Source organism: Chromohalobacter beijerinckii (genome assembly GCF_023061185.1).
Lineage (GTDB): Bacteria > Pseudomonadota > Gammaproteobacteria > Pseudomonadales > Halomonadaceae > Chromohalobacter > Chromohalobacter beijerinckii.
Genome location: NZ_JAKGAK010000004.1, coordinates 113,296 through 169,996, shown reverse-complemented (window position 1 = coordinate 169,996; position 56,701 = coordinate 113,296). Strand labels below are relative to the sequence as shown.

Annotated in this window: 55 protein-coding genes and 6 tRNA genes (2 of these 61 running past the window's edge); 32 read left to right on the top strand and 29 right to left on the bottom strand. The window is 60.2% G+C overall.

From position 1 onward, the window contains the following. The 7 genes from L1075_RS05805 to L1075_RS05775 all read right to left on the bottom strand — a co-directional run. Nucleotides 1–153, bottom strand: partial view of an ABC transporter ATP-binding protein gene (locus L1075_RS05805; protein ID WP_040241586.1) — the start only. It extends 948 nt beyond the left edge of the window; the window shows 153 of its 1,101 coding nt (coding positions 1–153); it begins with the start codon at nt 151–153; its stop codon lies off the left edge, out of view. Nucleotide 154: 1 nt separating this feature from the next. Continuing rightward, the gene (locus tag L1075_RS05800; RefSeq protein WP_246940661.1) at nt 155–1,243 is read right to left on the bottom strand and encodes an ABC transporter ATP-binding protein; all 1,089 of its coding nucleotides are present in this window, start codon (nt 1,241–1,243) and stop codon (nt 155–157) included. A 361-nt stretch (nt 1,244–1,604) separates the two neighbouring features. Further along, nucleotides 1,605–2,234 carry a uracil phosphoribosyltransferase gene (upp, locus tag L1075_RS05795; protein ID WP_246940658.1) on the bottom strand — a complete coding sequence of 210 codons (630 nt, stop codon included), beginning with the start codon at nt 2,232–2,234 and terminating at the stop codon, nt 1,605–1,607. Nucleotides 2,235–2,369: 135 nt separating this feature from the next. Beyond that, entirely contained in the window at nt 2,370–3,062 is a 693-nt protein-coding gene (ung, locus tag L1075_RS05790) for a uracil-DNA glycosylase (protein WP_040241593.1), read from the bottom strand. A gap of 37 nt (nt 3,063–3,099) precedes the next feature. Beyond that, entirely contained in the window at nt 3,100–3,588 is a 489-nt protein-coding gene (gene gpt, locus L1075_RS05785; protein WP_246940655.1) for a xanthine phosphoribosyltransferase, read from the bottom strand. Between the two features lie 64 nt (nt 3,589–3,652). Continuing rightward, nucleotides 3,653–4,198, bottom strand: a complete 546-nt coding sequence (locus L1075_RS05780; protein WP_040241597.1) for an adenine phosphoribosyltransferase — start codon at nt 4,196–4,198, stop codon at nt 3,653–3,655. A 123-nt stretch (nt 4,199–4,321) separates the two neighbouring features. Further along, the gene (locus L1075_RS05775) at nt 4,322–4,936 is read right to left on the bottom strand and encodes a riboflavin synthase subunit alpha (protein WP_246894169.1); all 615 of its coding nucleotides are present in this window, start codon (nt 4,934–4,936) and stop codon (nt 4,322–4,324) included. A gap of 467 nt (nt 4,937–5,403) precedes the next feature. On the opposite strand from L1075_RS05775, the gene L1075_RS05770 reads away from it, so the two are divergent. The 4 genes from L1075_RS05770 (at nt 5,404) to L1075_RS05755 (ending at nt 8,589) form a co-directional block, all read left to right on the top strand. Further along, the gene (locus L1075_RS05770) at nt 5,404–6,447 is read left to right on the top strand and encodes a methionine ABC transporter ATP-binding protein (protein WP_040241601.1); all 1,044 of its coding nucleotides are present in this window, start codon (nt 5,404–5,406) and stop codon (nt 6,445–6,447) included. Then, on the top strand, nt 6,428–7,081 hold the full coding sequence (locus L1075_RS05765) for a methionine ABC transporter permease (RefSeq protein WP_040241602.1): 654 nt from the start codon (nt 6,428–6,430) through the stop codon (nt 7,079–7,081). The genes L1075_RS05770 and L1075_RS05765 overlap by 20 nt, the downstream gene beginning before the upstream one ends. Before the next feature lie 125 nt (nt 7,082–7,206). Then, complete coding sequence (locus tag L1075_RS05760; RefSeq protein WP_246894170.1) at nt 7,207–8,034, top strand: MetQ/NlpA family ABC transporter substrate-binding protein; 828 nt, start codon at nt 7,207–7,209, stop codon at nt 8,032–8,034. An 81-nt stretch (nt 8,035–8,115) separates the two neighbouring features. Then, on the top strand, nt 8,116–8,589 hold the full coding sequence (locus L1075_RS05755; RefSeq protein ID WP_246894171.1) for a GAF domain-containing protein: 474 nt from the start codon (nt 8,116–8,118) through the stop codon (nt 8,587–8,589). 66 nt (nt 8,590–8,655) lie between these two features. Here the strand turns inward: L1075_RS05755 and L1075_RS05750 are convergent. Next, a tRNA-Val gene (locus L1075_RS05750) sits at nt 8,656–8,732 on the bottom strand. A 116-nt stretch (nt 8,733–8,848) separates the two neighbouring features. Further along, a tRNA-Val gene (locus L1075_RS05745) sits at nt 8,849–8,925 on the bottom strand. A gap of 392 nt (nt 8,926–9,317) precedes the next feature. On the opposite strand from L1075_RS05745, the gene L1075_RS05740 reads away from it, so the two are divergent. From L1075_RS05740 to L1075_RS05730, 3 genes are all read left to right on the top strand, one after another. Next, nucleotides 9,318–10,082, top strand: coding sequence for a DeoR/GlpR family transcriptional regulator (locus L1075_RS05740; protein ID WP_246940653.1), 765 nt, complete (start codon nt 9,318–9,320; stop codon nt 10,080–10,082). A 129-nt stretch (nt 10,083–10,211) separates the two neighbouring features. Beyond that, nucleotides 10,212–11,717, top strand: a complete 1,506-nt coding sequence (gene glpD / locus L1075_RS05735) for a glycerol-3-phosphate dehydrogenase (protein WP_246940650.1) — start codon at nt 10,212–10,214, stop codon at nt 11,715–11,717. A 130-nt stretch (nt 11,718–11,847) separates the two neighbouring features. Beyond that, entirely contained in the window at nt 11,848–12,948 is a 1,101-nt protein-coding gene (locus L1075_RS05730; RefSeq protein WP_246940647.1) for an endonuclease/exonuclease/phosphatase family protein, read from the top strand. A gap of 99 nt (nt 12,949–13,047) precedes the next feature. Here L1075_RS05730 and L1075_RS05725 read toward each other — a convergent pair whose 3' ends face one another. Continuing rightward, a complete protein-coding gene (locus L1075_RS05725) occupies nt 13,048–14,427 on the bottom strand; it encodes a class II fumarate hydratase (protein WP_246894256.1) in 1,380 nt (459 codons plus the stop codon). A 181-nt stretch (nt 14,428–14,608) separates the two neighbouring features. Between L1075_RS05725 and L1075_RS05720 the strand changes: the two genes are divergently transcribed. Then, the gene (locus L1075_RS05720; RefSeq protein WP_040241611.1) at nt 14,609–15,034 is read left to right on the top strand and encodes a secondary thiamine-phosphate synthase enzyme YjbQ; all 426 of its coding nucleotides are present in this window, start codon (nt 14,609–14,611) and stop codon (nt 15,032–15,034) included. 182 nt (nt 15,035–15,216) lie between these two features. On the opposite strand, the gene hda is transcribed toward L1075_RS05720, so the two are convergent. Both hda and L1075_RS05710 read right to left on the bottom strand, forming a co-directional pair. Then, nucleotides 15,217–15,915, bottom strand: coding sequence for a DnaA regulatory inactivator Hda (gene hda, locus L1075_RS05715; RefSeq protein WP_040241614.1), 699 nt, complete (start codon nt 15,913–15,915; stop codon nt 15,217–15,219). Beyond that, nucleotides 15,912–17,003: an AI-2E family transporter gene (locus tag L1075_RS05710; RefSeq protein WP_040241616.1), complete on the bottom strand. Its 1,092-nt coding sequence runs from the start codon at nt 17,001–17,003 to the stop codon at nt 15,912–15,914. Before L1075_RS05710 ends, hda begins: the two co-directional genes overlap by 4 nt. A gap of 182 nt (nt 17,004–17,185) precedes the next feature. Here L1075_RS05710 and purM point away from each other — a divergent pair, with 182 nt between their 5' ends. Together purM and purN are read left to right on the top strand one after the other, a co-directional pair. Next, nucleotides 17,186–18,265: a phosphoribosylformylglycinamidine cyclo-ligase gene (purM, locus tag L1075_RS05705; RefSeq protein WP_246894174.1), complete on the top strand. Its 1,080-nt coding sequence runs from the start codon at nt 17,186–17,188 to the stop codon at nt 18,263–18,265. Beyond that, nucleotides 18,262–18,999: a phosphoribosylglycinamide formyltransferase gene (gene purN, locus L1075_RS05700; RefSeq protein ID WP_246894175.1), complete on the top strand. Its 738-nt coding sequence runs from the start codon at nt 18,262–18,264 to the stop codon at nt 18,997–18,999. The genes purM and purN overlap by 4 nt, the downstream gene beginning before the upstream one ends. Before the next feature lie 186 nt (nt 19,000–19,185). Here the strand turns inward: purN and dcd are convergent, their stop codons facing one another. The 5 genes from dcd to L1075_RS05675 all read right to left on the bottom strand — a co-directional run bounded on the left by dcd (nt 19,186) and on the right by L1075_RS05675 (nt 23,027). Next, nucleotides 19,186–19,752 (bottom strand): dCTP deaminase, encoded by a 567-nt coding sequence (gene dcd, locus L1075_RS05695; protein ID WP_040241625.1) that lies wholly within the window; start codon nt 19,750–19,752, stop codon nt 19,186–19,188. 189 nt (nt 19,753–19,941) lie between these two features. Beyond that, complete coding sequence (apbC, locus tag L1075_RS05690; protein WP_175575902.1) at nt 19,942–20,742, bottom strand: iron-sulfur cluster carrier protein ApbC; 801 nt, start codon at nt 20,740–20,742, stop codon at nt 19,942–19,944. Nucleotides 20,743–20,921: 179 nt separating this feature from the next. After that, nucleotides 20,922–21,338: a tellurite resistance TerB family protein gene (locus L1075_RS05685; protein WP_040242131.1), complete on the bottom strand. Its 417-nt coding sequence runs from the start codon at nt 21,336–21,338 to the stop codon at nt 20,922–20,924. A 106-nt stretch (nt 21,339–21,444) separates the two neighbouring features. Then, on the bottom strand, nt 21,445–22,155 hold the full coding sequence (locus L1075_RS05680; RefSeq protein WP_075369750.1) for a DUF3581 family protein: 711 nt from the start codon (nt 22,153–22,155) through the stop codon (nt 21,445–21,447). Between the two features lie 140 nt (nt 22,156–22,295). Then, nucleotides 22,296–23,027, bottom strand: coding sequence for a glutathione S-transferase (locus L1075_RS05675; RefSeq protein WP_075369751.1), 732 nt, complete (start codon nt 23,025–23,027; stop codon nt 22,296–22,298). A 114-nt stretch (nt 23,028–23,141) separates the two neighbouring features. On the opposite strand from L1075_RS05675, the gene thiI reads away from it, so the two are divergent. The 5 genes from thiI (at nt 23,142) to nth (ending at nt 28,916) form a co-directional block, all read left to right on the top strand. Beyond that, nucleotides 23,142–24,632 (top strand): tRNA uracil 4-sulfurtransferase ThiI, encoded by a 1,491-nt coding sequence (gene thiI, locus L1075_RS05670; protein WP_246940644.1) that lies wholly within the window; start codon nt 23,142–23,144, stop codon nt 24,630–24,632. A 30-nt stretch (nt 24,633–24,662) separates the two neighbouring features. Beyond that, nucleotides 24,663–25,055, top strand: a complete 393-nt coding sequence (locus tag L1075_RS05665; RefSeq protein WP_246894177.1) for a gamma-glutamylcyclotransferase family protein — start codon at nt 24,663–24,665, stop codon at nt 25,053–25,055. 155 nt (nt 25,056–25,210) lie between these two features. Beyond that, the gene (gene metG, locus L1075_RS05660) at nt 25,211–27,256 is read left to right on the top strand and encodes a methionine--tRNA ligase (RefSeq protein WP_246894178.1); all 2,046 of its coding nucleotides are present in this window, start codon (nt 25,211–25,213) and stop codon (nt 27,254–27,256) included. A 9-nt stretch (nt 27,257–27,265) separates the two neighbouring features. Beyond that, nucleotides 27,266–28,270, top strand: a complete 1,005-nt coding sequence (rsxB, locus tag L1075_RS05655; protein WP_246894179.1) for an electron transport complex subunit RsxB — start codon at nt 27,266–27,268, stop codon at nt 28,268–28,270. A gap of 7 nt (nt 28,271–28,277) precedes the next feature. Then, complete coding sequence (nth, locus tag L1075_RS05650) at nt 28,278–28,916, top strand: endonuclease III (RefSeq protein ID WP_246894180.1); 639 nt, start codon at nt 28,278–28,280, stop codon at nt 28,914–28,916. 33 nt (nt 28,917–28,949) lie between these two features. Here nth and L1075_RS05645 read toward each other — a convergent pair whose 3' ends face one another. The 5 genes from L1075_RS05645 to L1075_RS05625 form a co-directional block, all read right to left on the bottom strand. Further along, on the bottom strand, nt 28,950–29,999 hold the full coding sequence (locus tag L1075_RS05645; RefSeq protein ID WP_246894181.1) for a tRNA-queuosine alpha-mannosyltransferase domain-containing protein: 1,050 nt from the start codon (nt 29,997–29,999) through the stop codon (nt 28,950–28,952). Nucleotides 30,000–30,084: 85 nt separating this feature from the next. Continuing rightward, nucleotides 30,085–30,522 (bottom strand): DUF1161 domain-containing protein, encoded by a 438-nt coding sequence (locus tag L1075_RS05640; protein ID WP_246894182.1) that lies wholly within the window; start codon nt 30,520–30,522, stop codon nt 30,085–30,087. A gap of 155 nt (nt 30,523–30,677) precedes the next feature. Next, nucleotides 30,678–31,352: a glutathione S-transferase gene (locus tag L1075_RS05635; protein WP_246894183.1), complete on the bottom strand. Its 675-nt coding sequence runs from the start codon at nt 31,350–31,352 to the stop codon at nt 30,678–30,680. Nucleotides 31,353–31,528: 176 nt separating this feature from the next. Beyond that, nucleotides 31,529–31,819 (bottom strand): HlyU family transcriptional regulator, encoded by a 291-nt coding sequence (locus tag L1075_RS05630; RefSeq protein WP_246894184.1) that lies wholly within the window; start codon nt 31,817–31,819, stop codon nt 31,529–31,531. 72 nt (nt 31,820–31,891) lie between these two features. Continuing rightward, a complete protein-coding gene (locus L1075_RS05625) occupies nt 31,892–33,112 on the bottom strand; it encodes an argininosuccinate synthase (protein ID WP_246894185.1) in 1,221 nt (406 codons plus the stop codon). A 210-nt stretch (nt 33,113–33,322) separates the two neighbouring features. On the opposite strand from L1075_RS05625, the gene rnt reads away from it, so the two are divergent. Continuing rightward, the gene (gene rnt, locus L1075_RS05620; protein ID WP_246894186.1) at nt 33,323–33,988 is read left to right on the top strand and encodes a ribonuclease T; all 666 of its coding nucleotides are present in this window, start codon (nt 33,323–33,325) and stop codon (nt 33,986–33,988) included. A 111-nt stretch (nt 33,989–34,099) separates the two neighbouring features. On the opposite strand, the gene grxD is transcribed toward rnt, so the two are convergent. Beyond that, the gene (gene grxD / locus L1075_RS05615) at nt 34,100–34,438 is read right to left on the bottom strand and encodes a Grx4 family monothiol glutaredoxin (RefSeq protein WP_246894187.1); all 339 of its coding nucleotides are present in this window, start codon (nt 34,436–34,438) and stop codon (nt 34,100–34,102) included. A gap of 320 nt (nt 34,439–34,758) precedes the next feature. Here grxD and argF point away from each other — a divergent pair, with 320 nt between their 5' ends. Beyond that, nucleotides 34,759–35,679, top strand: coding sequence for an ornithine carbamoyltransferase (gene argF / locus L1075_RS05610; RefSeq protein ID WP_246894188.1), 921 nt, complete (start codon nt 34,759–34,761; stop codon nt 35,677–35,679). A gap of 356 nt (nt 35,680–36,035) precedes the next feature. Continuing rightward, nucleotides 36,036–36,209, top strand: coding sequence for a hypothetical protein (locus L1075_RS05605; protein WP_175575896.1), 174 nt, complete (start codon nt 36,036–36,038; stop codon nt 36,207–36,209). 98 nt (nt 36,210–36,307) lie between these two features. On the opposite strand, the gene L1075_RS05600 is transcribed toward L1075_RS05605, so the two are convergent. Continuing rightward, nucleotides 36,308–36,383, bottom strand: a tRNA-Ala gene (locus L1075_RS05600). 328 nt (nt 36,384–36,711) lie between these two features. Between L1075_RS05600 and uvrY the strand changes: the two genes are divergently transcribed. The 6 genes from uvrY to L1075_RS05570 all read left to right on the top strand — a co-directional run bounded on the left by uvrY (nt 36,712) and on the right by L1075_RS05570 (nt 40,357). Next, nucleotides 36,712–37,356 (top strand): UvrY/SirA/GacA family response regulator transcription factor, encoded by a 645-nt coding sequence (uvrY, locus tag L1075_RS05595; protein ID WP_040241657.1) that lies wholly within the window; start codon nt 36,712–36,714, stop codon nt 37,354–37,356. A gap of 96 nt (nt 37,357–37,452) precedes the next feature. Beyond that, the gene (gene uvrC, locus L1075_RS05590; RefSeq protein WP_040241659.1) at nt 37,453–39,267 is read left to right on the top strand and encodes an excinuclease ABC subunit UvrC; all 1,815 of its coding nucleotides are present in this window, start codon (nt 37,453–37,455) and stop codon (nt 39,265–39,267) included. Nucleotides 39,268–39,331: 64 nt separating this feature from the next. After that, nucleotides 39,332–39,880: a CDP-diacylglycerol--glycerol-3-phosphate 3-phosphatidyltransferase gene (pgsA, locus tag L1075_RS05585; RefSeq protein WP_040241663.1), complete on the top strand. Its 549-nt coding sequence runs from the start codon at nt 39,332–39,334 to the stop codon at nt 39,878–39,880. Between the two features lie 77 nt (nt 39,881–39,957). Further along, nucleotides 39,958–40,032, top strand: a tRNA-Gly gene (locus L1075_RS05580). Nucleotides 40,033–40,162: 130 nt separating this feature from the next. After that, nucleotides 40,163–40,236: transfer RNA gene (locus L1075_RS05575), tRNA-Cys, on the top strand. 34 nt (nt 40,237–40,270) lie between these two features. Then, nucleotides 40,271–40,357: transfer RNA gene (locus tag L1075_RS05570), tRNA-Leu, on the top strand. 86 nt (nt 40,358–40,443) lie between these two features. Here L1075_RS05570 and L1075_RS05565 read toward each other — a convergent pair. Both L1075_RS05565 and L1075_RS05560 read right to left on the bottom strand, forming a co-directional pair. Further along, nucleotides 40,444–41,259: a helix-turn-helix domain-containing protein gene (locus tag L1075_RS05565; RefSeq protein WP_052444962.1), complete on the bottom strand. Its 816-nt coding sequence runs from the start codon at nt 41,257–41,259 to the stop codon at nt 40,444–40,446. A gap of 184 nt (nt 41,260–41,443) precedes the next feature. Then, the gene (locus tag L1075_RS05560) at nt 41,444–41,899 is read right to left on the bottom strand and encodes a hypothetical protein (RefSeq protein ID WP_040241666.1); all 456 of its coding nucleotides are present in this window, start codon (nt 41,897–41,899) and stop codon (nt 41,444–41,446) included. A 259-nt stretch (nt 41,900–42,158) separates the two neighbouring features. Between L1075_RS05560 and L1075_RS05555 the strand changes: the two genes are divergently transcribed. Next, nucleotides 42,159–43,880 (top strand): proline--tRNA ligase, encoded by a 1,722-nt coding sequence (locus L1075_RS05555; RefSeq protein ID WP_040241669.1) that lies wholly within the window; start codon nt 42,159–42,161, stop codon nt 43,878–43,880. Nucleotides 43,881–44,144: 264 nt separating this feature from the next. Continuing rightward, nucleotides 44,145–46,181 carry a putative bifunctional diguanylate cyclase/phosphodiesterase gene (locus L1075_RS05550; RefSeq protein ID WP_246940641.1) on the top strand — a complete coding sequence of 679 codons (2,037 nt, stop codon included), beginning with the start codon at nt 44,145–44,147 and terminating at the stop codon, nt 46,179–46,181. Nucleotides 46,182–46,201: 20 nt separating this feature from the next. On the opposite strand, the gene L1075_RS05545 is transcribed toward L1075_RS05550, so the two are convergent. Continuing rightward, nucleotides 46,202–46,708 carry an FKBP-type peptidyl-prolyl cis-trans isomerase gene (locus L1075_RS05545; protein ID WP_075369775.1) on the bottom strand — a complete coding sequence of 169 codons (507 nt, stop codon included), beginning with the start codon at nt 46,706–46,708 and terminating at the stop codon, nt 46,202–46,204. A 35-nt stretch (nt 46,709–46,743) separates the two neighbouring features. Then, nucleotides 46,744–47,292 carry a transcription/translation regulatory transformer protein RfaH gene (gene rfaH, locus L1075_RS05540; protein ID WP_246894189.1) on the bottom strand — a complete coding sequence of 183 codons (549 nt, stop codon included), beginning with the start codon at nt 47,290–47,292 and terminating at the stop codon, nt 46,744–46,746. Between the two features lie 157 nt (nt 47,293–47,449). On the opposite strand from rfaH, the gene L1075_RS05535 reads away from it, so the two are divergent. Beyond that, nucleotides 47,450–48,787 carry an AmpG family muropeptide MFS transporter gene (locus L1075_RS05535; protein ID WP_246894190.1) on the top strand — a complete coding sequence of 446 codons (1,338 nt, stop codon included), beginning with the start codon at nt 47,450–47,452 and terminating at the stop codon, nt 48,785–48,787. A 41-nt stretch (nt 48,788–48,828) separates the two neighbouring features. On the opposite strand, the gene L1075_RS05530 is transcribed toward L1075_RS05535, so the two are convergent. After that, on the bottom strand, nt 48,829–50,634 hold the full coding sequence (locus tag L1075_RS05530; protein ID WP_246894191.1) for an SEC-C metal-binding domain-containing protein: 1,806 nt from the start codon (nt 50,632–50,634) through the stop codon (nt 48,829–48,831). A gap of 138 nt (nt 50,635–50,772) precedes the next feature. Between L1075_RS05530 and L1075_RS05525 the strand changes: the two genes are divergently transcribed. The 5 genes from L1075_RS05525 to L1075_RS05505 form a co-directional block, all read left to right on the top strand. Continuing rightward, the gene (locus tag L1075_RS05525; RefSeq protein ID WP_040241682.1) at nt 50,773–52,695 is read left to right on the top strand and encodes a hypothetical protein; all 1,923 of its coding nucleotides are present in this window, start codon (nt 50,773–50,775) and stop codon (nt 52,693–52,695) included. Nucleotides 52,696–52,778: 83 nt separating this feature from the next. Further along, the gene (locus L1075_RS05520; protein WP_246940638.1) at nt 52,779–54,710 is read left to right on the top strand and encodes a DNA topoisomerase III; all 1,932 of its coding nucleotides are present in this window, start codon (nt 52,779–52,781) and stop codon (nt 54,708–54,710) included. Continuing rightward, the gene (locus tag L1075_RS05515; protein ID WP_246940635.1) at nt 54,710–55,609 is read left to right on the top strand and encodes a ketopantoate reductase family protein; all 900 of its coding nucleotides are present in this window, start codon (nt 54,710–54,712) and stop codon (nt 55,607–55,609) included. Before L1075_RS05520 ends, L1075_RS05515 begins: the two co-directional genes overlap by 1 nt. 29 nt (nt 55,610–55,638) lie before the next feature. Then, nucleotides 55,639–55,899 (top strand): hypothetical protein, encoded by a 261-nt coding sequence (locus L1075_RS05510; protein ID WP_246940633.1) that lies wholly within the window; start codon nt 55,639–55,641, stop codon nt 55,897–55,899. Next, nucleotides 55,896–56,701 carry the 5' portion of an FUSC family protein gene (locus tag L1075_RS05505; protein WP_246940630.1) on the top strand. It continues 367 nt past the right edge of the window, so 806 of the gene's 1,173 nt are visible here — the first part of the coding sequence; the start codon lies at nt 55,896–55,898; its stop codon lies beyond the right edge, outside the window. Before L1075_RS05510 ends, L1075_RS05505 begins: the two co-directional genes overlap by 4 nt.

The following is a 56,701-nucleotide window of genomic DNA, read 5'->3' as shown; positions in this document are numbered from 1 at the left end:
CAACGTCGATTTACCGCAGCCCGAAGGCCCCAACAGAGCATAAGCACCGCCCTGCTGCCAGACATGATTCATCTCACGAATGGCATAGTCTTGAGGTGACTGGGGGTTCGCCGAATAGGTATGCGCCAGGGATTTCAGGGTGATCTCGGCCATCTCAAATACCTCTCAGGTGAGTCGGTATATGGACTACCGCACCTTCATGATCGAATGCATAAATCTTGTGCGCCGAAAAGTAGAGCGTGACCGGCGCATCCACACGAAATTCGTGTACCCCCTCAAGATGTGCCGTCATGTAGAAATGTTCGTTATGCACATGCAGAAAGGTTTCAGAACCACTGATCTCGGCCAAGTCAACGGTCATATGGACTTCGATATCACTTTTGGCTCGCCGGGTCAGTGATATATGCGAAGCACGAATGCCAAACCGGTATTCGCCTGAGACTAAAGTGCTAAAATCATTTCCAACGGGGAAGTGCAATGTATCATCGAAGCTGATTTCAGAATCGGTGAGGATGCCCTTGACGATATTGATGGGTGGCTCCGAGAACATCTCAGCCGCTCTAATATCGCTAGGACGGTGGTAGATGTCTGCAGTTGGACCATACTGAAGTAAGCGCCCTTGGTGTAGTACCGCTGTATTGCCACCCAGTGCCAGTGCTTCGGCAGGCTCAGTGGTAGCATAAACGGCAATGCAGTTACGCTCACTGAAGACAGTTCGCAGTTCTTCGCGAAATTCCTCACGAAGCTTGTAGTCCAGATTGACCAGTGGTTCATCAAACAACACCACATCGGCATCCTTCACCAAGGCACGCCCCATGGCAGTACGCTGCTGTTGGCCACCGGACAGCTCCAATGGCTGACGATCAAGCAAGTGCTCGATATGCAGCATCTCGGCGATGCTCCGAACCCGACGATCGATCTCGGCGCGCCCTGCCTTCGCCAGTTTCAGCGGCGAGGCGATATTATCGTAGACGGTAAGGCTGGGGTAGTTGATGAACTGCTGATAAACCATCGATACATTGCGATGCCTTACGGAGCGACCGGTCACATCCTGACCATTCATTAAGACTCGCCCTCGGGTCGGCGTGTCGAGCCCCGCCATCAGCCGCATCAGAGTGGTCTTGCCAGAGAGCGTCCGGCCCAACAGGACATTGAACGATCCGGGTTCAAGGGTCAGGTTCATATCAGCGATATGCGTCTCGCCGCCGACCACCCGATCGATGTTTTCTAGGTTCAATGACATACGGATCTCGGCTGTTATTCGTTATGAGATCACGCTGAGTAAGCGTGTAAAATCACGTTAGTCGAGATTCGAATTCAGACACAAATGTTATTTATCGAAAACGGCTTCCATGCCGCTCAATATGACCAGAATAAGCTCATAAACTATTGTTTATAGAAACAAAAAAGAGCGAATAGAACTTTTGTCTACTCTGCGCAAAAAAAACAGTACTCGACGCTTTCCAAAAGAAGACGATCGGACTATTCGATTTCGAACATAAAAAAGGTCGCATGAAGCGACCCAGGTTCTTGGCAATGAAATCCAAGGATGAGAATAATCTGAGCCCACATCACAAAATCCGATGAGGGCTTGCTGAAGAGTGTCAGCGCGTGCCGAATATTTTATCACCGGCATCGCCAAGGCCGGGGACGATGTACCCATTCTCGTCAAGACGCTCGTCGACGGAGGCGGTATAGATCTCCACCTCAGGATATGCCTCCTGCACCCGGGCGATACCTTCCGGCGCCGCGACCAGGACAATGACTTTCACCAGCGGGCAGCCACGCGCCTTGAGCATATCCAGCGTCGCCACCATGGAGCCGCCGGTGGCCAACATGGGATCGATCACGATCGCCAGGCGCTCGTCGAGATCGCCGACGAACTTCTCGAAATACGGCACCGGTTCCAGCGTTTCTTCGTTGCGATAAAGCCCCACCACACTGACGCGCGCGCTAGGAATGAGATCGGTAACGCCATCGAGCATGCCCAGGCCGGCGCGCAGAATGGGAACCACGGTGACTTTTTTGCCCTTGAGCAATTCGACCTCGAGCAAGCCACCGCTCCACCCCGGAATCTCGGTCTTCTGAGTCTCGAGATCCTGAGTCGCTTCATAGGTCAATAACTTGGCGACTTCGCTGGCCAGCTCACGGAAGCTCTTGGTACTGATACCGGATTCGCGCATAAGGCCCAGCTTATGCTTGACCAGAGGATGTTGGATGGCATGAACGCTCATGTCGGGGGTATCCTTTCGGCGATGACGAGCCGAACCACACTCCAGGTCGGCCATGCGGGTACATCACGGGTTCGGCCGGAAAGCGGTTCGGATTTGCACGTATTCTAGCGTGCCAGGGGGCGTGGGTTAAGGGGACTAGGTGAACTCGGGCTGTGCCGGCAATTGCCAGTCGATGCCCTCTCGGCCCCGTGCGGCCAGAAAGGCATTGGCTTGAGAAAAGTGACGCTGACCGAAGAAGCCACGATGCGCCGACAAAGGCGAGGGATGCGGGGCATGCAACACCAGATGTTTTTGACGATCGACGAATGATGCCTTCTTCTGAGCGTAACTGCCCCACAACAAGAACACTACCCCATCGCATTGTTCGTTGACCACCTGAATTGCACGGTCGGTGAAGGCCTCCCAGCCCTGTCCCCGGTGCGCACCCGCGTTGCCTTGCTCGACGGTCAACACACTATTGAGCAGCAACACACCCTGACGCGCCCACGACTCGAGGAAACCGTGCGAGACCGGCGTCGTGCCCACGTCCTGCGCCAGCTCCTTGTAGATGTTCTGCAACGAAGGCGGCGCGGGAATGCCGGGGCGCACCGAGAAGCACAGCCCATGTGCCTGATGTGGCCCGTGATATGGGTCCTGCCCCAGGACCACGACGCGGACTTGATCCAGCGGCGTCAACTCGAAGGCACGAAACCAATGATCCGAATGCGGATAGATCACCTTACGCGCGGCTTTTTCACGCGCCAGAAACGCGCGAAGCGCCTGCATGTAGGGCGCCTCGAACTCCGGACCCAGATGATGCTGCCAGCTATCCGGCAAGACTTGAGACATCACGCACCTTCCTTACGCTTGCGTTTGGCGACGGGGCTCATGAATCGCGCGAACGTACCTGGTCGACCAGCGGCTCGACATAGGCAATACCCATGTCCCAGGGGAATTGAATCCAGCAATCCTGCGCGACTTCGGTCAAGCACTGATCGACCAACGGACGCCCCTCCGGCTTGGCATAGATGGTCACGAAATGCGCCTTGGGCAGCATCTCGCGCACCGCCAGCGCGGTCTTGCCAGTATCGACCAAGTCGTCGACCAGCAACCAGCCATCGCCATCATGATCGACGCCTTTCATGACGTTCAAGCCACCCTGCTCCTTGTGCTCGTAACTCTTGATGCACACGGTATCGATCAGACGCACGTTGAGTTCACGCGCAATCAAAGCGGCGGGAATCAAACCGCCACGGGTAATCGCGACGATGCCTTTAAAGTCTCGCTCGATAAGTTGGTGACACAGGACACGCACATCGCGATGCAACTGGTCCCAGGAAACGGTGAACTGCTGGTGATAGCGATCGGTACTCATGGAAAGCCCACACGGAGGAATATAAAAGACTACAGGGCGCGCAACATCCACGCGCCCACGCTCGTCATTCGTGCTCGGTAAAGGTGCAAACAGCGAACACGCCATGGCCGGCATCACGAATCTTCTGCGCGCCGCCGAGCTCGGGAAGGTCGATGATCGCGGCGGTCTCGACCACGTGTCCGCCGCTGCGCTGGATCAGCGAGGCCGCGGCCAGCATGGTGCCACCGGTGGCGATCAGATCATCCATCACCAGGATACGGTCGCCTTCGCGAAAAGCGTCGGAATGCAATTCGACGGTCGACTCACCATATTCCAGCGTATAGGTTTCGCTGATGGTCTTGAACGGTAACTTCCCCTTCTTGCGCACCGGCACGAAACTACAACCGAGCTCATAGGCGACCGGCGCCCCGATGATGAAACCGCGCGCATCGATCGCGGCAATCGCGTCCAGATTGAGCTCCTGATAACGGTGCACGAAGCTATCGATGAGCTTGCGGAATGCGGCACTGTTCTGCAGCACTGGGGTAATATCACGGAAATTGACGCCCGGCTGGGGCCAATCGGGGACGGTGCGAATGACCGACTTTATATAATCGCCATAAATGCTCATCTGAGGCTCCATCAGCAATGCACGCGGTTTAGCCGCGACGGGCAGCGGACAAAGCCGCAAATGGTACCCAATGCAACGCCAGGAATCGAGGGTGCACGCCAGAACCTCGATCCCTGTGCAATTTTATACCGTGCCTCGCGCCGCCATGACCCGCTCGACCGTCTCGACGATGGCCTGTGTCTGCGGGTCGATCTCGATATTGACCCGGTCCCCCAGCATGCGCTCACCCAACGTTGTGCGCATCAATGTCTCGGGTATCAGGTCGACACAGAAACGCCCACCTTCGAGCGCGCCGATCGTCAAGCTGATGCCATCGACGCCAATATAGCCTTTTTCGAACAAGAACCGCACATGTTCGTCGGGCAACGCAAACCATAGGCGACGATTGTTCGGCGCCTCCTCGAGTTCTTCCAGGGCCGCTTGACAGATGACGTGACCGGACATCGCATGGCCGCCGATTTCGTCACCGATACGCGCGGCACGCTCGAGGTTGACGTGATCGCCAACGCTCAGCACCCCCAGGTTGGTGAGGCGCAATGTTTCACGCATCAGGTCGAAGGACACTCGATCACCCTCGATGCGAGTCACCGACAGACAGCATCCGTTGTGCGACACCGAGGCGCCGGTTTCGAGCCCTTCCGCCATGCCTTCGGGAAACGCCACGACATGGCGCCGGAACTGCGTTTCCTCTTCCACGGCCACCACTGTCCCCACGCCTTGCACGATACCGGTAAACATCTCGACTCCTTGACCAATCCTGTCACGCTCGACACACAATTCTACCATGCCACACCGGCCCCCATCGTCAGGCGCCTATACCTTTAAAAGCTCCAAAAATAGGCGATCTTTCTGAATCATTCCCTCGAATGCCAGTACTTGGCCTAGAGACATTGACAGGTATCGAAGCGCTCACTAAAATTCGCGACTTCTTGAGCGCCGATTTGTACCCAGATTGCGGGCGCGCCCGGGCATGTCCCGGGGAAATACCGCTAAAAGGGTGTGTCCAGCGTTGATGGCCACCCGCCTGGGTGGCCTTTTTTTATGGCCACAGCCTACAAATCCCGCCACACAGGCAGCCCAGCACCGTTATAATGCTGGATTTTGCCATATGCGACGCCACTCCAGGCATGACAAGCTTCGATCACCAACGGTCGCCGGCGTGTCACTGGCCATGACGTCCCAACGCATCGACCCAAACGAAGACGATGATCAAACTCGAAGGTGTCTCCAAAACCTATGGGGCCGGCCCCACGGCGGTCCATGCCCTCAAAAATATCGATCTGGAAGTCCCGAAGGGCGCCATCCATGGCGTGATCGGCCTCTCCGGCGCAGGTAAGTCGACGCTGATTCGCTGCGTCAACCTCCTCGAGCGCCCGACCGAGGGCCATGTCATCGTCGACGGCCAGGACTTGACCCAGCAGGATAGCGAAGCCCTGCGGCAGTCGCGCCACCAGCTCGGCATGATTTTCCAGCATTTCAACCTGCTCGCCTCGCGCACGGTTTTCGACAACGTGGCCCTGCCACTGGAGTTGATGGGCGTATCGAAAGGCGAGATTCGCGAGCGCGTCGAGCCGCTTCTCGACCTCACGGGCCTGACCGACAAGGCCACGCAATACCCGGCGCAACTCTCGGGCGGGCAGAAACAACGTGTGGCCATCGCGCGCGCACTCGCCAGCCGCCCCAAGGTACTGCTCTGCGACGAGGCGACGTCCGCCCTCGATCCACAGACGACGGCCTCGATCCTCGAACTGCTGCAGGACATTAACCGTAAGCTAGGGCTGACCATTTTGCTCATTACGCATGAGATGGAAGTGGTCAAAAGCATCTGCCACCGTGTCGGCCTGATCTCGGATGGCGAGCTGGTGGAAGAAGCCGACGTCGGCGACTTCTTCACTGCGCCGGCTACACGACTGGGACGCGAGTTTCTCAACGCCTTTCTTGAGCTCGAGCCACCTCAGGCGCTGGTCGAGCGTCTCGAGGAAACACCTGGCGAGCATACACACCCCGTGGTACGCCTGGCGTTTTCTGGTGCCAATGTCGCCACGCCTCTCATCTCGCGCCTGGCACGCGATAGCGGCGTCGATGTCAGCATCCTGCAAGCCAAGGTGGAGTCGATTCAGGGCCGCACGCTGGGCCTAATGATCGCCGAGCTCGTCGGCACGCCCGAGACGACGTCACAAGCACTCAAGCAACTCGAATCCCACGACATCAATGTAGAGGTACTCGGCCATGTCCAGCGCAATGCTTGAACTGATCCTCGAGGCCACGCTCGATACACTCTATATGGTCGCCCTGGCGGGCGCGGTCTCGGCCGTGATCGGCATTCCCCTCGGGGTTCTGCTTTACGTCACGCGCCCGGGGCAGATCCTCGCGCAGCCAGTCGCCCAGCGCGTACTGGGCGTCGTCACCAATATCGGCCGCTCGATTCCCTTCATCATTCTGATGGTAGCGATCATCCCTTTCACGCGCCTCATCGTTGGCAGCTCCATCGGCACCAACGCCGCCATAGTGCCGCTCATCATCGCCGCGATTCCCTTCGTCGCACGCCTGGTCGAAGGCGCCCTCAACGAGATTCCTCCGGGACTCATCGAAGCCGCTCAGGCGATGGGCGCCACCCCGCTGCAGATCATCACCAAGGTGCTCCTGCCGGAAGCCAAGGGCGGCATCATCAACGGCCTGACGATCACCGTGGTCACGCTAGTCAGCTACTCGGCCATGGCCGGTGCCGTCGGCGGTGGCGGTCTGGGTGACCTGGGCATTCGTTACGGCTACAACCGTTTCGAACCGCTGATCATGCTCATCACGGTGGCGATACTGGTGGTCATGGTGCAGGGCTTTCAAAGCCTTGGCGATCGCCTCGTGCGCAAGGCCGATCACAAATGAGTGCATGGCCAGAGGGGTAAACGCAAAGCTATAATAGGCGGCACTTTTATACTCAAAAAAGCATAAATGCTTTTCGGGAACCATCGTGTATTCGGCGGTAACGCCTCATTCAAGGAGCTCACATAATGAACGACACTCTGGCCCAGGCCCTACACCCCGTTCGTCTCTTCGGTGCCGCGGCACTGCTCGGCGCCGGCCTGATTGCCGGCTGCGGCAGCGACGATGCCGAGACGCAGTCGATCAAGGTAGGCACCGTGGCTGGCCCGGAAACGGACGTCATGCAAGTCGCCAAGCAGATTGCCAAGGACGAATACAATCTCGAGATCGAAATCGTCGAGTTCACCGACTACGTCTCGCCCAATGCCGCCCTCGCCGACGGCAGCCTGGATGCCAATGCCTTCCAGCATGAGCCGTACTTGAACAGCATGGTCGAGGATCGCGGTTACGACTTCGTCATCGCTGGCAAAACCTTCGTCTACCCGATCGGTGCGTATTCCGAGCGCTACGACGACATCTCCAACGTCCCCGATGGGGCAACCATCGCACTGCCCAACGACCCTTCCAACGAAGGACGCTCGCTCATCTTGATGCACAACGAAGGGTTGCTCGAGCTCGACGATCCGGAAAACCTCGAAGCAACGCCGGTTGATATCAGCGACAACCCGCATGACTACGAATTCCGTGAAATCGAAGCCGCCCAACTGCCACGCGTGCTGCCCGATGTAGACATGGCCTTCATCAACAATACCTTCGCCCAGCCTGCAGGCCTCAGCCTGGACGACGCGTTGATCAAAGAGGGGCCGGAATCGCCCTACGTCAACTTGATCGTGACGCGTGAAGACAAGCAGGACGACGAAGCGATCCAGAATTTGGTCAAGGCGTATCAATCGCAGGCCGTCATCGACAAGGCCGACGAACTGTTCAAGGGCGCAGCGGTTCCCGGTTGGGAGTAATCCCTCCGCCACTTGGTTCAACGGGCCGGCCCCACGAGGGTCGGCCCGTTTCGTTATAATCCTCAATCGCCCGGAGACATCATGAGCGACTACGACCTGCTTGCCCGTCAGCTGGAAACCCTGCTGGACACTCGCGACTGGCTGACCAACGCGGCGCAGACCTGTGCCTTTCTGAAGCACGAGGTCGCCGCTCTGAACTGGGCCGGCTTCTATCTTCAACGTCAGCCCGGCACGCTCATCCTCGGGCCGTTTCAAGGGCTGCCCGCGTGCAACCCCATCCCTTTCGACAAAGGCGTGTGTGGCGCCACCGCCACGACACGGCGCACGCAACGTGTCGCGGATGTCCATGCCTTTCCCGGTCACATTGCCTGCGATGCCGCGTCGCGCTCGGAACTGGTGGTGCCCATCGTGCATGACGGCGAGCTCTGGGGTGTGCTGGATCTCGATAGCCCGCGCCCCGAACGCTTCAGCGAAGACGACCAACGCGGAATCGAGCGCTTGGTTGAGATTTTCATCGCCGCCAGCGACCTCTCCACACCCAGCGTGACTGGATAAATTCGGCGACACGAGGCCCGAACGCAAACGCCCCCGCTGCAAAAACAGCGGGGGCGTTCAATATTCTGGTAGGACCGAGCGGATTTGAACCGCTGACCTCCACGATGTCAACGTGGCGCTCTAACCAACTGAGCTACGGTCCTGCAAATCGGGGTCTGCAAATTGCTTGTTGGCAGCGTTTCGAGGCTAAGTACTTAGCATGTCAAATGCTGATTATGCCAAACGGTACCGATATTAAATACTGCTGGCATTAAGTACTTGGTAGGACCGAGCGGATTTGAACCGCTGACCTCCACGATGTCAACGTGGCGCTCTAACCAACTGAGCTACGGTCCTATTTTTCACTAGTTTTAGCACTGCCATAGTTTTAGCACTGCCATAGTTTTAGCACTGCCATTACTGCCGTTGCCAACTCTCGCCTTGGCAACGGATGCGCATTTTACGCAGACCGTAGAAAATTGCAAGCCCCAACCCAAAAATTCGCCAAGCTTCAAACGCTTGACGCAAGCAATGGCACATTTCCATGGCTGCTTATAAAAGTTCGCTTTAGCGGACAAAGCTTATGTCTACTTTCGTTTTACAACAATCCATAATGGCTTTTTCCGCACTAGTGCATGGTTTAACATAGACTTCCAGCCTGCACTGCTCCGCCTGTGCAACGTTCGCGTCTACCCACACGACATGGCTCATTCATCGGCCGTTTTACTCGCCAGGTAACGGAACCTTCAATGACACAACAAGATCGCCACGACGCCATCGTCACCCTGGTCAAGCATCAGGGATACGCCTCTATCGAGCAGCTCACACAGCATTTTTCCGTCACGCCACAGACGATTCGCCGCGACCTCAACCAATTGGCCGACGAAGGCGCGATCAAGCGCGTGCATGGTGGCGCCGGCCTCGAATCGAGCACCGTCAACACCGCCTACCATACGCGTAAGACACTCAATGCCGATGCCAAACAGCACATCGCTGAATGCGTCGCCGCACAGATTCCCGACTCCGCCTCCTTATTCATCAACATTGGTACCAGCAATGAAATGGTCGCCGAGGCACTACGTGATCATCAGGGTCTAGAGGTCATTACCAACAACCTCAACGTGGCGGCGATCCTTCAGCACAAAGAGGACTTCAACGTCATCATCGCTGGCGGTCAGGTACGCTCGCGCGACGGCGGCATCATCGGCGAAGCCACGATCGACTTCATCAACCAGTTCAAGGTCGACTACGGCATCATCGGTATCAGTGGCATCGACGATGACGGCTCGTTGCTCGAATTCGACTATCAGGAAGTCCGTGTCGCCCAGGCCATCATCCGTAACTCACGCCAGGTCTTCCTGACCGCCGATCACTCCAAGTTCCACCGCAATGCCGTGGTGCGCCAGGGCAACATCTCGCAGATCGACGCTTTGTTCACGGACCGCCAACCACCCGACGGCATCCTGCGTCTGCTACGCGAATATGATGTAACACTACATATCGCCGACGCCTGATCGGCTTGTCCCGCTTACGGCGTCACTCGGTGGCGCCGTGTTCGTTTCGTCGACTTGATGTTCGTTTTCGACTACACTATTTTCATATTCGAACAATCGACCTGCGAAACCAACCTTGCGGAGCTTGCCATGAACGCCTCCCCCCGACAGGACATACTCGACCTTTTCGTCATCGGTGGTGGCATCAACGGCACCGGTATCGCCAATGATGCTGCAGGCCGAGGCTTGCGCGTCGCCCTAAGCGAGCAACATGATCTCGCCAGCGCGACCTCCTCGGCGAGCAGTAAATTGATCCATGGTGGCCTGCGCTACCTTGAGCATCGAGAATTTCGCCTGGTACGCGAAGCGCTGCACGAGCGTGAAGTGTTGTTACGCAAGGCGCCGCATATTGTCTGGCCGCTGCGCTTCATTCTCCCGCACCAGCCGCATTTACGTCCGGCCTGGATGATCCGCACGGGCCTGTTTCTCTACGATCACCTCAGCCAACGTGCCAGCCTTCCCGCTTCAAAGGGGTTGCGATTTGATGCCCAAAGCCCCCTCAAACCAGATATCAAGCGCGGTTTTGAATATTCCGACTGCTGGGTAGATGACGCCCGGCTAGTCGTGCTCAACGCCATGCAAGCGCGCGAACACGGCGCCGATATCCAGGTGGGAAGCCGCTGCGTCGGCGCCCGAGAGGAAGACGGCATCTGGCACATCACACTGGAAGATGTCACCACTGGCAGGCGCCATGTACGACACGCGCGCGCCCTGGTCAATGCCGCCGGACCCTGGGTGGAGCAGGTGGTGCGCGAAAACGCGCAGCGCGATTCACGCTACGGCGTTCGCATGATCCAAGGCAGTCATATCGTTGTGCCGCGCCTCAATACCGACGAGCGCGCTTATATACTGCAGAATCAGGATCGCCGCATTGTCTTCGTGCTGCCCTATCAGCAGGACTATAGCCTGATCGGCACGACCGACGTGCGCTACCAAGGTGACCCGGCGCAAGTCAACGCTAGCCGTCAGGAAATCGACTATCTGCTCGACGTCGTCAATCAGCATTTCACCCAGACGCTCTCTCACGAAGACATCGTCACTACCTTCTCTGGTGTGCGACCGTTGTGCGATGACGAATCCGCCGATCCCTCGGCGATGACCCGCGACTATACGCTCGACCTCGACGCACGCGGTGCACCGCTGCTGTCAGTCTTCGGGGGCAAGATAACCACGTACCGCAAACTGGCCGAGGCCGCTCTCGAGCAACTGAAGCCCTACTTCACCGAGATAGGGTCGCCCTGGACCGCCGAAGCATCGCTTCCCGGTGGAGATATCGGCTCGCGCGAAGCATTTACCATGCAGCTCGTTCGCGATTATCCGTTTTTGGGTGAAGCACGGGCGCGGCGCCTGGCCTCGAGTTATGGCACGCTATGCCTACGCTTCCTGCACGGCGTCAGCCGCGAAGATCAGCTTGGCGAGGCGTACGGCGCCGGCCTCACACAAGCCGAAATCGACTACTTGATGCGTGAGGAATGGGCTCGTTCGCCGGACGATATCCTGTGGCGACGCACCAAGCTGGGCCTGCGTTTCACGCCAGAGCAGCATCAGCGCCTGACCGCCTATCTCAATCGTCATTGCCAAGGACATGCGGCCTGACGAGGCTATGTGGTGACGCCGTTGCTTGGCGCCACCACCGTTTAGCCTGCTACTCTCAATCTCCACGCTTACCATGGACGGTAACGCCCCGGCATGGAGCCAGGGCCGGCGCCGCCGAAAAGAGGCCATGATGATTGAGTATATCGCCGAGATAGTGTTTGCCCTACTCGCGCTAGTAGCGTTTATCGCCACCGCCATCCCGTGGCTAGATTTACGCTACTGGTGGGTGCGTGGTTTCGACTTTCCCCGCATGCAACTGGCGGCATTCGCCGTGGTAATGTTCATTGCCTTGCTGTGTGTGCTGCCCTGGTCGCCACTGGGCTGGATTGGGGCAGTCGCGTGCTTGATCGTACTCGGCGTGCAAGGCGTGCGTATTTTCCCCTGGACACCACTGGCGGCACATCATGTAGTAGATGCCGAAGGCGAGGACGCCTCACGTCAATTCTCATTACTGGTCGCCAACGTTCTCACGCCCAATCGCCAGGCTGCGTCGCTGATGCGCCAGATTCACGAGGCCGACCCCGACATCGTGCTGACCCTGGAATCAGACGCCTGGTGGGAAGAGCGCCTCGACGAAGCGCTGACCGAGAGCCACCCGCATACCGTCAAGATTCCCCTCGACAACCTCTACGGCATGCACCTGTATTCGCGTCTCACGCTGCATGAGCCGCATGTCGAATGGCTGATCCAGGACGACATCCCGTCGATACACGGCTGGTTCGAGCTGCCGGGTGGCGAGCGTGTGCGTTTCCATGCCGTACACCCACGGCCACCCGCGCCCGGCGAAAGCGATGAATCGCTATGGCGCGATGCCGAGCTGTTGCTCGTCGGCCAGACGGTGCGAGACTCGGATCAACCCACGCTGGTCGCCGGCGACCTCAACGACGTGGCATGGTCGAAGACGACACGCCTGTTCTGTCGCATCAGCGGCATGCTGGACCCGCGCCGCGGACGCGGGTTGTACAGCACCTTCCACGCCGAACATCGTTGGCTACGCTGGCCACTGGATCACGTCTTCGTCAGCGAGCACTTCACCTTGGTCGCACTACGCCGCCTCTCGGCATTCGGTTCCGACCACTTCCCCATTCTCGCGACCTTTCGTTATCGACCGGCACGCGCCGATGAAAACGACAGCCCGGACGCGGATCGCGAAGAACGGCAAGACGCCGAGGAAACCATCGAAGAAGCTCAAGACCGGCGTGGCGAGGAGCCCATCAAGGACGACGATTGAGCCCGTCTGTGCCCCATCGAGACAGCAAAGTGCGGTGATCCATATAAAATGGGCGCCCGTAAGGGCGCCCAAGAAAGGTCACCTTTGCCGTTTGTCACGTCATTCGGGGATCCCGCCCTGTGTCAATTGCGTGGGATCGAGCAGACGTTCGAGTTCCTCGCGGGACAAATCGGTTTCTTCCTCGGCCACGTCGATGATCGGTCGCCCTGCCTGATAGGCCTTCTTGGCCACTTGCGCTGCCGCGTTGTAGCCGATTACCGAGTTGAGCGCGGTCACCAAAATGGGGTTACGAGACAGCGGCGCCTCGATATTATCGCGGCGTACGTTGAAGGTGGCGATGGCGCGATCAGCGAGCAGCGTGCTGGCGCTGGACATCAAGCGAAGCGACGTCAGCAGATTCGAGGCAATCAGCGGCAGCATGACGTTGAGCTGGAAGTTGCCGCTCTGCCCCGCCACCGTGATCGCGCTATCTAGCCCGATCACCTGCGCTGCGGTCTGCGCCGCCGCCTCGGGAATCACCGGATTGACCTTGCCCGGCATGATCGAGCTTCCTGGCTGCAAGGCCTCGAGCTCGATCTCGCCCAGCCCCGCCAAGGGGCCTGAATTCATCCAGCGCAAATCATTGCTGATCTTCATCACCGCGCAGGCATAGGTGCGTAGCTGACCGGACAGTTCGACGGCGGCATCTTGCGATCCCAGGCTGGCGAAGAAGCTATCGTTGGGGCGTAGACTGAGTCCCGTCTGCTCACTCAGCGCCTTGGCGACCCGTTCAGCGAATTCGGGATGAGCATTGATCCCCGTACCCACCGCCGTACCGCCGAGCGCCAGTCGTGTCAGTCGCTGCTGGGTACCCTCCAGGCGTTCGATGGCCTGAGCGACCTGGCTGGACCAGCCACCAAGCTCCTGACTCATGCGCACCGGCATGGCATCCATCAGATGGGTACGCCCTGTCTTGACGACGTCATCCACCTCGTGTGCCTTGGCGTCGATGGCCGACTGCAGGTGACGCAAGGCGGGAAGCAGCGTTTTCTCGACCTCAAGCGCCGCCGACAGATGCAACGCAGTGGGAATGACGTCATTGCTCGATTGCCCCATGTTGACATGGTCATTGGGGCCGACCTCGGTGCCGCTCTCACTGGCGAGATGCGCGATCACCTCGTTGACGTTCATGTTGGTCGATGTGCCCGACCCCGTCTGGAAGACATCGATCGGAAACTGATCGCCATGCTCGCCATCGACGAGACGCTGGGCCGCCTTGATGATCGCCTCTGCGCGTTGGGCGTCGAGCAGGCCAAGGTCACGATTGACGTTCGCCGCCGCCAGCTTGACCCGTGCCACGGCCTGAATGAACGCGGGGGGCATGGGCTGCCCACTGACGGGAAAATTGTTGATGGCACGTTGCGTCTGGGCGCCATACAGTGCGTCGGCGGGAACCTCGAGTTCCCCCATGCTGTCGCGTTCAATGCGTGTCTCGCTCATCACACCCTCCTGATCGGTTGAGACCGCCGTGCACGCGGCCCCATCATGGCGATAACCGTCGCTATCGATGATCATGACGGTCGCTCCTCTGGCGCACACGAGCCCGGCGACTATCAATGTGAAATTGTGCTGCCGATGACGCCTTTCAAGGCATCGTCACCACCTCTCGGGAGAATCCATCATGTGGCATCGCACCACGCTCACCCTGAGCCCACGCCATCAGGGCTTTCATCTCGTCACCGCCGAGATCACCGACCAGCTTCCAGAGCTCGCCTCCGTGCGTCTCGGACTCTTGCATCTACAACTACTGCATACGTCCGCATCGCTCACCCTCAACGAAAACGCCGATCCCGATGTGCGACACGACATGGCCCTTTATGCCGAACGACTCGCGCCTCAAGGCATCGACGGCATGCGCCACACGCTGGAAGGGCCGGACGACATGCCGGCACACGTCCTGGCCAGCCTATTCGGTACGCAATTGACACTCGCCGTCGAATCGGGACGACTCGCCACCGGCACCTGGCAAGGCATATGGCTAGGAGAGCATCGCCAACACGGCGGACCGCGCCGCATTCTCGCCACCCTCAACGGCGACGACGCATGAGCCGTCGCGTGAGGTTCTGTATGAAAAGTCGACGAGCGATGGACAGACAAGGCAAAAATCGGCGAAAACGGACCGGGCTGGCGCACCAGTTTACGTGTTGTAAATGGGTATTTTGATCGGACTCGCGCACGAGCCGATTTTTAACGCCGTATGGGCGAGCGCAGGCAGTTTTCGTATAGAACCTACCAGCCCAGTGCCTGCTTGACGAAGGGAATGGTCAACTTGCGCTGAGCGGAGAGAGAGGCGCGGTCGAGTCGCGCCAGAGCATCGAACAACGCCGGCAACTGGCGCGGCCCACGATGCAGAATGTAGCGCGCGACTTCATCGGGAAGCTGCATGCCGCGCACCCGTGCGCGCAACTGCAAGGCCTCGAAGCGTCCGCTATCGTCCAGCGACTGAACATGAAAGGTCACGCCCCAGCTCAAGCGTGAGGCGAGATCGGGTAGAACGGTCGGCAACTGGCGCGGCGCGGCCTCCGCGGCGATCACCAAGCGCTTGTTGGCATCGCGCATGCGATTGAAGAAATGAAACAACCCCTCTTCCCAGCGCTTGCGACCCAGCACCGCGGATAGATCGTCGATCGCCACCAGGTCCAGGCGTTCGAGATCTTCGAGCATATGTGGCGGAAAGTGGCCCAGATCGCGCAAGGGGAGATACAAGGCACGCCCTCCCCGGTCGCCGGCTTCGTGACAGGCGGCTTGCAGCAGGTGGCTGCGACCGCTGCCCGGGGCGCCCCACAGAAACAGAAACGGTTCACCGTCCGCATCGAGTTGGCCGCGCAAGCGTTCGAGCAATGGCGCATTGCTCGACGCATGGAAATTGGCGAACGTTGCATCGTCACTCAGCCCCACTCCCAGTGGCAACTGCGCGGACCCGGTCATGACCTTTCCTCATCGCCTTCGTGCGAGGCGCCAGCGTGGCGGGAAGTATCGTATAAGCGACTGTTTTTATAGCGCTCATGAAGATAACGCAATACTACCATGACGATAGCAGCGACCGGCAACGCCAGCAGAATGCCGGTGAAACCGAACAGCTGCCCACCCGAGAGCACGGCAAAGATAACCGCGATGGGATGCAAGCCGATCTTGTCACCGAGCAATACCGGTTGCAGCACGGTGCTTTCGACGAGCTGGCCGATGCCGAAGACTACGGCCACGCCGAGCAGCGGCAGCCATTCACCGAACTGGAAGAACGCCACCAACGCCGCCACGCTGATGCCGACGATCACGCCCAGGTAGGGCACGATACTGGCCAGCCCCGCCACCAGGCCGATCAAAAGGCCAAACCGCAGGCCCAGCAGACTCAGCCCCGTCGCGTAGATCACCGCCAGGCTGAGCATCACCAGCAACTGCCCGCGCAGGAAAGCCGACAACACTTCGTCGCATTCATGGCTCAAGCGTGTGATCGTTGGCTCGACATGACGCGGGAGCAAATCGCGCAGACGTGCCTTGAGCCGATCCCAGTCGAGCAGAAAGTAAAAGGTCGTCACGGGAATCAGCGCCAGATTGCCCATCCACACGGCGAACGCCATGCCTGACTTGGACGCCTGGGCCAGAACCGCAGCCGCCACCGTGCCGGTCTCGCGCCAGTTCTCCATCAAGGCGCTGCGCAACTGATCGAAATCAGCGCTAAGATCCACCCCCGTCACGGCCTGAACTTCCGGTAACACCACCGACTGTACCCAGTTAAAGATGGCCGGGAAGGATTCGACCAACTGCGCCAGCTGGCGTCCCAACAAAGGAATCATGATCAGGCACGCCAAGACCATGGACAGCGCCAGCACCAGGAATACCACGCTCACCGAGAGCCTGCGCGACAAACCGCGCGCCTCCAGCCAATCGGTCACCGGGTCACCTAGATAAGCCAATATCATGCCGACGAAAAAAGGCATCAAAATGGGCTCTAGTAAGACGAGCAACCAGATCAGTCCCGCCGCGCCCAGAAGGCTCCACACTTGTATGCGCGTCATTACGATACGTATCTCCCGGCTCTTTTGGTTTCGATTCTACACGTCTGCGCGGGCGATGCGCCTCCCGTGGGGCAATGCTACAATGTGGGCTTCCCTTATACCGCCCTGGCCTCGGGCGCCAGGCGGCGCCATCGGCTTCGCTCGATCGTCTCGCGATCAGCACACTGTTGACAGGAATGCCCATGACTCGCAGTTCGGACACGCCCACCTCTCCCCACGCATCTCTCAGTTACAAGGATGCCGGCGTGGACATCGACGCCGGCAACGCGCTCGTCGAACGCATCAAGGGAGTCGCCAAACGTACTTCCCGGCCCGAAGTAATGGGCGGCCTGGGCGGCTTCGGCGCGTTGTGCCAATTGCCCAGCGGTTACCGCGAGCCGGTATTGGTGTCCGGCACCGACGGCGTCGGCACCAAGCTACGCCTGGCCATGGATCTAGGCCGGCATGACACCATCGGCATCGACCTGGTCGCCATGTGCGTCAACGATCTGGTCGTCGCCGGCGCCGAGCCGTTGTTCTTCCTCGACTACTATGCCACTGGCAAGCTGGATGTCGAGATTGCCGCCGATGTCGTCACCGGTATCGGCGAAGGCTGTACCCAATCGGGATGCGCGCTGATCGGCGGTGAGACCGCCGAAATGCCCGGCATGTACGCGGGCAGCGACTACGATCTGGCCGGCTTCTGCGTCGGCGTGGTCGAGAAATCCGAAATCCTCGATGGCAGCCGCGTCGCCGAGGGCGATGTGCTGCTCGGGCTGGCTTCCTCCGGCCCGCATTCCAACGGCTACTCGCTGATCCGCAAAATCCTCGACGTGAGCCAGGCCGACCTTGATACCGAAATCGACGGAGAGGCCTTGCGTGACGCCTTGCTGGCGCCAACACGCATTTACGTCAAACCGCTGCTGTCGTTGATCAAGGACAGCGACGTGGATGTCCACGCCCTCTCGCACATCACCGGCGGCGGCCTGCTCGAAAATGTACCCCGCGTGCTGCCCGATACGCTCACCGCGCGCATTGATGCCGAAAGCTGGGCGCGCCCCGCCGTCTTCGATTGGCTGCAACGTGAAGGCAACGTCGACGAGCACGAGATGCATCGCGTGCTCAATTGCGGCATCGGCATGGTCGTGGTCGTATCTGCGGCGCAGGCCGAACACGCCCAGACCACGCTGGAAGCCGCCGGCGAAACGGTACACCGTCTTGGCGACATCGTCGCGCGCCAGGGTGAGGAAGAACAAGTTCGTCTGGAGAACGTCCGCTCATGAATGCTACGACTCAAGCCGACACTCCCGACGGCAACGACTTCGAAGCGGAACCGGCCGAGAAGCGTCGCGTCGTGGTGTTAATCTCCGGCAACGGCAGCAACCTGCAGGCGCTACTCGATGCGCAGCAACACGACGAGCTGGGTGGCGAGGTCGTTGCCGTGATCTCCAATCAAGGCGATGCCTACGGCCTGATTCGCGCCAAGGAAGCCGGAGTCGACTCCGTCGTGCTACCGCATCGCGAGTACGACGATCGCGAAGCTTACGACCGCGCCTTGATCAAGGTCATCGACCGCCACACGCCGGATCTGATCGTCCTCGCGGGGTTCATGCGCATTCTCACCCCGACATTCGTGCATCGCTATGCCGGCCGCATGCTCAATATTCACCCTTCGCTGTTGCCGGACTATCCAGGACTGGATACGCATACCCGCGCCCTGGCCGATGGCGTATCGGAGCATGGTGCCAGCGTGCACTTCGTCACCGAGGAACTCGATGGCGGACCGGTGGCCTTGCAGGCCGCGCTCAGGGTCGACCCCGACGCCACCGCCGAGCAGATGATCGAAAAAGTTCACGCCCGCGAGCATCTGATTTACCCCATCGCCGTGCGCTGGTTTCTGGAAGGCCGCTTGAGTCTGGGTGCGAAAGGCGCTCAGTTCGACGGCATGCCGCTACCACCCACCGGTCTGCGGATGTCGCATGAAGACGCCGCGGAAGAGCTGGACGAGGAAGGGTAGAACCCAGCTTCGGGCTTCGGGCTTCGGGCTTCGGGCTTCGGGCTTCGGGCTTCGGGCTTCGGGCTTCGGGCTTCGGGCTTCGGGCTTCGGGCTTCGGGCTTCGGGCTTCGGGCTTCGGGCTTCGGGCTTCGGGCTTCGGCAGCATTTTGGCTCGCTGCTCGTGGCCCGTTGCCCGTAGCTCGCTGCTTACGTCCGCGGTAGCGTCACGCCACGCTGCCCCATGTACTTGCCGCCACGATCCTTGTAGGAAACGTCACAGACCTCGTCGGACTCCAGGAACAGCATCTGCGCCACGCCTTCATTGGCATAGATGCGCGCGGGCAGGTTGGTGGTGTTGGAGAATTCCAGCGTCACATGCCCCTCCCACTCCGGTTCCAGCGGCGTGACATTGACGATGATGCCGCAACGCGCATAAGTCGACTTGCCTAGGCAGATAGTCAACACGCTGCGCGGAATTCGGAAATATTCCACGGTACGCGCCAAAGCGAAGGAGTTGGGCGGGATCACGCAGACATCGCCCTTGACGTCGACGAAGCTTTTCTCATCGAACCCCTTGGGATCGACCACCGCCGAATGAATGTTGGTGAACACCTTGAATTCATCGGCGCAGCGCACGTCATAGCCGTAGCTGGAGGTTCCATAAGAAATCACCCGCTGCTCATTCACGTAACGAACCTGGTCCGCCTCGAACGGCTCGATCATGCCCTGGCCCTCGGCCATGCGCCGAATCCATTTATCGGATTTGATGCTCATTGAAGTTTCCTGCTCAGTGCGCTGTCGCGATGAAATCGGGGCGTCTCCGCGAACGCTTGGTCTGTGAACACTCGATCCGTGAACACTCAGTCCGTGAAAACTCGGTCTTTGAAAACTCGGTCTTTGAAAACAAAGGGGGCCGTTATGATAACGGCCCCATCGCGTCACGCAAACGTTAGGTGACGAACGTCACTCGCCAAAGCTGATGGTCGGTGACTCGTCGGACTGCGCGTCGATCCCCTCGGCCACGGAGCGCGCCACCTGGCGGAACGTCTGCGCGACGTTTCCTTCAGGGTCAGCGATCACACTGGGCTTGCCGCCGTCGACCTGCTCGCGAATCGTGCCGTCGAGGGGCAATTGACCCAATAGCCGGGTCTGGTACTGCTCCGCAATGCGCTCGCCGCCCCCGCTACCGAAGATCGGCTCCTGGTGGCCACACTGCGAGCAGACATGCTGGCTCATGTTCTCGACGACGCCCAGCACCGGCACGTTGACCTTGCGGAACATCTCGATACCCTTCTTGGCATCGAGTAACGCGATGTCCTGAGGCGTGGTCACTATCACCGCACCGCTTACCGGCACTTTCTGCGCCAGAGTCAGCTGCACATCGCCAGTGCCCGGTGGCATATCGACGAACAGGTAATCGAGATCTTTCCAGGCGGTTTGATTGAGCAACTGCTGGAAAGCACCGGCAACCATCGGGCCGCGCCAGACCATGGGTTCATCGACATCCACCATGAACGCCATGGACATCGCCTGGAGACCATGAGCCTCCAGCGGCTTGAAGGCATTTTCACCCGCTGGCTGCGGCCGTACCCCCGGGGCGATCCCCAGCATTTGCGCCTGGCTGGGACCGTAGATATCGGCATCGAGCAGGCCCACTCGGTACCCTTCGGCGGCCATCGCCAAGGCCAGATTGACGGTCACGGTGGACTTGCCCACGCCCCCCTTGCCTGACGCCACGGCGACGATATGCTTCACGCCTTCGATCACAGCAACTCTCCTTTCCACGAATGCTCATCTGCGGTGCGCCAGCCAAGCTGACAGCTCGATACGCCTAGTATAACGTCCCGCGATGGCACTTACCCAAGCGTTTCAGTCAACTTTTCGTCAGACGCTTCTCGCCAGGCGCTTCGAGTATTCGACACACACAGACGGACCTTAGCGTCTCAACTCTCGGGCATGACCTCGAGCTTGGTGCGGATGAAATCGCTGTGACTGACATAAAGGAGGTCGGCGAGACGCCGAACGCGGTGCTCTTCCAAGGCATCGAGTTCGCCATCTGCAAAGGCCAGCTGCCACATCTGAGCCACCAGCGCCACGCGGTCCTCGTAGCCATACTGCTCACGAATCAGGCTGACGAATTCATAGTGATCAACGGCCTGTTCGACTTCGGTTTCGGCTAACGACATCAGTTCATCGACATCGTCCGAGGCAACCGTAAGGCGCGTGGTCAAAAGCTCCCGCAGCATCGCCCTTTCACGTGGATCATGTTCGTAATCGGCACGCATGATCTCGCACAACAGGGCGGCTACCGCTAGCTCCAGCGTCACCTGCCGACGCTCCGATTGCGGAGACTCCAACATGCGTTGAAAGAATTGCTGAATGCCTTGGATACTCAAGGGATGCTCCTATGACAAAAGATGACTTGGTCTGTGACACCTTCTGCGTACAAGGGTTGCATCTGGACACTCACTCGGCCGTGGCGTAATGCGTCTTGAGGTTCATGAACTTCTCGACAAAAGCGTCCATCACCGGCGGATCGTACTCACGCAACCCGCTGACCACCAACTTCTTGGAGCCATGGCCAATGGCCGTCTCGCCGTCGGTCATCTTGAATTGCAGTAAGGCGTCGCCCCGCTTGCCGCTGACATCCAGCGTCGCGCCAGCGAAGGCCACGCCGGCCTCGGCGACATCCAGCCGTGACAACGAGAAACCCATGCTGTCGTAGATTACCAACGGCCGCTGGGGGTTGAACATGACACCCTGCTCTTCCATCAGCGGTTTGAGATAATGCGGGAAATTGCGCCCTGAAAACGCCACGTAACGGCGTGTGAAGGCCTCGATGACGCCGGCGTCGTGGGTGATATCCCCGCCGCGCTCGACCTCAAGATACACTTTACCGTGAGCGTCGGTTACCTGAACGGTGTCGCCGTGCTGAGCAAAGCACAACGGCACGCTGTCGCCGACCATGCCCTTGAAGTGGAAGGTCATGCGTTGCGACAGGCCAAAACGTGCCATCACCAAGGCGAATAGCAGATCGCCCGGCACGCAGAAGCGCCGTGCATCCGCATCATGAATGGGATTGTAATCGCCAGCGATACACTTGGCGAAACGGCTTGCCTGCTCGGCCGTAATACATAGCCGATCATTGGTCACGGTGTGAAAGTCGTCGAGAAACATGCGCTTATCCCTGCCCATCAAGAAGCGCCCACCACGGCGCGGATCACGAACGCCAAGATGGTATCAAATTCATTGGCGCTCGGGCGCGGCCCCCGCACACATTTCTCAACATAGCGCCACCAGACGATAACATCGAGCGCTTAATCGGCATCCAGCTCAAGATAATGGCGAAAAATGCCGTCTTCATTGAACGCTTGGCGTCGAGCGGACCCCAGATAAGTGGCGATACGAGGCAATGCCGACACACGCTCGCTCAAGGCCATAACGCCGGGAATCGATGGCGCCTGTGCCGCCATCGCACGGGGCATGGCGTAGTGCAGGCCACTGACGGTTTGAAAAAGCGAGAGATCGACATAACTCAAGGCATCGCCGACGAGATACGTCTTGCCAGCCGGATTGCGCGCCAAAACGTCTTCGAAATAACCGAGGAACTTGCCCAGTCGCTCCTGGCGGAATACATGGGAACGTCGGCGCGCCTCGTCTTGCTGTTCTTCGTAATACAGCGAACTGCCGATGGGATGATGTACGTCATGAATCTCGGCGATGAAGTCGGTCATCGTCAATTGCAGGCCGTGCGCCCAATCACGGCTGGCGTCGTCGTCCGGCACCAGGTCGAGTCGCGGCCCCAGGAAACGCAGGATATTGGCGACGTGCGACACGAGCCGCTCCTGGGCTTTGAGAATCGGCGGCGCGAAGGGGGGATATGCCTCGAACGGTGCGGTCTGGCCTTCGAGCAGATCGCCGATCGCACTCACGCCCTCCTGGCATTCACGTGCCACATCGACGTAGTCGGCCCCCGCCGCCTCGAGCGCCAAGCGTACATATTCACCGCGCCCGGGAATGCCCGGCCAGTAATACAGTTCGTATTGCATGAGAGGTCTCCTCGCGATATACGGATTCAGCGTAGCAGCCCCAGCGGAGTGACTGGCGAGGCAGGGGCCGGATTGCTACCATGCTCGCCTTCACTAGCACTCGACACGAGACATATGCGGTATCGCGTCAAGCTTTTCCCCGAGATCACCATCAAGTCCCGCCCCGTACGCAAGCAGATGGTTCGTTGTCTGCGCACCAACCTGCGTAACATTCTGACGCCGCTGGTCCCCGATGTGCGGATCGCCGACTGCTGGGATGCGTTGGAGGTGCGGGTCCGCCACGCTATCGACGACGCTACCCGCGAACGCCTGGAAGCAACGCTATCGCGCGTGCCCGGCATCCACGAGGTGCTGGTGATCAATGTGCATACTTTCGTCTCCTTCGCCGATACCGCCGAACGCCTGGTGGCGCTATGGCGGGCACCGCTGGCCGGCCGCCGGTTTCGCGTCAGCGTCAAGCGTCGCGGTCAGCACGACTTCACGTCGGCAGACCTCGAGCGTTACCTGGGCGGCGCGCTGCTCAATGCCAGTCCGGACGCCAAGGTGGATCTCTCCCACCCCGAGGTAAACGTCACGCTCGAGCTGCAAGACCAGCACCTGCGTCTAGTGACCCGCCGTTTGCCCGGCCTGGGCGGTTATCCGCTCGGCACCCAGGGCCAGGCACTGGCACTCATCTCGGGCGGCTACGATTCGCCGGTGGCGGCCTGGCGCTTGATCCGGCGCGGGCTCAAGACGCATTACCTGTTCTTCAATCTCGGCGGACCGGAACACGAGCAGGCCGTACGCGAGGTCGTGCATCAGGTGTGGCAGGGCTACAGTGCATCGCATCATGCCCACTTCATCAGTGTGCCTTTCGACGGCGTGCTCGATGAAATCCAGCGCCGTGTGCCCGCCGGTCTGGCGGGCGTCGTACTCAAGCGCATGATGCTGCGGGTCGCCAATCGCGTCGCGACACGCGCGCGCCTCTCGGCTCTCGTCACCGGCGATGCGCTGGCGCAGGTATCCAGTCAGAGCCTGGTCAACCTGGGGCTGATCGATGCAGTCAGCGAGCGGCCCGTTCTACGTCCGCTCATCGCCGACGACAAGCAAACCATCATCGAGGATGCACGCCGCATCGGTACCGCCGCCCATGCCGAGCGCTTGCCGGAATACTGCGGCACGATCTCACAACGCCCCAATACACGCCCCAGACCCGACCAGATCGACGCCGCCGAGGCCGACTTCGATATGGGTGTGCTCGAAGCCGCACTCGAGGCCACCCGCCAAACGCGGGTGGACCGCCTACTCGACACGCCCGCGCCGCGCACGCTCGATGTACCCGTGATCGAGGGCGCCGAGGCTCTGCACGAGGCCGATGACGTCACGGTCATCGACATTCGCCACCCCGATGAACGCGATGCCGCCCCGTTGGAGCTGCCGCGAGGCGAGCCACTGGCGATTCCGTTCTTCGAGCTTGGCGAACGCGCCGCGCACCTGCCGGCGCATCGGCGCTACGCGCTATATTGCGATCAGGGCATCATGAGCAAAATGCAGGCGCTTCGGCTCGCCGACCAGGGGCTGACGAACTTCGTCGTCTATCGCGGTAATAGCCACGCCGATCACTGACCCGTCATTCGTCGTCAACGCAGGGGGCCCATGCATTCACCCGCTCTCGCCATTCGCCGCACACCGTTGGTCGCCGTGTACGGCACGCTCAAGCATGGCCTACGCAATCACCATTGGCTCGCAGGCGCCGAGTTCATTGGTGCGGATACGCTCAGTGATGTCACCCTCTACGACCTGGGGCATTGCCCCGGCGCCAAGGCGGAGCCCTCCCACGGCATCGAAGTGGAACTCTACCGGGTCGATGCGCAAGGGCTACGCGATCTCGACCAACTCGAGGATTATCGCGTGCGCGCGCCGCACAACGGCACCTACGACCGTATCATTCATCGCACCGCCTTCGGCCCCGCATGGCTTTATCTCTACAATCTCGATGTCACGGGGTGTCCAGCCATCCGCACCGGCGGCTGGCCAAGCACGCCCTGAGCGTACCCTTACCGAGGTGTTACAAGCACCGGCCGCGTGGATGTTGTCTTCCGCATCACGGATGCAGCCAAGCGCCAAGCGGGCTACAATCGCCTTTTCGTCGATGTCGTTCGCGACGCCTTCTTTCGTTTCCGACTTTCGTCACTAGAGCCGCCATGCCGACTACCGCCAACGCCAAGCGCAAGATCCTGGTTACCAGTGCCCTGCCCTATGCCAACGGCTCGATACATCTGGGCCATTTGCTCGAGTATATCCAGACCGATATCTGGGTGCGCTTCCAGAAAAGCCGCGGCCACGAGTGCCATTATGTCTGTGCCGACGATGCCCATGGCACCGCCATCATGTTGCGCGCGGAGCAGGAAGGCATCACCTCGGAGCAACTGATCAGCAACGTTAGCGCCGAGCATCAGGCCGATTTCGCCCGCTTCGGAGTGGCGTTCGACAACTATCATTCGACGCACTCGGAAGAGAACCGCCAGCACAGCGAGCGCATCTATAAAGCGCTACGCGACGCCGGGCATATCTCCACGCGCGACATCGAGCAGATGTACGACCCGATCAAAGGGTTGTTCCTCGCCGACCGTTTCATCAAGGGCACCTGCCCCAAGTGCCATAGCGACGATCAATACGGCGATAACTGCGAAGCGTGCGGTGCGACCTACACGCCGGCCGAACTGATCGATCCGGTCTCGGCGATCAGCGGCGCCACGCCGGAAGTTCGCACGTCCACACACTATTTCTTCAAGCTTCCTGACTTTGCCGATTTCATGCAGGGCTGGATCAATGGCGGTCATGTGCAGCCGCAGATTCGCAACAAGCTGCTGGAGTGGTTCGAGTCAGGCTTCAACGAGTGGGACATCTCCCGCGACGCGCCCTACTTCGGCTTCGAGATCCCCGATGCGCCGGGCAAGTATTTCTATGTCTGGCTGGACGCGCCGATCGGTTACCTGGCCAGCTTCCAGAACCTCTGCGAGCGTGAGGGCATCGACTTCGACAGCTACTGGCGCCGCGACTCGGAAGCAGAGGTCTATCACTTCATCGGCAAGGACATCGTCTACTTCCACGCCCTGTTCTGGCCGGCGATGCTAGAGGGCGCGGGGCTGCGCACGCCGACCGGCGTCAATTGCCACGGCTTCGTCACCGTCAACGGCGCCAAGATGTCCAAGTCCCGTGGCACCTTCATCAAGGCGCAGACCTACGCCGAGTATCTCAACCCCGAATATCTGCGCTACTACTTCGCTGCCAAGCTCACCGCCGGGGTCGACGATCTCGATCTCAATCTCGAAGACTTCGCCTCGCGCGTGAACTCGGACTTGGTCGGCAAGGTGGTCAATATCGCCAGCCGCTGCGCAGGCTTCGTCAAGAAGCTGGGCGACGGGCAACTCGCCGCGCGCTGCGTCGAGCCCGAGCTGGTGGCGCATTTCGTGGACGCTGGCGAGGCCATCGCCGCCGATTACGAGGCACGCGAATTCGGCCGCGCCATGCGCAAGATCATGGAGCTCGCCGACGAGGCCAATGCCTATATCGCCGACAAGGCGCCCTGGGTACTGGCCAAGGAAGAAGGCCGCGAGCAAGAAGTGCTCGATATCTGCTCGGTGGGGATCAACCTGTTCCACGTGCTGATGGTCTACTTGCAGCCCGTGGTGCCGACCATGGCCGAGCAGGCACGCGTCTTTCTACAGGTCGATTCTCTCGACTGGGGAAGCCGCCATCATGTGCTCGAAGACCATGCCATCGCCAAGTTCAAGCCGCTGATGACCCGCGTCGATACCGACAAGATCGCGCAGATGACCGAGGCGTCCAAGGAAGTGCTTGCCGAAGAGCAGAAGCTCAAGGAACAGGCCAAGGGCCCCCTCGCCGACGATCCAATCGCCGATGAGATCAGCTTCGACGATTTCGCCAAGCTCGATATGCGCATCGTGCGTATTGCCAAGGCCGAGTACGTCGAGGGCGCCAAGAAACTGCTCAAGTTGACGCTCGACTTGGGCGGTGAGACACGCACCGTGTTCTCGGGCATCCGTGCCGTCTACGCGCCCGAAGCCCTGGAGGGGCGCCTGACCGTGATGGTCGCCAACCTGGCGCCGCGCAAGATGCGTTTCGGCGTTTCGGAAGGCATGGTGCTGGCCGCTGGCGACCAGGAGGGCGGCATCTATCTGCTGTCGCCGGATAGCGGTGCGGAACCCGGCCAGCGCGTGACCTGAGGAGGTAAGGTGTCCGCTAATCGCGCGCTCATCGAGACCCTCGATGCCGAACTGCCGCAGACGCAATGCGGCAAGTGCGGGCATCCCGGCTGTCGCCCCTATGCCGAAGGCATTGCCGCCGGCGAGGCGATCAATAAATGCCCGCCCGGTGGCGAGGCGACTATGGCGCGGCTGGCCGAGTTGACAGGCCAGGCGCGCCAGCCCCTCGCGCAGCCCGCGGAGTCTCCCAAGGTAGCGTATATTCGCGAGGCAGAGTGCATCGGCTGCACCAAGTGCATCCAAGCGTGCCCGGTGGACGCTATCCTCGGCGCAGCCAAGCAGATGCATACGGTGATCGAATCCGAATGCACCGGCTGTGAACTCTGCGTGGCACCCTGCCCGGTCGACTGCATCGATATCCTGCCGCATCCCGAATGGGTCGCCGCCGAGACACAAGCCCAGCAAGACGCCTACTTGTCCAAACGTGCCGAACTGGGTCGACAACGCTACGAGGCACGCCAGCAGCGTCTCGCCCGGCAAGCTGAGGAAAAGCGACGCAAGCGCGAACGTCGTCAAGCAGCCGTGACGGCAAGCACTAAACGCGAGACAGCCCCTGCTCAGCCGACGCAACAGGACGCTGCAGCCAGCGTGGATACCACGTCACTCAAGGCGACGCGTGCCACGTTGGTCGCCGGACTCAAGCGTGTGGAACGTCAACGTCAGCGCGACGGGCTAGATCCCGAGGCACGCCGAGCGCTCGATGAACGCGCCGATACGCTGACCTCGCGCCTGGCGGACGTCGACCGGCAACTCGGCAACGCCCAGGCACCGCGCGCCGACTCCTCTACTACGCACCATCGGCGCATGGCCGTCAAAGCCGCCGAGCAGTCATTGCGCAAGGCTCGCCAACAAGTCACGCATGCCCAGCGCCATGGCGATGCCGCCAGCCTCGAGGCCGCGCATGGCCAGGTCGACGAAGCCCAGCGCATGCTCGACGCAGCCCGTGCCGCGTTCGATTCTCCCTCATCGACGTGATTCCCCCATGAACGCTCAAAAACGCTACGAGATCTTTTCGCGCCTGCGCGATCACAACCCCACGCCGACCACGGAACTTCACTGGCAGACGCCTTTCGAGCTACTGACGGCGGTGCTGTTGTCCGCCCAGGCCACGGATGTCGGCGTCAACAAGGCCACCGCGCGCTTGTTCCCCGTCGCCAATACCCCGCAGGGCATCCTCGACCTGGGCATCGATGGGCTCAAGGACAAGATCAAGACCATCGGCCTGTACAACAGCAAGGCCGACAACCTGATGAAAACCTGCCACCTGTTGCTCGAACGGCACGGCGGCGAGGTACCGGACACCCGCGAGGCACTGGAAGCGCTACCCGGTGTCGGGCGAAAGACCGCCAACGTGATTCTCAATACTGCGTTCGGCCAGCCGACCATGGCGGTGGACACGCATATCTTCCGGGTCGCCAATCGCACGCGCATCGCACCGGGCAAGAACGTGCTCGAGGTCGAGCAGAAACTGATGCGCCACGTGCCCAAGGACTTTCTGCACGATGCCCATCATTGGCTAATTCTGCACGGGCGCTACACCTGCGTGGCGCGCAAGCCACGCTGCGGAAGCTGCGTGATCGAGGATCTCTGCGAGTACAAGGACAAGACCGAAATCGAATGAACGCAGCGTGATCGCAGCAAGATGCGTGCATCATCACCCCATGAGCACCTCGCGATACGCCTCGCGCCACGCCGGCCATTGCCAGGCTCGCGCGTCGGGCAGCGCCGGGCGTGACGCCGGCTGGGTCAGCCATTGCGCCAGCGTGGCCTCGAGCGTCGTTTGATCGCCCGCGTAGCGATACGCCGACGCATAATACTCGGGAAAGCACAGGCGGTCCGGCACCAGCGGTACGCAGCCATGGGTCACTGCCTCCATGACCGCCAGCCCCTGGAATTCATGATCGGTCGTAGATACCACGATATCGGCGCTGTCGAGCATGTCTCGGTAGACATCACCGGGCTGCTCGCCCCAGCACACGACGCGCTCACCCAGCCACGCACGCGCCGCCTCGAAGACCGGCGGCTGATCGCGGAACTGCTGGCCCATTACCGCTACCTCGAAGTCGATGCCTCGCGTGGCCAACGTTTCCAGTGCAGTAAAGAACGCCTCGGGGTTCTTGTCATATTCCCAGCGATGATTCCACAGAATTCGCTGCCCCGAGCGCGCGGGCTTGGGCATCTCCTCGGACAAGGGCACGGGGAGCACCACAGCCTTATCGGCGACGCGTGACAACACGGAGTCGAGCGGCAGGCGCTCAGGCATGCGTTTGAGGAATTCGCGCGCCCCGCGCAATAGGCTGTCGCGGTTGTAGGCACTGTTGAAGACGACGACATCCGCCGCCAGGGCCGCGTAGAGATTGACCATTAGCGGCTCGGCGCGGATGCGTTGGCCCTTGGGAAGCGGATAGGCAAACTGGTTTTCATGGAAGTACACGACCTTGCGCGCACGCGCCAGCGAGGGGCAAAGGCCCACCAAGGTCGCCAGATCGACCATCGAGGTCGCGACGACCAGATCGTAGTCCTCATGGAGACAGTCGATCTCCTGGCCCAGCCAGGTCAGAGGGTTGCCGCGGATACGCCAGGGAAAATGCCGTGGTGGCAGTTCCAATCGCCGCCAGTCGATCTCGGGGAACTGCTGCTGCAGCCCATCCGCCCAGTGCCGGTGACTCACGGCTGCGTAGGCGGAAAGCAATAAGGCCTTCACGCGCGCCTCCTGGATAAAAGGCGCCATGGTAGCCAAGCCCGGAGGCTGACGGAAGCGGACCGCCAAAAGGCGGGAGTAGAATCCGCTAGTGCCCGGTATCCTCGCTTTCGGAGTCTTCACTCAGCGTTTCATCGGTAGTGTCTCTACCTGGCTCAGTACTCGCGTCAGACGGTGGCAGCGAGGCATCCGAGGACGACATGGCCCCGCTCCCTTGAGCGCCGCGTCGATAGATCACCTTACGCGTGCCGCCGGCACAGCTTCCCACGACTTCCCCTCCGGCGAGAGCGTCGTCCTCACGGACCCCCTCCTCGTCGACGCGTTCGCTGGCGATAATATCGAGCGCAAAGTCCTCGACACCATTAGCACGAATCTTGGCTTCGATCTCATCCTGAAGGACATCGCAGGCCATCACGCCGGAAACATTGTCACCTCCGTCATCGCGCGGTTCTTCCTGAGCGCTGGCGATGACCGGCAACGCCATCATTCCCAGTGCCAGCCCTTTTGCCCACCGATGATTCATCATGACCGCCTCCTCTACGCTTTATCTGAAAAATGCCTGCGCTCGCCCATACGGCGTTAAAAATCAACTCAAAATGCTCATTTACCCGCGTAAACTCCGCTTTTTTCGCCGATTTTTGCCTTGTCTGGCCATCGCTCGTCGATTTTTCAAACAGAGCTTTAGCGTGACGCACTCAGATTCAATTCGCCGGTCTGCGCCACGGCACGCTGATAGTCCGGCCGCTCACGCACCCGCGCCAACCAATCGACAATGGCGGGGAAATCCTTGATGCCACGTCGTGATTCGATAGCCAACACGGGGAAACTCATCTGAATATCTGCCGCCGTGAAGTCTGAGCCGGCAAACCATGCATGCTCGGCGAGCGTGGACTCCCAGAAAGCCAGATGCCGCTCGATCTCAGGGTTCAGAAACTTGGCTTGTACACCCTGTCCTAATTTGCCCGCCACAGGACGCAACAACGCCGGCACCGGCGGCTTACCCAAACGCGAAAAAACCAGATGCATCACCAACGGTGGCATTGCGGAGCCTTCGGCGTAATGCAGCCAATAACGGTAGTCGCGATGCTCAGGCGTCCCCACCGGCGGTGCCAAATGGCCCTCGTCGTAACGTTCGATCAAGTAGTCGATGATCGCCCCAGACTCGGCCACGGTCAGCCCCTCGTCGACGATCAGCGGCGCCTTGCCGAGTGGATGAAGACGCTTGAGACTCTCCGGCGCCAGCAATGTCTGCGGATAGCGATGATGGGTCACGAGCTCATAAGCTTGCTGCAGGGCTTCAAGTAACCAGACGATGCGTAGCGAGCGGGAGTTGTCGAGGTGATGCACGGTAATCATGCGCGGCTCCATCGGGATGATAAAAGGTTGGGCCCGCTCTAAGCGGCGAGGGTCCCCGCTCGAATGATTGCCCTAGGCGTCGTGGAAATAAAAAACGCCACTCCTCCAGAAGCCGTAGCTCCAAAGATAGTGGCGTTGGTAATCGCGTGCACGATAATAGTGATCGATAGAAACGCTCAGCGATCCTCGAACATTTCGTCGCCAGTATCATCAATAAAGCGCTGCGCCTTGCGCAACGTCAACTCGATACAATCCTCACGGCTAGACACGATATCCGAGCGCTCGAAGCGATGTTCGAGTGTTTCACCGCCTGCGATGGGCTTGCGAATCCAGCCGCTGACCCGGTACTGACCACCGGCATCCTGCGGGTCCGGCGTAATCAAATAACCTTCGTAGTCTGTCGCGGGTATTTCCTCGTCATTGACATCGCCGCTGCGAAACAAGCCCTCGATGAGTCGTTTCAGCATGAAGCCTCCTGCGCGCTGGCTATGCGTTGAACGCCGCCCGGCCGGGAGACGTTCAACGCGAGTGGATACGGATCAATTCGCATTGCGGCCTTTTGCCGCCGCGATACGCAAACGCAAGGCGTTGAGTTTGATGAAGCCTTCAGCGTCTTTCTGATCGTAGGCGCCTGCATCGTCCTCGAAGGTCGCGATGGAAGCATCGAACAGCGATTCCTCGGACTTGCGCCCGACCACGGTGGCACTGCCCTTGTAGAGCTTCATGCGTACCACGCCGTTGACGTTGCCCTGAGTCTCGTCGATGGCAGCCTGCAGCATCTTGCGCTCCGGGCTCCACCAGTAGCCGTTGTAGATGACTTCGGCGTACTTGGGCATCATCTCATCCTTGAGGTGCGCGGCTTCGCGGTCGAGCGTCAGTGACTCGATGGCGCGGTGGGCGCGCAGCATGATGGTGCCGCCCGGGGTTTCGTAGCAGCCACGAGATTTCATGCCCACATAGCGGTTCTCGACGATATCCAGACGCCCGATGCCGTTGTCGCCACCGAGCTTGTTGAGCTTGGAAAGCACCTCATGAGGCTTGAGCGGCTCGCCGTCGATAGCCACGACATCGCCTTTCTCGAAGGTCAATTCGATATACGTAGGCGTCTCCGGCGCTGCCTCCGGCGACACGCTCCAGCGCCACATGTCCTCTTCGGCTTCCGCCCAGGGATCCTCGAGAATGCCGCCTTCGTAAGAAATATGCAGCAGATTGGCGTCCATGGAGTACGGCGATTTCTTCTTGCTCTTGGAGAAGTCGACCGGAATGTCGTGCTTCTCGCAATAATCCATCAACTTCTCACGGGAGTTGAGGTCCCACTCACGCCACGGGGCAATCACTTGGACGCCGGGCTTCAACGCATAGGCGCCGAGTTCGAAGCGTACCTGATCGTTGCCCTTGCCGGTAGCGCCGTGAGAAATGGCATCGGCGCCGGTCTCGTTGGCGATCTCGATCAGCCGCTTGGCGATCAACGGCCGCGCGATGGAGGTCCCCAGTAGATATTCGCCTTCGTAGATCGTGTTGGCGCGGAACATCGGATAGACATAGTCGCGCACGAACTCTTCACGCAGGTCCTCGATATAGATTTCCTTGACGCCCAAGGCCTGTGCCTTGGTTCGCGCCGGCTCGACCTCTTCGCCCTGACCGATGTCGGCGGTAAACGTCACCACCTCGCAATCGTAGGTTTCCTGCAACCACTTGACGATGACGGACGTATCCAGGCCGCCGGAATAGGCGAGGACGACCTTGTTCACATCGGACATGCGGGACTCCTGAAAAGATGGATATTGATCGAATGGTTCGGCTGCGTGAACACAGCGAGAAAACGTCACCCGATTATAGCGCCGAGCGAGGCTGACGAATACCGAGCGGCGGGACGTCGAGGGGCGAAAATGCTACACTCGCTGCCACTTTGTCGCCCCGCCCCGGGTGTGGCGACGCTATCGAGACCGCATCGGGATGGGAGCAAAAGCATGAGCGACGGCCAGGCACGCGATTTGATGGCTCAACGTTTTCGAGGCTTTCTCCCTGTTGTCGTCGATCTGGAAACCGGGGGTTTCAACGCCCAGAGTGACGCTCTGCTCGAGATCGCCGCGGTGACCCTGACCATGGACGAGCAAGGCAACCTGATGCCTGATACCACGCACGCCTTCCACGTCAAACCCTTCGACGGGGCAAACATCGAGCAGGCTGCACTGGACTTCACCGGCATCGACCTGGATAGCCCATTGCGCCAGCAAGTGGCATTGAGCGAGCACGACGCGTTGGGCGAAATCTTCAAGCCAGTGCGCAAGGCGATCAAGGCCAACCAATGCACTCGCGCCATCTTGGTCGGCCATAACGCCGCTTTCGACCAGGGCTTCTTGAATGCCGCCATCGAACGCAACGGCATCAAGCGCAACCCTTTTCATCCGTTTTCGTGTTTCGATACCGCCACGCTGGGTGGTTTGATCTACGGCCAGACCGTACTGGCACGCGCCTGCCGTGCGGCGGGCATACAGTTCGATAACGACTCGGCTCACTCAGCCCGTTACGATACCGAGCGCACCGCCGAGTTATTCTGTGCCATGATCAACCGTTACAAAGATCTCGGCGGCTGGGAGCTGGCCCAGAAGGAACAAAGCATGGGCGAGGACTGACGCGACACGTCATACTCGCTTGTCACCCATACGAAAGCCCTGCCGATGTTCATCGGCAGGGCTTTTCGATGCGCCAAGGCCCTTCCAGGGAAGGACGTCCGGCTCAACGCCTCACTCCTGTTCGGTTTCGGCGTTGGCTGTGGCTTCCTTGATTAGTTTCTCCAACTCACCGCTTTCGTACATTTCCACGATGATGTCGCAGCCGCCAACCAGTTCGCCATTGACCCACAGCTGCGGAAAGGTCGGCCAGTTGGCGTATTTGGGCAATTCAGTACGAATGTCCGGATTGTCGAGGATGTTGACGAAGGCGAAACGCTCACCGCACGCCATGACCGCCTGCACCGCCTGGGCGGAAAAGCCGCACTGTGGCAGCTGAGGGGTGCCTTTCATATAGAGCAGAATCGTGTTTTCGCCGATTTGCTGCTGGATGTTCTCGAGAGTCGTGCTCATCTCAGTTTCCTCACGCGGGGCGGCTTGCCATTGGCCGGCACCACCGCAATACATCGGGTGAATGTACCTCCATTCTACTGATGGCGAGCGCCGAAAACAGCCCTCGTAACGCCGACACTCTTGATATCGACAATTGCGCCTTCTCGGCAGCCTGGCTAGGATGGTCGACTTTCCGCACGGCCCGCATGTCGCCCTTGCAAGGCCGAGCGTCGCAGAAAGCCGGGCCTCGGGGCGCGTCTTGGCTGGGACGCTCACGCGCTTTCATCGGTGGGCGTCGTCGCCCTGATATGCCGTGGATCACATTTGAAAGGAGCGTCGCCATGGCCACACGCCACTTCTTGACCTTGCTCGATTTGTCACCCGAGGAACTTAATCACCTCATTCAGCGTGCGATCACGATCAAGAACCGCCTCAAAGCGCAAGGGCCGACCTATACGCCTTTCACCAATCGCACCCTGGCGATGTTTTTCGAGAAGTCCTCGACGCGCACGCGGGTTTCCTTCGAAACCGCCATGGCACATTTCGGCGGCCATGCATTGTTCCTTTCTCCTCGAGACACGCAGCTGGGACGCGGCGAGCCGATCGGCGACACCGCTCGCGTTCTCGCCGAGATGGTGGACATCGTCATGATCCGCACCTTCTCGCATGCCGGGCTCGAAGAATACGCCGCCGCCAGCCAGGTTCCGGTCATCAACGCACTGACCGATGACTATCACCCTTGCCAGCTTCTGGCCGATGTCATGACCTGGACCGAATGCCGCGGGTCGGTGAAGGGCAAGACCGCGGTCTGGATCGGTGACGGCAACAACATGTGTCATTCGTGGATCAATGCCGCACGGCAGTTCGATTTTCGGCTGCGCATCTGCTGTCCGCCAGGCTACGAGCCGAATGCCGACCTCGTGGCGGCCGCCGGCGATCGCGTGGAGATATCGCACGACCCACAGCAGGCGGTGCAAGGCGCGGGGCTAATCACCACGGACGTCTGGGCCTCGATGGGCCAGGAAGAGGAACAAGCCAAGCGCGAGCGGGATTTCGACGGCTTTCAGGTCACCGAGGCATTGCTCGACCGCGCCGCCGATAGTGCGCTGTTTCTACATTGCCTGCCCGCGCATCGTGGCGAAGAAATCAGCACGACTCTGCTCGACGATCCGCGTGCCGTGGTATGGCAAGAAGCCGGCAATCGCCTGCACGCCCAGAAGGCTTTGATCGAATTCCTCCTGCTCGGCAAAGTCGACGACTAACTTACCGACCTACCACGAAACGATGCCGCCCGGGCGGCATCGTTTCTTTCTTTCTGCGACGCCCTGTCTTGCCCTGCGCGCCACGCGCGCCGAATTGCCCTTCCTGTAACTTCACTACCACGGCACGACCCTACCCGACACCCCGCTTTGCGACGAAGCCACTCGCAGGTACGCTTCCAATACCCCGCGAGCGTTGATTTTTTACTACCTGAGCGTCGCCAATGTCTACGTTGACGCCACCCCGCCAAACGCCGACTTTTCTCTTTACGAGCTCCGCGCTCACAGGCTTCGTGCCTTGCCGTCACTGTACGGCAGATATGCCTTTCATCGAGTCGAGACTACGGCAGGAGAACAGCATGTTTCTCATCGAGCAACGCAACAATGAACGTACCATCGAGTGCCCGGCGTGCAGCGTCAGCGAGACGATCAATGACGACGAGCGCCTGCAAGCCTTCGAAGAGCGCCATGCCGAGGACGGTATGCAATACCGATGTCTGGAATGCGGCGCCAGCGGCCCTGCCAGCCCTTGAGGGAAAACATTGCCGTCGACCGTTTAACGTTAGACGCTAGGCAAGATACGAAAAAAGCCGCCGACGCGATGCGTCGGCGGCTTGATATTAGGCGGATCTGGTGGAGCCTAGCGGGTTCGAACCGCTGACCTCAACACTGCCAGTGTTGCGCTCTCCCAACTGAGCTAAGGCCCCATGTCGATATCGCATCGTGCGATGCGTTTATCTACTTGCCAAAGGATATATCCGTGATAGTGCCCCTGGAACGCTGCGTATACTACGACTGCTATCCATTCATGTCAATGCGTACCTGTCATGCGCCAAAGGCCACTCAGCACTAGCGCCACGCAGCGCGCGAAACTGCAAAACCCACGGCAGCATAAAGCCAATATTACTGTTAAGTTGATTGAGCGCATCGCTACCACCACATAGCGCATGGAGCTGAAGCATTACATAATGGCCGCCACATAAGGGCCAACATACCCCTTATTTCGTTAACCGGCGATTGATTGCAGGAGTTCCCTTGATCAAGGTTCTTGTCGCTGATGATCACCATCTAGTTCGTACTAGCATTGCCCGAATGCTGGATTCCGAAGACGGCTTGCACGTTATCGCCGAGGCCGTCGATGGCGAAGAAGCCGTCAACATGGCACGTGAAATGCGCCCCGATATCGTATTGATGGATATACGCATGCCCGGTATCGGTGGACTCGAAGCCACGCGCAAGATCATGCGTGGCATGTCGGATATCAAGGTTGTGATCGTGACAGCATTCCTCGAAGAAGCGTTTGCCCAGCGCCTCATGGATGCTGGCGCCGCCGGGTTCATCAGCAAGGGCACAGAGCTCGATGAAATGGTCCGCGCGATCCGTGCCATCTTCGGGGGACAACGCTACATCAGCCCGGATATCGCCCAGAAGGTCGTGCTGTCCAAGATAGGCTCGCAGGACAACCCTTTCGACCAACTCTCGCATCGCGAGCTACAAGTGGCGATGATGATCGTCAACTGCCAGAAGGTCAGCGATATCTCCGACCGACTCTTCCTGAGTCCCAAGACCGTCAACACGTATCGCTACCGCATTTTCGAAAAACTGAATGTGCAATCTGATGTCGAGCTCACCCACCTGGGGCTGCGTTACGGCTTGATAGACGGCTACGAAGCCTCTTGATACCGGGTGTCGCCGGCGCCTCGACTCGGGTCTCCGGCGCCCCTTTCCCTTTGATATACTAACGGGCATGACCGACTCAACGATTGTCCCGCGCTCATGAGCTTCGACGCCAAGCATTTCCTCAAGACGGTTTCCGAATCGCCCGGCGTGTACCGCATGCTGGATACCGACGGCGAAATCTTGTATGTAGGCAAAGCCAAGCGGCTCAAGGCACGTCTTGCCAGCTATTTTCGTGGTGCGCTCAACACCAAGACGCAAGCCCTGGTCGGCCGTATCGCAGATATCCAGGTCACCATCACGCGCACCGAAACCGAGGCGCTCCTGCTCGAGCAGACGCTCATCAAGGAGCAGCGACCGCCGTATAACATCCTCCTGCGCGACGATAAGTCCTATCCGTTCATTTTTGTCTCGGATCGCCATCCTTACCCCGCACTCGAGTTCAAACGCGCGCGCGGGAAACGCGGCGACGGTCGCTATCTAGGCCCTTTCCCCAGCACGACCGCCGTCCGCGAGAGTCTAGCGTTGGTGCAGAAGATCTTTCGTATCCGAAATTGTGAGGACAGCGTCTTCGCCCATCGCACAAGGCCTTGTCTTCAGTATCAGATACAGCGCTGCAGCGCACCCTGTGTCGACTATATCGGCCGCGAGGAATACCAGCGCGACATCGACCACGCCATCATGGCTCTGGACGGGCGCAGCGAGCAGGTGACCGCGCAACTCACCCAGGACATGGAAGCCGCCAGCCAGGCGCTGGACTTCGAGGAAGCGGGACGCCTTCGCGATCAAATTCAGCAACTGCGACGCCTGCAGGAGCGTCAGATTGTCGATACTGGCGATGGCGATGCCGACATCTTTGCTCTCGCCGAGCGCCCGGGCGGCGTCTGCATCAGCACCCTAAGCGTACGTGGCGGACGCATGCTCGGGGCGCGCCACCACATGCCGCAAAACGGCCTGGACCTGACGGCGGAAGAACTACTCGGCGCGTTCATCAGCCATTATTACCTAGGCCATGATCGCGACATCCCCAGCGAGGTCATCACGGCCCTACCGCTCGTGGATGCCGATGTCATCCAGTCCGCACTCTCCGAACGCGCCGGCAAACGCATCCGTGTGGCGCATCAGGTACGCGGTCATCGTGCCCAATGGCTCCGCCTGGCCAGCACCAACGCCGAACAGCACCTCACAAGCCAGTTGGCCAATCGCTCGCAGTTGGCCAAACGCTTCGATGCCTTGCGCGAGGCGCTCGATATGCAGGAGACCCCGACACGTCTGGAGTGTTTCGATATCAGCCATAGCCACGGCGAAGCGACGGTCGCCTCATGTGTGGTTTTCGATCAGGACGGGCCGGTCAAATCCGATTATCGGCGCTTCAATATCGAAGGCGTCGCGGCGGGCGACGATTACGCGGCCATGCGCCAAGCACTGACACGCCGCTACAAGCGCCTGGTGCAGGACGAAAGCAAGCTGCCCGACGTGCTTATCGTCGATGGTGGCAAGGGGCAGCTCAACATGGCGCGCGAGGTGCTAGAAGATGTCGGCATCATGAACACGCACCTGCTCGGCGTCGCCAAGGGAACGACACGCAAACCCGGCCTCGAGACATTGTTCCTGGAAACCGTCGACAATGCCTTATCGCTCGATAGCGCCTCCCCCGGGCTGCACTTGATCCAGCATATCCGCGATGAGGCGCACCGTTTTGCGATTACCGGGCATCGACAGCAGCGCGACAAGCAACGCCGCACCTCGACCCTACAGGACATTCCCGGCATCGGTCCCAAACGCCGTCGAGAGTTGTTACGCTTCTTCGGCGGGCTCCAGGGTGTCCGCCAGGCCAGCCGCGATGAACTGGCCCGCGTGCCCGGCATCAGCGCCCAAATGGCCACCACCATTCATCAGGCCTTGCATGGATGAGCCATGAGCGGAAAGATACAATGGCACGACGATCTCATTCACCAGTCAGGACTTACATCGCTCGATGAACATCCCCAACTTATTGACGCTTGCTCGAATCGTGTTCATTCCCTTACTGGTGATCGCCTTCTATCTCCCTTATTCCTGGAGCATGCTCCTGTGCGCGGGGTTGTTCGGGCTCGCTGCTGTGACCGACTGGCTCGACGGTTACCTGGCGCGTCGCTGGAATCAGAGCACCCCCTTCGGTGCCTTTCTCGACCCAGTAGCGGACAAGCTCATGGTCGCCGTCGCCCTTGCCCTGCTGATCGAACGTTTCGACGCCGTGTGGCTGACACTACCGGGCTTGGTCATCATCGGTCGGGAGATCGTCATCTCGGCGTTACGCGAGTGGATGGCGGAAATCGGCAAGCGTGGTAGTGTCTCTGTCTCTTGGGTAGGGAAGCTAAAAACCACGCTGCAGATGGTTTCGCTGTTGCTGTTGCTCGGCTTCGCACCAGGTTCAATGATCGCCAACCTCGGCGTCGTTCTACTTTATGTCGCCGCCACTCTGACACTGTGGTCGATGTTCCAGTACCTGCGCGCAGCATGGCCGGAATTGACGCGCTCCATGTGAGCATTATTTCCACGTCAGAGAAGCACATAAACGTTTGACATTCACAGGCTTATCTCTATAATACGTCCTCGAGTTCGGCGGGAATAGCTCAGTGGTAGAGCATCGCCTTGCCAAGGCGAGGGTCGCGAGTTCGAATCTCGTTTCCCGCTCCAGAACTTAAGAGTATTGGAATGGTCAATGAGGGTCGCAAGCTGGAACGCCAGCCCGGCTGACGGCAGCCCCGTCGAATCTCGTTTCCCGCTCCAAACTCGAACGTTGACCGTTTTTCAACGAGTGCAACAAGGCTGGATGGCAGAGTGGTGATGCAGCGGACTGCAACTCCGTCAACGCCGGTTCGATTCCGACTCCAGCCTCCATTTCTTCTGCGGTGTTCCCCTTCCGTATCCGTTAGCCCGGATGGCGAAATTGGTAGACGCAAGAGACTTAAAATCTCTCGGTGGTAACACCGTGCCGGTTCAAGTCCGGCTCCGGGCACCAGTAGAATCAAGCGCTTGGCGCCCCCTACTACTAGCATTTTTACCGATAGTTCTACAGACTCGATAAAGTGTCCAACGCACTTGCTCTCAGTGCGCTGGCATGCCAGCGAGATGACTGGGACTCGGCGAAGAGACCGTGGCATGCCAAATGGACTGACGCCCACGCCCATCCGCCAATGCCATGAGTCCATCCAGGTCATCGATCCTGATTTCCCGCCCCTTTGCAGTGAGCAATTCCAAGTCTTGGAAACGCCCCAATAGACGGCTCACCGTCTCGACCGCCAGCCCCAGATAATTGCCAATATCGCTACGCGACATGGACAAACGAAAGCTGAACGGCGAGTAACCTTGCTGCCGAAAGCGCGTCGACAAGGCAAGCAGAAAGCTGGCTAAGCGAACATCGGACGTTCTATTCAAAAATAGACGTACCATCATGCGCTCCTGATGCAGTGCACGACTCATCACCCGTAGAAAACAACCGTTCATGCCCAGCTCACTCGGTCTTTTTTGGGCAAGTGCTTCGAGTGCTTCAGGCAATATTTCGCAGACGGATGTCGTTTCCAGTGCCTGCGTCACCCCCGGATGAAAGCCACTACTGATAGCGTCCAGCCCCACCACTTCGCCCGGCAAATAAAACTGGGTAATGTGCTCTTCATTGGTGATATCGCGATAGACTTGCTTCAAGCTTCCGCAGCGAACGATATACAGGCTCTTGAACTCTTCCCCTTGTGCGAATAGCGTTTGGCGCTTTCTCAAAGGTGATACCTGACGGCTGATGGTACTGAACGTTTCAAGCTCGCCCACTGACAAGGGCGCGGGCAAGCACATGCTGCTCAAACGATAGGCTTGCGGCGGGTGCGCGGACGGTGCCGCAAATCGAGAAGCTTTATATTGTGATGTCATCGTAGACTCCCTGCGTCTGAATCGGGTTTTCAGTATGCGTTAGAGTCTTTTTGAGAACAGTTTGATATTCGCGTTTACATGTCTGGTTTTTCTCATGCCAATCACGAATTGCCTCGTAGCATGACACTCATCAAAGTCATGTGAGGCAACTCGCACTAGACTGCTTTACCCGCCAGCAAAGCCCTTACATGGAGGCAAGACGTTCTTTGTCGTAAGTGCCGGACATGCGCACCAGCGCCAGCGCCTCATCTCGAGAAGAGACTCGTTCGACGCGCACGAGCTCATCGTCTAGCCGTACCGCCCCACCCGTACGTTCGGCCAGCACCGACTCGAGCGTTTGCGTATCCAACTCGTCTTCGAAATGCAGCGTATCCACCTGCGCAGTATCGCGGCTCGGCAGGTAGATCGTGCCATTGGAAAAATCGATGGCGTAGGCGATGACGCCGGGGATGATATAAAATAGCAAGCCCACGCCATCGGCTACCGCCACTGCAGGGTCGACACGCCCACTGGGCTGCCCTTTGCGCTCGGGATAGAACACGGTCCCGCACCCTGCCAACGTCGTGGTGGTGGCCACGATGGTCAGTGCCGCTATCCAGCGGCGAGCCTGGGTGACTGTCCGATCGTGTATGGCACTCATCACTTTATCCTCTTACCCTTTTCACATACATTATTTAAGGCAAAGACCACGATGCCCATCCTCCGGGCGTTACGCGTGTAAGCATATCGCAAACTTCGCCGCAACGAGAGCCCGCCCTCACCGAGCTCGAGGTCCGTTTCAGCGCTTCCATTCGCATCGCTTTTGCCGCGTTCACGCCTTGACCGTACAATAGCTCCATTTGCCGCGCCGCTTTTGAGCGACGCGATGTTAGGCCTCGAATCCAAGGAACCGCTTGTCCATGCGCGCCAGTCAATTGCTGATCTCCACCCTCAAGGAAACCCCCGCCGACGCCGACATCGTCAGCCATCAGTTGATGCTGCGTGCGGGTATGATTCGCCGTCTGAGCTCGGGTCTCTATACCTGGCTCCCCTTGGGTCTACGCACGCTTCGTAAGGTCGAAAACATCGTGCGCGAGGAAATGAACCGCGCTGGCGCTCAGGAAGTCCTGATGCCAGCGATCCAGCCGGCGGAGTTATGGCAGGAATCTGGACGCTGGGACCAATACGGCAACCTGCTGCTGCGTATTCGTGATCGTCATGAGCGTGATTTCTGCTACGGTCCGACGCACGAGGAAGTGATCACCGACTTGGTGCGCAACGAAATACGCTCCTACAAGCAGGTACCCACCAACTTCTACCAGATCCAGACCAAGTTCCGTGACGAGACGCGCCCACGTTTCGGGGTCATGCGCGCCCGCGAGTTCATCATGAAGGATGCCTACTCCTTCGATATCGACCAAGCCGGCCTGCAGCGCTCCTACGATGCGATGTATGACGCCTATATGCGCATCTTCACGCGCCTGGGACTTGATTTCCGCGCCGTCGAGGCCGACAACGGTGACATCGGCGGTACCGGCTCTCACGAGTTCCAGGTGCTGGCCGATTCCGGTGAGGACGCGGTGGTCTTTTCCACATCGTCAGACTATGCGGCCAACATGGAGAAAGCCGAGGCACTCCCCGCCCCGCTAGGGGAAACCCCCGAACGCGCCACACCCCAGGAAGAACTGCGTCTGGTCGATACGCCCAATGCGCGCACTATCGCCACCTTGGTGGAGCAGCATGGCTTGCCCATCGAGAAGACCATCAAGACTTTGATGGTGCATGCCGCTGAAGGTGGTCTGATCGCCTTGCTGGTGCGTGGCGATCACGAACTCAATGAGGTCAAGGCCGAGAACCTGCCCGAGGTTGCTGCGCCCCTGACCATGGCCAGTGAAGCGGAAATTCGCCAAGCGGTAGGCGCCGGCCCCGGCTCGCTGGGACCGGTCAATCTGGAGATGCCGTTGGTCATCGATCGCAGCGTGGCACTGATGAGCGATTTCGGCGCTGGTGCGAATATCGACGGCCAACACTATTTCGGCATCAACTGGGAACGCGACGTCGCTCTGCCCAAGGTGGCCGATCTGCGCAACGTGGTCGAGGGGGATCCCTCACCGGATGGCAAGGGCACACTCGCCATCGCACGCGGCATCGAAGTCGGTCACGTCTTCCAGCTAGGGACAAAGTATTCCACCGCGATGAACGCCACCGTGCTCGACGACAATGGCCAGGCAGTTCCGCTGCTGATGGGCTGCTACGGCATCGGCGTGACCCGCGTGGTCGCCGCCGCCATCGAGCAAAGCCACGATGCTGGGGGTATCATCTGGCCTAATGCCATCGCGCCGTTCGAAGTCACGCTCGTGCCCATGAACGCGCATAAATCCGAGCGCGTTCGCGAGTATGCCGAAACCCTTTATCAGCAACTCAGCGACGCCGGCGTCGACGTACTGATCGATGATCGCGACCTACGCCCTGGCGTCAAATTCGCCGACCAGGAACTCACCGGCATTCCGCACCGCATCGTGATCGGCGAACGCGGGCTGGATAACGGCGAGCTGGAGTACAAAGGACGCCGCGATAGTGAGATCACTATGGTGCCCACCGACACGATGCTCGATTTTCTACGTCAACGCCTGACATCTTAACCGACGCCGGGGCAAGCCTTGCGTGGCATGCCCCGGACTCTCTTCCCCCCGCCCTGGTTCACTGCCAAGATATTGGTCAGAAACCATTCGCACGCAGTTCGCAGCCCGCGCGTACGTGGCCATGCATGCGCCTCGCGCGTCACATAACAACGATTCGCCCGGGCCCATACGGCGGCTGAACACCGGCACGCCAAGGCTCTTTCGACATGGCGTAGGATGTCGCATGACGACTCACCTTTGCTTCGACAATCGCCGGTGCCCCGCATGACGCCCGATACCGCCGGCCAATTAAACCGCTTGCGTAAAGAGCAACGCCGCAACAGCGTGCTTTTCCGTGTGTTTGCGGTAGGTAGTGGGATCGCTATCCTCGCGTCGCTGCTCTTCGAGCGACATCTGTCCTGGTTGATGGCGATCACGATCATGGTGATGCTGATGGGCGCGCTGTTGCGACACCGCATGGCACAGCAAACACGTCACAACATCGCGCAATGGGAAGCGCTGATGCGGGCGCAACAGCGCCAGGCCGAACAGCAGGAAGCCTGGCGTCGCATGCGTGAACTGCTACAACGCGACCTCGATGAAGATACCTTTTTGCGCGCCTTGCTCGACACTACCGCCGAGGTACTAGGATCGTCGCGCATTGGCCTCTGGTTCCTCGACAGCGATGGTCGCGTTTTGACCTGCCGCATGGCCCTCGACCCCGCGCTCAACGGCCTCAGGCTCTCGCATCAGGGCTTGGATAGCTATCTCGCTTCACTGATACAAAACCCTTGCCTGGTCACTCATGATGCACAACACGACGAGCGCTTGAGTGGCCTGGAGGACTATCTACGCACTAATGGTATCCACTCCATGCTGGATGTGGGGATATTCGTCGGCGGTGAACTACGAGGAGCGATCTGCTGTGAATCGATGCAACCGCGTGAGTGGCATGGCGATGAAATCACGACCCTGATGGGATTCTCAGGATTGCTGTCCCAGTTTTCGGAATCCTTGCGCCGCCGCGAAGTAGAGCATGACCTGTACCGTCAGCTCCACCATGACGAGGTCTCGGGACTGGCGACACTGAGAGGTCTCCTCGAGCGCCTGCAGGCGTTGACGCAACGCGGCGAGGCGTTTCACCTATTGGTGTTGCGGCTGGGCGGTCTCGGTCATATCAACGAGACACTCGGCCAACAGGCTGGTGATGAAGCGATTCGCCAGGTGGCCGAGAAGCTAAAGGAACGCCTGACCGAACTGCAAGGCAGCATTCACATCGGCCGCCTCCCGGCCAATCGCCTATTGATCGCGATTCCCGGGCAAACGGATGAATCGCTGCGCCACTACTGCCTGGAGCGACTTCTCTCAATGGGCGAGAACAGCTGGCGTATCTTCGGCACGCCAAGCCAGCTGCGTTTCAATGCCGGTGTGGCACGCTACCCGCTCGACGCCCAGGACATCGAATCGCTGTTACAACGCGCCGAACTCGCGGTGCAGCACGCGCGCGAGACGCCACCGCCCCACTTGGCGTTCTACACCAGCCAACTAAGCGATTGGGAACAACGCCTCAACCGTCTGGAGCGCGAATTGCGCACAGCGCTGGACGAACATCAGTTTCGTCTGTATCTACAAGGACAGTTCGACCCCGCAGGACGCCTCGCGGGCGCCGAAGTACTTTTGCGCTGGCAACATCCACGCGAAGGATTGCTGACACCCGGCAGTTTCATTGCCGAAGCCGAGTACAGTGGCTTGATCCGTCCCATGGGTCAGTGGGTGCTTGACCAGGCCTGCGCCTTGCTCGGCGGCGCGTTACATAGCAGTGAGCTATCGCTCTCGGTCAATGTATCGGTACAACAGCTCCATGACGACGCCTTCATGACGCACTTGGCGCAATTGCTCGAGCGTCATGACTTCGCGCCTCGGCGGCTGATCCTGGAAGTCGTCGAATCGCTTCTCGTCACACCGGGTATCGCCGCCAGACTCAACGCGCTGCGTGAACTCGGCGTGCGTCTTGCCCTCGACGATTTCGGAACAGGCTATTCGTCGCTGCGCTATCTACAGGATTTTCGCGTCGACGAAATCAAGATCGATAAGGTCTTCGTCGATGCCATCACGCCGCACCGCGACGCACCGTTAGTGCGCTCGATCATCGCGCTAGGTAAAGCACTGGAACTGCGCGTGGTCGCTGAAGGCGTAGAAAACGCGGCACAGCAAGACTATCTATGCGCACGCGGCATCGACTTTCTACAAGGCTACTACCTGGCACGCCCCGAGCCGGTAGATACCTTCCTGCGCCGGCTCGAACAGCCCCCGCCAAAGTAACAAGCAGCCAGTATTCAACACTATTGCTTGCGGTCTTCGACCTCGGTGGCCGCCACGTCAGCCGCCAATGGGTGACCCTTGGCAAGTTCGGCGCGTCTCGCCGGGCGGACATCGAGAATTTCGACACGAAACACGAGGGCCTGCCCCGCCAGCGGATGATTGGCATCCACCGTCACCTGCTTGTCGTCCGCTTCGATCAAGGTCACCGTACGCGGTCCGTCGGGGCCCTGCGCCTGAAAACGCATGCCCGGTGATAACTCTTCGACGCCGGGAAAAGCCGTGCGCGCCACCGTCTGGACGAGATCGGGCTCATGCGTCCCGTAGGCTTGCTCGGGCGTCAGGTTGATCTCGCGGGCATCTCCGCCGGCAAGCCCCTCCAGCGCCGCCTCCAGACCTGGCAAGATATTGGCGTGGCCATGCAGGTATTCGAGTGGCGCCTCGCGACGACGTGAGTCATCAAGCACATGTCCGGCGGAGTCGCACAACACATAATGCAGGCGAACGACATGTTGCGGCGAGATGGTCATGAAAACTCCTGATCTTTACAACATTGGGAGGCGTGTCATGTCGTGCGGCGTAGATCGCCCACCGGTAACTCGAGGCGCTGCTGATGATGCAGCATGTTGAGCAGAACGATAGCGCGCTCTTCGCCTTTCTGGTTCTCGAACACGGCCTTGAGCGCCTGAAAGGGGCCCTCGGTGATCTCGACGATTTCACCGGGGCGAAAGTAGACGTTGCCCGCCTCACGCGCCGTCTCATCGCGTTGAGAGCGGGCGATTAGCATCTCGACCAATGTGTCCGGCACGGGCAGCGGCTCGTCGCCGAACGCTACCAGCCTCAACACGCCCCGCGTGGAGCGTATGGGACGCCAATTGCTGGCCACCCGGTCGAGGCGGATGAATAAATAGTGAGGAAACAAGGGTTCGGCGATCCAGACCAACTTGTTGCGACGCTTCTTTTGCACCTCGAGCAGAGGATGAAAGACACGATAGCCCTGATTGGTCAGATGCTCACTTGCACGGAAGGACTCCCCGCCCTTGCACTGCACCACATACCAGCGCGGGCAGGCAGCCGCATCTTCAAACGCGCTTGGATCGAGCTGATCGGTCATGTCCTCTGGCCTTCATCGTCGGGGTATGCCACGGTACGCAACCTGCGTTTTCGCCACGCGCCTGGGCGCGGGCCGCTGCCGTGCAAACGCTGCATTCTAGCATTGTGCCGGATTCATGTCCGAGCCGCATCGTTCGGCTCGCTCACGGGAGGAACCGATGACTCACGATGTCTCACACCGCCGCTGGCGCGACGCCTTGGCGGTTTATCTGCAGGCACCGGTCATCACCATGCTGTTTCTCGGCTTCGCCGCCGGCCTACCGTTCCTATTAGTGTTCTCGACACTCACGGCGTGGCTGCGCGACGCCGGAGTAGAGGTCGCTGCCATCGGGTTCTTTTCCTGGATCGGCATTCTCTATTCGATCAAGATCGCCTGGGCACCGATCGTCGATCGCGTCGCCCTGCCCGGGTTGGGCCGCTGGTTCGGTCAACGCCGCAGTTGGATGCTCTGCGCCCAGTTGACGATCGGCGCAGGACTGCTGGGCCTGGCCGCCCTCTCGCCGCCCGCGCATCTCATCCCCATCGCCGGCCTGGCCCTGCTGGTCGCGTTCGGCGCGGCGACACAGGATATCGTCATCGATGCCTATCGCATCGAATCCGCCGAGGAAAGCGTGCAGGCCGCCATGGCCTCGACCTATATCATCGGCTATCGCGGCGGGCTACTCGCCGCTGGTGCCGGGGCGCTTTATATCGCCGACGCGGTCTCTTGGCATGCTGCCTACGCGTGCATGGCCGCACTCGTCGGGATCGGTTTGATCACCACTCTGGTGAGGCCAGAACCGCAACGCTCGACGCTAGGCGTCCAGCTAGCCAGCGAGCCACGCGTGCGCGCATTCCTGTACCAGCATCGTCACGCGCCCCGGCGACGGCGACGCTTCGGCGCCTGGGTCATCGGGGCCATCGTCTGCCCCTTCACCGATTTCTTCGCCCGTCATGGGCGCACGGCTCTATGGTTCTTGCTGTTCATCGGTCTCTACCGCATCAGCGACCTAGCGATGGCCGCGATGGCCAACCCGCTCTACATCGACCTGGGCTTCAGCCTCTCCGAGATTGCCAATGTGACCAAGGTATTCGGCATCGCCATGAGCATTTTAGGCGGCGTGGCCGGCGGGCTGTTGGTAGTGCGCTTTGGATTGGGACGCATGCTGGTGGCAGGCGCCCTGGCCACCGCCCTCACCAACCTGATGTTCGTAGCGCTGGCCAACGCGGGACACAGCTTTCCCATGCTGGTCATGACCATCATGGGCGACAACCTCGCCAATGGCCTAGCGAGCACGATCTTCATCGCCTTTCTTTCGAGCCTGACCTCACGTGCCTACACGGCAACGCAGTATGCCTTGTTCTCATCGTTGATGACGCTACCCGGCAAGTTTCTCGGCGGTTTTTCAGGGCTGGTGGTGGATGGCGTCGGCTACACAGGCTTCTTTACCGTCAGCGCGGCCTTGGGCGTGCCCGCCGTGCTACTCGCGTTCTGGCTCGCTCGCACTCAGCGCTGAACATGAGACCCAAAGCTGTCACGTTTTTGCATGGCGTCTTCTCAACGATGAGCGTCCAGCCACGCTATGGCACCCGGCGTTGCCATCCACTGGTCGCGCATTAGTTGGCGGTATTGCCATGCCTCGGCGCGCGTACCCGGCGCCGGTGCATCGACGGCCAGCGTCACCGGCTTCGGCTTCTCGTCGCACAGCATCGGCACCAAGTAGGGATTGGCCCGCTGGGCGACGCTTAGCACCTCGTCAGCCTCGTCACTGCGTGCCAGCCGATACAAGGCGAGCACGCGCGCCATGGTCACACCGATCATCTCTTCCTCATCATGCACGCCGCTGAGTTCGGCGGCCTCGTCGTCACGCCCTTCACGCAGCAACTGATCGAGTACCAGCTCGCGCAACCCCAAGTCATCTTCTTCATCGAGCTTGAGCACTCGCTCGGCGAGATGCCGTGAACGCGTCCGCGCGCCACGCTCCATCCCCACGATCAGCGCCAAGGCGCAGCGCAGTAAGGTGGCATTGTCGGCATCATCCCAGGCAAAGGGGCCTTGCTGTGCCTCGAGTTGTGACAGCCATGCTTCGAATCGCGCCGCCAGCGGCACAAAGAAACTCTCCGCCATCCACGGCAGGCTTCCAAAGCGGCTGGTCAACGCTAGGCTCAGCGACTGCATTACCGCCGGCGAGCCCAGCCATTCGGGATGAGCACACAAGGCGGGAAGCCATTCTCCAGCGTTTTCCCAGGGGTCGGTCTCGAAACTCAGCGCGGCATCTTCATCGATGGTCGCCTTGAAATACTCGAACCATGCCGCGAAAGCGGTATCTTCACGAGCCGTGGCATGATATTCCACGTGACCTTCCGAAGTACGCGACAATTGCAGCCGAGGCGGTGCTTCCAAGGTATCGAGCAAGGCGGCAAGCGACGCCAACGGCTCGGCCAAGTCTTCCTCGGAGTTGATCATCTGCTCGGCCAGGGTCGCCTCGGGATTGGCGGCCAGGTCGGCCAAAAACTGTAGTTGATCCACTTCGAGATCGGAGCGTTTAGAGAGTCGGCGCCACCAGAAATGCGCCCGGGCGCGGGCTTCTTCTGGATGGCCCTCGTGCAGCAACAGCATGGACTCGATATAGGCCAGCGTTGGCGAATCGGGCAGCGTTTGCTGGGCCCGCACGAAGGCTTCCCGAGCACTGGCCAAATCATCGCTATCGAGATGCATCAAGCACAAGCGCTCGAGCGCCACACCGCGCAGGAAGGTCGGGCCGCGCTCCAGAACCTCGTCGAGTAATGCCGCCCGCTTGCGATGAAAACCGCGCGATTGATAGAGATCGACGAGGATTTCAAACGCTGGCTCGGCCTGTTCGGGCAGACGCGACCAATCACGCTCGCTGGAGAAGAGGCTCTCGAGGATCTGCTGGGCGCGACCGCGCTGACCGCTTTCGGCGGCAATCAAACCGGCCTCCAGCAGTGCCTGGTCCGGCGCCTTGCCGCTCCCCAGGGCCGCCTTGAGTGTCTCGCCCGTCCACTCTTTGAGCGACAGCATCCACATCAGATGCGGGGGGACCGCACCTGGCAATGTCACCGCACCGCAGCATTGCTTGGTCTTGCGCCCTGAATCGCACCAGCAGGGTTCGTTACGCCCCGGCCACGCCAAGGGTTCGGGATCGAAGCCCAGTCGCACCAGCGGCGTCTCGTTCCACAATAAGGGCGCCAAGGCCTGCGCCAGGCTCAGATCGCCGCCGACACGCACCACGCCCTCGTCGCGGGCCCAGATCATCAGCGCCGGATAATGCTCGTTGTCGCGTATCGCCTTCAACGCGCCGCTGGCGTACCCCAGCAATTGTTCCACCCATGCGGCCAGCATTGCGACCCTCCAGAAAAAATCGCCTTATTCTAGCATGTCCGACGAGCGAGCCTCATCCGTCTACCGCTTGGTGCACCCATGCCGCTTTTCGGGTATTGTCGCCGCTTGTCCGAACCCCGCCATGTAAGGGATGTCATCGTGCTCCTGCCGTTGCCGTTTCAGCGTAAAGCATCGCCCGCTCAAGAAACCTCACAGGTCCGCCTCGAACGCGAAGGACGCAACGAAATCCGGCGCATCACTGCAGCCGTCGAGAAGGTACCCTGGTCGGTCAGTCTGATGCAGATCCTATGGACGGCCGGTCCAGTGACGCTGCTCGGCGCCTGGGGCGGCTACCTGTTGGGGTACGGCAAGGCACCGACCACGGAAAACTACGTCTTCTTCATCTCCTACACGGTAATCACCGGCGCTGCGGGGATTCTGGCCAACCTCGGCTACCACCTCACTCAGGGGCGCAAGGCCGAGAAGACCTCTGGACAGATCGAGCAGGTCATCAAGACCTTGCCCGAGCTACTTCTGGTCACGCGCGATTTGATCGTCGAAAGCCTCGAAGGCGATGCCCGGCGCCGCGAAGCCGCCGCCATGTTGCTGCGCAAGCATGATCTCTCGCCGGAGGGCGTTGAGTTGGCGGCCATCGAACTCCTCGACGACCGCGAAAGCGCACGCCTCATCGGTCAGATCGACGTCTATCGCCGGGTCGGCTTACACGCCCGCATTCGCGATCTCGTTACCCAGTACCGCGACACCCTGGAGCCTCAGTTCAACGCCCTCTACGACACCGCACCCATCGCCACGCACCTGCTGCGTGAGCGCTTCGAGGGTCGTGCCCCCGACCTTCATCAGGGTGTGCCGCGCGACGAGAACTTCATCGAGCGCGTCATGGCCGCCATTGAGCAGGACAACGACCTGCTGATGACCCTTCAGGACGTCGAGGAAATGATGATTCTGGCGTTCGAATTAATCAGTGGGCGCAAGATTCCGGTGCTCTCGTTCGAGTATCGTGGCCGCTGGCGCCTCGCACAGGCGTTCGACAACCTGGAAGAGGCACGTGCACGCCAACGCATTGCGCAAGCAACCGGGCTCTCGCGTCTCAAGGCGCTCAACGTCTATCTCGCCGAACAATCCGGCACCTTGGTCGAGGACAGCGCCTCGGGGCTGCGCGCCGAACTGCTGCTCGAGCGTTCGGTCAAGGCGATGGACGCGCTGGCCGAGCAGATCGTGCACCTCGCCCAGGCAGTGGAAGTCGGCCAGGAAGAACGCAAGCGCGCGTTGCGCACCAAGTCGGATATCCTCGCCAATGCCATTCAGCTCTACAAGAGCGTATCCAGCGCTTACGAACATGTGGGCCGCAGTCACGCTCAGTTAATCAAGTCGGTGGATCGCTGGGAGCGCATCACCGCTAGCTTGTCCGATGATACGACGCGTCTGCGCCTGGGGCCGGGTCGGCGAGGACTGCGCATCCGCGAAAGCACCATTGCGCTGGATGACGAAGCCAAGGCACGGGTCTGCAAGCATCTCGCCCGCTACTTGAACCAGACGGGCATCACGCCACGCCATCACGAAGCCTGGCGCGGCGCACACCGCGAGACCCAGCTCAGCGTCGGCGTGGATGCCGCCAAGCGCCTGGCCATCGAGATTTTCCTCGCCCTCGAACCTCACGTAGGGCTGTCGCAGCCCGCCACGCAGCGTGCCATCAACAGCTCCAATGCTGCCGACTTCGGCCAGATCGAGCCCAACCTGTCGGCGGCCGCCAAAGCCGCGCTGGGCGCCTCGATGGTCCGGGAGGTGGATACCGAGTTGTCACGCGCGGCGGAATCGCTGGCGTTGGCGTTGGTGCGCCACTATCGCGTGGAACTCGAGCCGGCAGCCATCGAGTTTCTCAAACGCCAGTACGGCGCCCGTGACAGCACGTTGCAGATGCTCTCCAACATCAACCTGACGGGACGCAGCGACGCCCGCAACGTCAGCTTTCTCAGTCATCGCCCGCCCGCCGTGGGAACGCCACATCGCGACTGGTACCGCGCCCTGGTGCGCGCACGTCGGCTCTTCGGGCGTCGAAACTAGCTATCCACCGCGCCAATTCGGCCCACGCACTGGATCGAGCATGGCAGAATAGATGCCATGTTCATGCTGGATCGCCTAACATCATGCGCCTGATCGTCGCCGAAAAGCCCAGTCTGGCACGCGCCATCGCTGACGCATTACCCGCCAAGACGCAACGCCAGGACGGGTATCTCGAATGCGGGGAGACCTGTATCAGCTGGTGCGTCGGGCATCTTCTCGAGCAGGCACCCCCCGATGCCTACGACGCGCGCTATCAGCAATGGCGCCTCGACGATTTGCCCATCGTGCCGCAGCAATGGCAACTCATACCCCGCGCCAAGGCCCGGGCGCAGTTGGCCGTAATTCGCAAACTCCTAAAGCGTGCCGATAGCGTCGTGCATGCCGGCGATCCGGACCGTGAGGGGCAATTGCTGGTCCAACAGGTCATCGAACGCCTGGGCTGGCGCGGCCCGATGGCGCGACTGTTGATCAGCGACCTCAACCGCCCCGCCGTGCAACAGGCATTGCAACGCCTCGAGGACAACGCACGCTATCAATCGCTCTTCGAGGCTGCCGAGGCACGCTCACGCGCCGATTGGCTGTATGGCATCAACTTGTCACGCGCCTGGACCTTGACCGGCCGCCAAGCCGGTTACTCGGGCGTACTCTCGGTAGGACGTGTGCAGACGCCCGTGCTGGGACTCATCGTACGCCGTGATCTGGAGATCGAGGGCTTCGTCTCACGCCCCTTTTATACGCTATGGGCGGATCTGGGCGTCGAGCACGGCACGCTACGTGCCTGGTGGCAACCCCAACCGCCGCATCCGTTGGACGACCAAGGGCGACTATTGGCGCGCGAGCCGGCCGAGGCGTTGGCGTCGCGCCTGCCCACCGCCGAGGGGCATCTCAGCGCCCTGCAAAGCAAGAAGAAGTCCCAATCGGCCCCATTGCCATATTCACTGTCGGCATTACAGGTCGATGCTGCGCGCCGTTACAAACTACCGGCCAAACGTGTGCTGGATATCTGCCAGACGCTCTACGAGCGCCATCAGCTCATCACCTATCCGCGTTCGGATTGTCGCTACCTACCTGAAGGTCATTTTGCCGCGGCGAGGCAGACACTCTCTACCGCCTGTGCCAATGACGACACCCTCGCCGGTTGGCTGCGGGGCGCGGATTTCAGCCGCCGCTCACGCGCCTGGAACGACAAGCAGGTCGGCGCCCACCATGCGCTCGCGCCTACCGGGCGCCCTTTCGACGCGGCCCGCTTATCCAATGATGAGGCCAACGTTTTCCGGCTGATCGCCCGCAACGTACTCGCGCAATTCTACCCGCCGCTGGAAACACGCGACGTCAAAGCCGAGTTTTCGATCCTCGGGGAGCGTTTTCGCGCCCAGGGCCAGGAGGTACTCGTGCGCGGGTGGAAACCGCTATTCACGACGCGTGATGAAGCACCGGCGTTGCCCGCGTTGCGCGAAGGCGAAACCGCTCGGGTCCAGGCTTGTGCCGTGGAGGACCGTCAGACGCGCCCACCGGAGCCATTCTCCGACGCTAGCCTGATCAAGGCGATGATGAACATCGCCCGCTACGTCGACGATGACGCAGTGCGTCGTACCCTGCGCGATACCGACGGCCTAGGCACCGAGGCGACACGCGCCGGCATTCTGGAGACACTCATCACGCGCGGCTACGTGATTCGCCAGCAAGGCGCACTGCGTGCCACACGGACCGGACGCGCGCTGATTCAGGCCTTGCCGGATACCGCCACTCGCCCCGAGCGCACGGCCCTTTGGGAGCAGCGCCTGGCCGAAATCGCCGAGGGCAACGCCGACGCCACCGCATTCCTCGACACGCTGGTGGGCGATGTTCACCAACTACTGAGTCAGGCGGATGCCGAGCGCATGCGCCAGGCTCTGGCTACGCCGGGCGGTGCCGAGCCCTCACGGCCGACACGCGGCAAATCCAACACCGCACGGCGGCGCACCAAGAAGCGCACTTCGTCACGCAAATCCACCACAAAAAAAGGCGATACCTGATGCGCCCAGCGCCCACATGGTGGGTTCTCGGCGCCGGCGCGCTAGGGCGACTCTTCGCCATCCGTTTGACGACCACGTTGTCGCTACACTTGATCGGCCGCCGCCCCGACGATAGCCCGCTCCGCTATCATGCCCCTTCTGGCGAGATTCATGATGTGGATGTGGCACGTACCACGCTCGCCACCCTGGCATTGCACACGCACGCTCGCCCTGCGCTAGTCGTGCTCGCCACCAAAAGCCATGCCACCCTGTCGGCCGTCGAAGAACTCGCAGCCCATATCGATCCTCAAACGCCTCTGCTATCGCTGCAGAACGGCTTCAGCATACAGCCACGGTTAGCGGATATCTGGGCCGGTCCGGTGCTCTGCGCGAGCACCACCGAAGGCGCCTATGTCGAGGGCAATGCCGGCGTCGTACATGCCGGCACGGGAACCACCTGGGTCGGTGATATCGAAAACACCTGGCCTGCCCTGGCGCGTGACTGCGTATATTGGCTCAACCTGGCAGGATTAAGCGCCTATCACGATGACGCAATCGTTCAGCGCCTGTGGCACAAGCTCGCCATCAATGCCGCGATCAACCCGCTCGTAGCCCGCTACCGGATCCGTAACGGCCAGTTGCGCGACCGACCTTTCCGCCGCATGGTCGACACCGTCATCGACGAGATCGGCCCCTTGCTCGAAGGTGAAGGCGTCACCCCGCCACCAGCGGGCTGGCATACGCTCGTCTGGGAGGTCATCGCGGCCATGGCCAATAACCGCGCCTCGATGCTGCAAGATGTCCTCGCCGGCAGACCGACCGAGCGCGAGGCCATACTAAGACCGTTGCTGACGGCCGCCGAGCGCCAACGATGCGCCGCGCCGACGCTCGAGACGTTGTATCATGACACGCCATCATGAATACCCGGACCACGACGAACGGAGATTCCATGCGCCACCGCCTCTTCATCACGCTCTTATTGGCTTTCTTGCTACCCGGGCTCGGTCACGTGTTCCTGCGTCGCTGGGGGTGGGCCACATTGTGGCTGGCCGGATTCATCGCGCTAATGGCGCTGATGATGATCCCCATTCGCTGGCTAAGCTTCATCTGGTTGCTGCTACTACTCGTGCTGTGGGTGGCCAGCATGGTGCATGCGGCCACATTGGCGCGCGCTAAAGCATCCGCCGGACACCAACACGGAGCGTCATGACAGTGATGTCGCCCACTCGTCTGCGCGATCCGTACTTCATCTACCGCTACCGCCATCGACTTCACGTCTTGCGTACCTCGCTGGCGTTGGCGATCACCTTCATCGTCATTCTGACCCTGCAAATACCTCATGGCAGTTGGGCGCTGGTCAGCACGATGATGGTAATGGGCAATCTGCCGCATATCGGCGGCGTCATCGACAAAGGGGGGCAACGACTTCTAGGCACGGTGCTGGGAGCGATCTGGGGCATATTGCTAGTGCTGATTCCCGCGCCAGCACCGTGGGTGGTACCAGCCTGGACCTTGATCGGCATCGCAGTCGCCACGCACACCACGTTCGCCACGCGCTATGGCTATAGCGCGCTGATGTTCGGCGTGACATTGCTGATGGTCGTGGGTGACGGCCACCAGGACTTGGGGATCGCCCTGTGGCGAGCCTTCGATGTGCTGATCGGAACGAGCATCGGCATCCTCGCGACCTTGTTCATTCTGCCCCAGAAAGCCACCGACCTCTTACGTTTCCTACTCGCCGACAATCTCGACAAGCTAGCGCGCCTGTATCATGCGCATACCAATGCGACGCAGCATGACGACGTCGATACGCGGCAGTTGCTGAAGAGCACGACGGATCAACTGGTCAAGCAACGCGGCCTGGTGGATGCCATCCACAGCGAGCGCCGTCTGCATCGCGATGACCTGGAACGCATTTTGTCGCTGGAACGACGCATGCTGTCGACGATCGAGCTTCTTCTGGAAACTCACTGGGCAACGCGGGCCGGTCACGACATCATCGCCGAACTCGA

Bases quoted from the DNA above. Each gene is read 5' to 3' on its own strand.
- L1075_RS05800 (WP_246940661.1), bottom strand. From the start codon at position 1,243: ATGTCATTGAACCTAGAAAACATCGATCGGGTGGTCGGCGGCGAGACG.
- upp (WP_246940658.1), bottom strand. From the start codon at position 2,234: ATGAGCGTTCATGCCATCCAACATCCTCTGGTCAAGCATAAGCTGGGC.
- ung (WP_040241593.1), bottom strand. From the start codon at position 3,062: ATGTCTCAAGTCTTGCCGGATAGCTGGCAGCATCATCTGGGTCCGGAG.
- gpt (WP_246940655.1), bottom strand. From the start codon at position 3,588: ATGAGTACCGATCGCTATCACCAGCAGTTCACCGTTTCCTGGGACCAG.
- L1075_RS05780 (WP_040241597.1), bottom strand. From the start codon at position 4,198: ATGAGCATTTATGGCGATTATATAAAGTCGGTCATTCGCACCGTCCCC.
- L1075_RS05775 (WP_246894169.1), bottom strand. From the start codon at position 4,936: ATGTTTACCGGTATCGTGCAAGGCGTGGGGACAGTGGTGGCCGTGGAA.
- L1075_RS05770 (WP_040241601.1), top strand. From the start codon at position 5,404: ATGATCAAACTCGAAGGTGTCTCCAAAACCTATGGGGCCGGCCCCACG.
- L1075_RS05765 (WP_040241602.1), top strand. From the start codon at position 6,428: ATGTCCAGCGCAATGCTTGAACTGATCCTCGAGGCCACGCTCGATACA.
- L1075_RS05760 (WP_246894170.1), top strand. From the start codon at position 7,207: ATGAACGACACTCTGGCCCAGGCCCTACACCCCGTTCGTCTCTTCGGT.
- L1075_RS05755 (WP_246894171.1), top strand. From the start codon at position 8,116: ATGAGCGACTACGACCTGCTTGCCCGTCAGCTGGAAACCCTGCTGGAC.
- L1075_RS05740 (WP_246940653.1), top strand. From the start codon at position 9,318: ATGACACAACAAGATCGCCACGACGCCATCGTCACCCTGGTCAAGCAT.
- glpD (WP_246940650.1), top strand. From the start codon at position 10,212: ATGAACGCCTCCCCCCGACAGGACATACTCGACCTTTTCGTCATCGGT.
- L1075_RS05730 (WP_246940647.1), top strand. From the start codon at position 11,848: ATGATTGAGTATATCGCCGAGATAGTGTTTGCCCTACTCGCGCTAGTA.
- L1075_RS05725 (WP_246894256.1), bottom strand. From the start codon at position 14,427: ATGAGCGAGACACGCATTGAACGCGACAGCATGGGGGAACTCGAGGTT.
- L1075_RS05720 (WP_040241611.1), top strand. From the start codon at position 14,609: ATGTGGCATCGCACCACGCTCACCCTGAGCCCACGCCATCAGGGCTTT.
- hda (WP_040241614.1), bottom strand. From the start codon at position 15,915: ATGACCGGGTCCGCGCAGTTGCCACTGGGAGTGGGGCTGAGTGACGAT.
- L1075_RS05710 (WP_040241616.1), bottom strand. From the start codon at position 17,003: ATGACGCGCATACAAGTGTGGAGCCTTCTGGGCGCGGCGGGACTGATC.
- purM (WP_246894174.1), top strand. From the start codon at position 17,186: ATGACTCGCAGTTCGGACACGCCCACCTCTCCCCACGCATCTCTCAGT.
- purN (WP_246894175.1), top strand. From the start codon at position 18,262: ATGAATGCTACGACTCAAGCCGACACTCCCGACGGCAACGACTTCGAA.
- dcd (WP_040241625.1), bottom strand. From the start codon at position 19,752: ATGAGCATCAAATCCGATAAATGGATTCGGCGCATGGCCGAGGGCCAG.
- L1075_RS05685 (WP_040242131.1), bottom strand. From the start codon at position 21,338: ATGTTGGAGTCTCCGCAATCGGAGCGTCGGCAGGTGACGCTGGAGCTA.
- L1075_RS05680 (WP_075369750.1), bottom strand. From the start codon at position 22,155: ATGTTTCTCGACGACTTTCACACCGTGACCAATGATCGGCTATGTATT.
- L1075_RS05675 (WP_075369751.1), bottom strand. From the start codon at position 23,027: ATGCAATACGAACTGTATTACTGGCCGGGCATTCCCGGGCGCGGTGAA.
- thiI (WP_246940644.1), top strand. From the start codon at position 23,142: ATGCGGTATCGCGTCAAGCTTTTCCCCGAGATCACCATCAAGTCCCGC.
- L1075_RS05665 (WP_246894177.1), top strand. From the start codon at position 24,663: ATGCATTCACCCGCTCTCGCCATTCGCCGCACACCGTTGGTCGCCGTG.
- metG (WP_246894178.1), top strand. From the start codon at position 25,211: ATGCCGACTACCGCCAACGCCAAGCGCAAGATCCTGGTTACCAGTGCC.
- nth (WP_246894180.1), top strand. From the start codon at position 28,278: ATGAACGCTCAAAAACGCTACGAGATCTTTTCGCGCCTGCGCGATCAC.
- L1075_RS05640 (WP_246894182.1), bottom strand. From the start codon at position 30,522: ATGATGAATCATCGGTGGGCAAAAGGGCTGGCACTGGGAATGATGGCG.
- L1075_RS05635 (WP_246894183.1), bottom strand. From the start codon at position 31,352: ATGATTACCGTGCATCACCTCGACAACTCCCGCTCGCTACGCATCGTC.
- L1075_RS05630 (WP_246894184.1), bottom strand. From the start codon at position 31,819: ATGCTGAAACGACTCATCGAGGGCTTGTTTCGCAGCGGCGATGTCAAT.
- L1075_RS05625 (WP_246894185.1), bottom strand. From the start codon at position 33,112: ATGTCCGATGTGAACAAGGTCGTCCTCGCCTATTCCGGCGGCCTGGAT.
- rnt (WP_246894186.1), top strand. From the start codon at position 33,323: ATGAGCGACGGCCAGGCACGCGATTTGATGGCTCAACGTTTTCGAGGC.
- grxD (WP_246894187.1), bottom strand. From the start codon at position 34,438: ATGAGCACGACTCTCGAGAACATCCAGCAGCAAATCGGCGAAAACACG.
- argF (WP_246894188.1), top strand. From the start codon at position 34,759: ATGGCCACACGCCACTTCTTGACCTTGCTCGATTTGTCACCCGAGGAA.
- L1075_RS05605 (WP_175575896.1), top strand. From the start codon at position 36,036: ATGTTTCTCATCGAGCAACGCAACAATGAACGTACCATCGAGTGCCCG.
- uvrC (WP_040241659.1), top strand. From the start codon at position 37,453: ATGAGCTTCGACGCCAAGCATTTCCTCAAGACGGTTTCCGAATCGCCC.
- pgsA (WP_040241663.1), top strand. From the start codon at position 39,332: ATGAACATCCCCAACTTATTGACGCTTGCTCGAATCGTGTTCATTCCC.
- L1075_RS05565 (WP_052444962.1), bottom strand. From the start codon at position 41,259: ATGACATCACAATATAAAGCTTCTCGATTTGCGGCACCGTCCGCGCAC.
- L1075_RS05560 (WP_040241666.1), bottom strand. From the start codon at position 41,899: ATGAGTGCCATACACGATCGGACAGTCACCCAGGCTCGCCGCTGGATA.
- L1075_RS05555 (WP_040241669.1), top strand. From the start codon at position 42,159: ATGCGCGCCAGTCAATTGCTGATCTCCACCCTCAAGGAAACCCCCGCC.
- L1075_RS05550 (WP_246940641.1), top strand. From the start codon at position 44,145: ATGACGCCCGATACCGCCGGCCAATTAAACCGCTTGCGTAAAGAGCAA.
- L1075_RS05545 (WP_075369775.1), bottom strand. From the start codon at position 46,708: ATGACCATCTCGCCGCAACATGTCGTTCGCCTGCATTATGTGTTGTGC.
- rfaH (WP_246894189.1), bottom strand. From the start codon at position 47,292: ATGACCGATCAGCTCGATCCAAGCGCGTTTGAAGATGCGGCTGCCTGC.
- L1075_RS05535 (WP_246894190.1), top strand. From the start codon at position 47,450: ATGACTCACGATGTCTCACACCGCCGCTGGCGCGACGCCTTGGCGGTT.
- L1075_RS05530 (WP_246894191.1), bottom strand. From the start codon at position 50,634: ATGCTGGCCGCATGGGTGGAACAATTGCTGGGGTACGCCAGCGGCGCG.
- L1075_RS05520 (WP_246940638.1), top strand. From the start codon at position 52,779: ATGCGCCTGATCGTCGCCGAAAAGCCCAGTCTGGCACGCGCCATCGCT.
- L1075_RS05515 (WP_246940635.1), top strand. From the start codon at position 54,710: ATGCGCCCAGCGCCCACATGGTGGGTTCTCGGCGCCGGCGCGCTAGGG.
- L1075_RS05510 (WP_246940633.1), top strand. From the start codon at position 55,639: ATGCGCCACCGCCTCTTCATCACGCTCTTATTGGCTTTCTTGCTACCC.